Here is a 56,004-nt window from a genome sequence, read left to right on the forward strand (position 1 = left end):
TCGGCGACGGAGCAGCCGGGCTGACCGCCCGGGTGCTCCCGAAGGCCGGAGGCACGATCACGGTCAGCACGAGTCCCGACCCCGCGCAGGCCGACGCGGTGGTGGGCAGCATCACCGTCCCGGCCGGCGACGGCTCCACCTGGACGGACCTCGACCTCCCGCTGGCCGAGGGCGCACTGACCGGCACGCACGACCTGTTCTTCCGCTACTCCGGCGAGGACGCGGGCCAGCTCTTCGACGTCGAGACCTGGAGCTTCGCACCCGTCGAGGCCCCGCAGCCGGTGGAGACGGCCGTCTCGGTCGCACCGGTGACCATGGTCTACGGCCAGGTCGGCTGGCTGCGGGTCGCCGTGTCGGGGGCCGACGAGGGCACCGTGTCGACCACGGCCGGGGGCCGGAAGGTCACCGCCGGGATCGACGAGGACGGGAAGGCCAAGCTGCCGATCGCGCGGCGCTCGCTCCCGCCCGGGACGCACGACCTGACCGTCAGCTACGCCGGGACGCCGGAGTTCGCGCCGTCCTCGACCAGCGTGCGGGTGAGCGTGGTCAAGGCGCGCGGCCATCTCACGGTGTCCGCGCCGACGAAGGTCCGCACAGGCAGCTACCTGACGGTCCGGGCGCGGGTCTCCGCGTCCGGCCTCTCCCCCACCGGCAAGGTCACGGTGGCCCTGGCCGGCGTACGGGTGCGGCCCGTGACCGCGGTCGTGAGGGACGGCGTGGCCACCGTCCGGCTCCGCGTGCCCCGGTCGACGCGGGTCGGCACGAAGCAGCTCCGCGTGACCTACGCCGGCAGCCCCTTCGTGACCGCCACCCAGGCCGTCCGCAGCGTGCGCGTCACGCGCTGAGGCGGACCCGGCACGGGGCGGCCGCACCCTTCAGCGCGAAGGGTGCGGCCGCCCTGCTGTCCGGCTCGAGCGCCGGCCTGCTCAGATCCTCTCGATGATGGTGGCGTTGGCGAGGCCCCCGGCCTCGCACATGACCTGCAGCCCGAACCGGCCGTCCTGCTGCTCCAGCACGTTGAGCAGGCTGGTGGCGAGCCGGGCACCGGAGGCGCCGAGCGGGTGGCCGATCGCGATCGCGCCGCCGTTGACGTTGACCTTGGCGAGATCGGCGCCGGTCTCGGCCTGCCAGGCGAGGACGACGGAGGCGAACGCCTCGTTGACCTCGAACGCGTCGATGTCGCCGAGCGAGAGGCCCGCCCGGTCGAGCACCTTCTTCGTCGCCGGGATGATGCCGGTCAGCATCAGGATCGGGTCGTCGCCGACCACGGCGAAGGAGTGCACCCGGGCCCGCGGCTTCAGCCCCAGCCGGGCCGCCGCCTCCTCGCTCGTCACGAGCACCGCGGCCGAGCCGTCGTTGACCGGCGAGCTGTTGCCGGCGGTCACCCGCCAGTCGATGGTCGGGTACGCCGCCGCCCAGTCGTCGTTGCGGAAGGCAGGCCGCAGACCGGCGAGGGTCTCGACCGACGTGCCCGGGCGGATGGTCTCGTCGGTGCGCAGGTCGTTGACGAACGTGACCTGGCTGTCGAGGAGGCCGTCCTTCCACGCCCGGGCGGCACGCTCGTGGGACATCGCGGAGTACTCGTCGAGCTGGGCACGGGACAGGTCCCACTTCTGCGCGATCAGCTCGGCGCTGATGCCCTGCGGCACCAGTCCCCCGCCGTAGCGGGCGCCGACCTGCGGGCCGAAGAAGTCCTTGCCCTGGAACTGCGAGCCGATCGGGATCCGGCTCATCGACTCGACACCGGAGGCGACCGCGACGTCGTACGCACCGGCGATGACGCCCTGCGCCGCGAAGTGCAGCGCCTGCTGGCTGCTGCCGCACTGGCGGTCCACGGTCACGCCCGGGACGCTCTCCGGGTAGCCCGCTGCGAGGAGCGCCCAGCGCGCGGTGTTGCCGGCCTGCTCCCCGACCTGACCGACGGCACCGCTGATCACGTCGTCGATGACCGCGGGGTCGAAGCCGGTGCGGTCGACGAGCGCCCGCAGCGCGGCCGCGTGGAGGTCGACGGGGTGGATGTCGGCGTACGCACCGCCGGGCTTGCCCTTGGCGAGCGGCGTGCGGACGGCGTCGACGATGACGGCTGCGGACATGGCGTGCTCCTCGGTCAGTTGGTTTTCCGAACTGACCCCATGGTGGCGCGGTAAGTTTGAAAACACAACCGTCTTCGCCGAGGATGTGACCATGCCGACAGCACCCGCCGCCCGGACCCCGCGGGACTGCACGATCGCCGATGCGCTCGAGGTCGTCGGCGACCGGTGGAGCCTGCTCGTCGTCCGCGAGCTCTTCTACGCCCAGCGCCGCTTCACCGAGATCGCGCGCAACACCGGCGCCCCGCGCGACATCCTCACCACCCGGCTGCGCAAGCTGGTCGAGCACGGCGTGATCGCGCGCGAGCAGTACAGCGAGCGCCCGCCGCGCTACGAGTACCGGCTGACGGAGATGGGCCGCGCCCTGTCCCCCGTGCTGCTGACCCTCAAGCAGTGGGGCCACGAGCACGTGCGCCAGGGCGCGGACCCGGTGCGGTTCGACCACGTCTGCGGCCACGAGTTCGTCGCCGAGCTGCACTGCGCGGCGTGCGGCGACCCGCTCGAGGCGGGCCAGCTGACGCTGGAGGGCTGAGGCCTCAGCCGGACGGGAATCGCGTGGACCCGGCCACGATCATCACCACCACGAGTGCCCCGATCCCGGCCGCGAGCAGTGCCTCGCGGCCAGTACGACGCTGCGACGGGACCGCCAGGAGCAGGAGACCGCACACCCCCACCGCGAGTGGGGGCACGAACAGCGGCAGCAGGCCGTCCAGGACCGCCGAGAGCGCGCCCAGGACGCCGCCCAGCAGCGCGACCCGGAGCGGCGAGACCGGCGGATCCGCGCGTGGCAGCGCCACGACGGAGACGGCACCTCCACTCGCGAGCTGGCCCGGTGCGAGCGCCCGCAGGAGCAGCGTGACCGTCGCCGGGTCGGCGACGACGACCACGTCGCGGAAGCGGTCGCGCAGTGCGTGCTCCCGCACCAGCGCATCGAGCCGGTGGCCGCGGTCGGCATCCGGGAATCGCACCGGGGCCAGCAGGATCTCGGGCCGCACGTCCCCGGAGACCGCTTGGGCGACCGCCTTGGCCTCGCCCGTCGGCGCGGTCAGCACCAATGCACCCCGGGCCACCTCGCGCCCGAGCGCACGCAGGTCAGGAGACCCGGACGCCGTGCTGACGACGGCGATGCGCTGGTAGCCGGACACGCGGCGACGATAGCGCCGCGGGGCGACGCCGCGTCAGGCGGGAGAACGGGAGAAGAACGCCTGAGGGCGGCCACCGGATCCGGTGACCGCCCTCAGGACTTTGGTAGCGGGGGCAGGATTTGAACCTGCGACCTCTGGACGCCATCAGGGGCATCGCGACTACTACGGTCTCGGGCCGGAAACAACCGATTCGCTCGGTGTGGTGAGGGATTCGCCCTCGCTTCCAGTCTCAGGATACCCGTCTGGTGCGGTGTGGGACGGATCCAATGTGGACACTAAATGGACCGTGCTCGAATCCGTCGTCATGGCGCATCGTCACCTGGCCAGTACCGGGATCGTCACCGAGTCGGAGCCTGCGACTCCAGCTGATGTCGTGAAGTCCACGGTGATCTCCTTGGTGCCGGGCGGCAACGCGCCGGGGAACGAAATGGTCGCGGTGGCTTCTTCTTTGACGTTGAACGGCACGGTTCCAAGGTTGACGTCCCCAGCGGTGGCGACCGCTGTCCCTGCACAGCCCTGGCTACCGGTCCCACAGGTGGCCTTCATGCTGACGTGTCCTTCGCTGTTGGGGACAACGCTGGGGCTGGCTGAGTTGAGCACTGAGGGGAACTGGACGCCGGTGGCTGTGTCGTCGCTGTTGGGGTCGAAGCATCCGTCGAACTCGAAGGCGGGGTTGGTGACTTCCTTGCCGTGTGCGTCGGTGATGGTCAGGAATCCGGTGAGTTTGGTCGGTCCGGCCGCGGTGTAGCAGTCGTTGCTGTGCACGTTGAGCTCGAACTTGCCGTAGCCCTCGGTGGGCATCGGGACCTGGGGGTCGTTCCAGCTCATCAGGCAGACCCAGTCACCGCCGGGGCCGACGTCGGCAACATCAGGCCCGTGCTTGTCGCACATCGCCTTGGCCTGGAGGGAGGATGCCGTGATGTCGTGTCTGCCGAGGATCTGGGCTTGTTGGATGTAGATGTTGGCGAATGTCGCGGGAAGTGACTTCTCCAGGCGGGCGCGTGTGACGGTGCTGCCGCCGTTGTTGGCAGCGACCGCGGCTCCGAGTCCACCGAGCAGGGCGAGTGCGGTCACGATGACGATGATGGTTCGACGCATGGGGTTCAGCCTCCAGTGATGTCGCGGCGGCGAAGCAGGACGAACGCGCCAGCCAGGGAAGCGAGGCTCCATGCCCCGCTGACGAGCAAACCTTCTCGGAGTGGCCCCGTGAATCGGGGGGCCGCGAGGAGTCCGTGCCAGGCCTCGAAGGGTGTGCTCAGCAAGAACGGGCGGACAGACTCGATGCCGCCTAGAGAGCCGACCAGTCCCATCACCATTCCGAGGACGACGGGCGCGGCAATGCCCACAGCTGGGTTCCTGGACCAGACCGAGAGCAGGATGGCCAGGCAGGTGAAGCCGATGACGGGCCCGAGCATGCTGGCCCAGCTCGCCGTGACTAGTTGCACGGCGGTGTGCGCCGAGATGGTTTGCCCGGTGAGGCCGACCAGTGGCTGATGCCCAACGATGAGCAGGCTCGACGCGATGGTGGAGGTCGCGAGCAGGACCAGCATCAGTATGGCGAAGCCGCCGGCGGTCAGGGTCTTGGCCCAGAACACTTTGGAGCGGCTGGCGGAGCGTGTGAGGACCGTTTTCCAGGTGCCGTGCTGGTCTTCGCTGGCGAAGATGTCGCCGGCGACGATCGCCGTCAGCAGTGGGAGCACCCACTGCGACGCGAACCCGAGGATAAGCAATGCCAGTGCGAACCCGTTCTCGGTGGCGAATCGGCCGAACAGGGTGTCCTTCGGAGGCCGTGACTGTCCGTGGAGGATCACCACGATGGGGATGGGCGCGATCAAGGCACCCACGAGCACGGCGCGGGCACGGTACTGGGCGCTGAGCTTTCGGATCTCCCAGCGCAGGGCGGCGAGCAAGCCGGGACGGCCCGGGCGCGGCGGTGCTGTGGGCTCAGTTGCAACGGCCTCGGACTCAAGGGTGCTCATCGCACGGGCTCCGGTTCGGTGGTGCGGTCGTCGAACTGATCGTCGGTGAGCATGAAGAAGAGTTCCTCCAGAGGAGTCCTGGTCTGGGTGAAGCCGAGCAGTGCGATGTCGTCACGTACTAGGGCAGCGACGTACGCGGAGACGGCCGGCGGAGGGCCCGAGACGACAAGGGCCGCCTCCGGCTGGCGGGTTACCGAGATGTCCGGGTGCTGGTGGGCGAGATCGAGTGCGCGGGCATCGTCACTGGTGCTCAGCACGTGCCCGGGATCCGGAGCCATCGCGCGGAGGTCGTTGATGGTGCCGTGGAACGCGACCGCGCCGCGGCGCATGATGGTGACGTTGTCACAAATCTCTTCGACCTCATCCATGTGGTGCGAGCTGAGCAACACCGTCAGCCCGCTGGCGGCCAACCGCTTGACCAACGCGCGCATGTCACGGATACCTGCCGGGTCGAGGCCGTTCGCGGGCTCGTCGAGAACAAGGAGCTTCGGCTCGCGCAGCAGGCTGGCGGCGACCCCAAGGCGCTGGCGCATGCCGTAGGAGTAGCCCCCGACCTTGTCGTCGGCTCGGCTTACCAGGTCGACGATCTGAAGGGTCTCCTCCAGCAGGCCAGGTCGGATGCCCCCGTCGAGGAGGGCAAGGCCCCTGAGGTTCTGGCGGCCGGTCAGGTAGGGGTAGAACTTCGGGCTTTCGATGAAGCCTGCTACTCCGTCCAGGGTCTTGACGCCGTCTTCGGCCCAGGTGCGCCCGAAGATCTCGATGGTGCCGGCGTCGGGGCGGATCAGACCGAACAGCATCCGCAGGAAAGTGGTCTTGCCGGCGCCGTTGGGTCCCAGGACGCCGTACACCTCGCCCGCCGCGACCTGGATCGAGATGTTGTCGACGGCGCGCACCGACCCGAACGTCTTGATCAGCCCGGTCGCATCGACCGCAAGGGTTTCGTTCATGTGCACGACGCTAGAGACGGGACCTGAAAGCAACGTGAACCCGACGTTTGGACGCGCAGCCGTCGTAGCGACAGCCTCCTAGACTCTGGTCGTGCATGTTGTGGTCATCGACGACCAGCCCAGGATGGTCGAGCTCGTCACGAGCTACCTGGAGGAGAGCGGCGTGCGCACCACGGGGTGCTACGACGGCGAGTCAGGGCTCGCCGCTATCGCCGAGCACGACCCCGACGCTGTGGTTTTGGATCTGATGCTTCCTGGGTTGAGCGGAACCGGCGTTTGCAGGGCATTGCGCGCTGCTGGCAACCAGGTTCCGATCCTCATGCTCACCGCGCGGGGTGAGGTCAGCGAACGTGTCGCTGGCTTGGAGGCCGGCGCCGACGACTACTTGGTCAAACCGTTCGCGCTCGAAGAGCTCCACGCCCGCATTCGGGCGATTGCACGTCGCCGCGACGAACGTCCGTCCTCTGTCCTGGTTGCCGGTGACGTCTCGATCGACCTCGGGACTCGTCGGGTTCGGGTCGGGGACGCCGAGCTGTCGTTGGCGCGCCGGGAGTTCGACATGCTCACCACCCTGATGGACCCACCCGGGAGGGTGGTCTCCAAACAGCGGTTGTTCGAGGAGGTGTGGGGAGACGAGGCGGACCTGCGCAGCAACTCCCTGGAGGTCTACGTCTCCCGGCTGCGCCACCATCTGCGCGCCTCGTCGATCGTGTCCATCACGACCTTGCGGTCGGTCGGCTACCGACTCGACACCCGCACATGAGGGGCCTGTGGGTCCGATTCCTTCCGCGGGCACGCATCCGGGTCCGTATCGTCGCAGCGGTCGTCCTGGCCATGTCCGTGGTCCTGCTGGCCGCGGGCGGGTTCGTCTACTGGCGCGTCAGCTTTGCACTCGACCGGCAGCTCAACCAGGACCTGCTCGCCTATTCCGACCTCATCACGAAGGTCGTCCGCGCCGGGGAACCCCTCCCGGCCGACAACCCGGGCGAGGTTTCCCAGACCTACTCCATCAACGGCGACGTGACCGCGAAGAGCGACCAAGGAGTCATACGGCTCCTCACCCCAAGCCAGGTCACGACCGCAACCGCGACACCGAAACAGCTCGACCTGGGACGCGTGATCGTTCCCGGGGCGCACCCCTACCGAGTGCGCTATTTCACCGTCGAAACCGCCCGAGGGACAGTCGTGGTCGCCACCGCCATCAGCCGTCACAAGCATGACGAGGCCCTTCGTGAGCTCCTGGGTCAACTCGCCCTGGCAGACCTGGCCACGATGATCGCGGCCGGTCTCGTGGGATGGGGCGCGGTGCGAGCGGCGTTCGGTCCGGTCGAGCGATACCGCCGCGCCGCTGCCGCCGCCGGCGGAGACCCCAGTCGACGCCTCCCGGTGGACACCGACCGCGACGACGAGCTCACCCGCCTCGGAACGACGTTCAACACCCTGCTCGCAGAGATCGAAGAAGGCCAGGTTCGAGAGCGCCAGTTCCTCGCAGACGCCTCCCACGAACTGCGGTCACCGCTGGCCCTGATGGCCGCCGAGGTCGAATGGGCCCGGCACCGGCCACGCAGCGAGGAGGAGATAGCGACCGTGTTGACCTCGCTCGGCGTACAGACTCAACGCCTTGTGGACCTCTCGAACGCGCTGCTGGACCTCGAGGAAGCTACCTCGACGGGGTTCGACCGATCCATCGTTGCCGCGGATGTGCTCATCGAATCAGCCATTGCCGACCTGCGTGAACTCGCGATCGCAGCTGGGCGATCGATCGAGGTCCTAGCCTCATCCGCCGAAGTACGAATCGATCAGCGGTGGGTCGGGCTCGCGGTAGGCAACCTGGTGGCCAACGCCATCAAGCACGGCAGCGGGACCATCAAGGTCGCCGTCGAAGTCGGCCAAGGCGATTCCCCCATGCTGCGCATAGATGTCACCGACGAGGGCGGAGGGATACCGACCGACCTGGGCGTCAAGGCGTTCGACCGGTTCGCCCGGGCTGACACGAGCAGGTCCACCCCCGGCAACGGACTCGGCCTAGCTTTGGTCGCTGCCATCGCACGACGGAACGGCGGCACGGCGGCATTGGTCCCGGGCGGAATCGAGATCGAGATTCCCTGCGATTGATGTGGCAGCGGCCGGGTCCTGGCACAGTCGTGAGCAAGCCGCCGCTGCCCTGCGGGTGGCGACCTAGACTCGACATTGTGAGCCGGAGTCTGGTCCAGCGAGTCCACAATCCGAGGAACCGCGAGTGCGGTTGCGATGCCGACTGCTGGTGCCGTCGTACGGCGGTTGGCCGGGCGGTCAAATGGTGGTTCCCTGCCAGGCTTTTCGGGGTGCAGCACAAGAGTTCGGCCACCGCGCAGTGGACGCGGGACCAGGACCCGTCCGCATAGTCGGCTAAACACCAGCCTCGTGCCGCTGCGATGCTCTTCAGTGCTTGAGCTCTGCCGAGCTTCGCGTCAGCTTGAGCAGCAGAACGAACGACGCGAGCTGGAGCACGGACACACATGCGGCGAGTAGGCCGGGGCGTTGGACGGCGAGGGCGCCGGCGAGCACCCCGCCAGCGATCGCACCGAGTCCCTGGACCGCGGCGAAGATCCCATAGGCCGTGGCTCGACGGCGAGATGGGACCAGGTCGGCGACGAAGGCCTTGACGGTCGAGTCCTGGATCCCGGTGGCCAGGCCCCAGAGGACGACACCGCCGAGGACCGGGGTCAGGCTCGGTGCGAAGACCAGCACCGGGACCGCGGCAACGATCACCGGGACCGCGAGCAACACCTTGCCGCCGTACCGGTCGAAGAGGTCGCCGGTAAGCAGCGCCGCGATCGCCTCGACGCCCATCGCCATCGCATAGACCAACGGCGCCGCGGCCAGTGAGATCAGGCCGGCCTCGACGAACCGGAACGAGATCACTCCGAACGTCATTAGTCCGGCGGTGGTCAGGGCAACCGCGAGCGAGAAGAGGTGGAAGTCGCGCGGCAGGTCGGCGCCGAGTATCGCCGACCAGAGCCCGCCCGCAGTCTGGTCGCCGGCCGCCGGTTCCTCGTCGTCGGGGTCGGGCTGGGCGATCGTCGGGACCCGTCGGCGCAGCTGGGCCAGGAGCAGCAGCGAGGCCAGCCCGGGGATCGCGAGCAGGGCGAGCCCGGACCAGAGCACCCCGGTCACCGCTGCCACGCCGGCGACCAGGAGAGGACCGGCGAAAGCTCCGACCTGGTCCAGCGCCTTGTGCACGGCGAAGCCGCGCCCACGGCCAGTACCGGTCGCCATCCGGGCGAGCAGTGCGGACTTGGATGGGCTCCGCACGGCCTTGCCGGCTCTTTCGAGCAGAATCAGGGTCGCTGCCACCGCAACGCCTGCCGCTCCAAGCGCGGGAGCGACCGCCAGCAAGGGCACGCAGACTGCGGTCATGCCGTACCCGACAACGGTCAGCCGCCAATGCCGCTGACTCTTGTCGGCCCATGGCCCGGTGATCAGGCGCAGGATGAGCGCCATCGCCTCACCGGCGCCCGTGACGATGCCGACGGTCAGTGCCGATGCCCCCAGGGTGCCGAGGAACGGACCGGCCACCGACCGCATGCCCTCGTAGACCATGTCGGCCGACAGGCTGACCAGGCCGAACGCGACCACGGTCCGCCACGGGCTCCATGCCTGCCCGCCTTCCCGCGTCGCGGGCGGATCCGTCATTTCTGGCACGTGCCTCATCCTCTCAGCCTGCCCAGGGGGACTTGAAACCCACTACTCCGCCGGACCTGGCTGGGCCCATAGCCCGAGGTCGCGGCTGGAGGTGTACTCCAGGGCTTGGGCCGGTCTGATGTAGCGCTCCATGAGTGTGGAGAGCCGCTTGTGTCGGGTCTGGGCGGCGATCCGGTCCAGGGCGACGCCGGCGACCGCGGCGCTGGTGGCGTGTCCGGCGCGCAGTGAGTGGGCGGTGATGCGTTCGGCGGCCAGGCCGGCGGCTCGGGCGCGTTTGCGGAGCACGATCGAGACGGCTTCGCCCGAGATCGGCTCGAGGGTCACCGCCTTGTTTCGAAGGCTGCTGAACAGCGGTCCTGCCTGGGATCCGCGAAACGTCAGCCAGTCGTCCAGTGCGGCGATCGGGTCGGTGGCGGCGTATTGGCCGTGGACCACGGCGACGACCTGACCGTCGGCGTACTGGTCGGTCTTGGACCGGCGGATGGTGAGCAGGATGCCGCCGGGTTGGAACTCGACGTCGGCGAGGGTGAGCGCGGCGAGCTCGGAGCGTCGCATGGCCGAGGCGAAGCCGAGCAGGATGATGGCGGCGTCGCGGGCGCCGAGGGCGGTGGAACGGTCGATGTGCTGGACGATCTGGCGGATCTCCGTGGTGGCCAGTGGGCGTGCCTGGCGGCGTGGAGCGGGGCCGATGATCCGGCGCAGTCCTCGGCGGACCTGCCGAACCCCTTCGGTAAGGACCGGGTCCCTCAGGCCGTGCATCCGGTGGCGGTAGGAGATGGCGCCGCAGGCCAGGTCGATGGTGCCGACCGAGAGTCCGTCGGCCGCCCGTTCGGTGAGGTACGCGCAGATCAGCGCCGGCTCCGCGGGCAGCGGCGTGGCGCCGCGAGTAGAGCACCAGCGTTCCCACTGGCTCCATGCGAAGTCGTACACGGTGCGGGTGGACTCGGCGTGCGCGGCGGTGATCGCATCGCTGATCCGGACGGCCTCCTCGACGGTGAGGCCGGCGGGCAGATCGGGCGGTCGGGTGGCTGATGTCAGGGCTGGGTTCACCCAGAACTTGTCCGGAGCCAGAACAGCACCGTCGTCACCGGGCTCACCGCGGCGGTGGCGTAGCCGCCAGCGTCCCGGCCACTCCGCTGGCCGGCTCTCACGCGAGCCGCTGAGAAGGGTGCCGCTCACGTCCGCGCCGCATTGGCGCTACCGGTCGTGTCGATGAAAGGAGCAGTAAGTGGACCCGGATCGATTCCCGTGGCCCACGGTCGGCGTCCTCCCCGAGATCCTTGACATCAGCTGGCAGCGGCAAACCCCGGGGCGCTTCTTAGTGATTGCCGAACTCGTAGCTGCCATCGACAACGCCGAGCAACAGCCCGAACCGGCGATGGCGAGGAAGATGCCAGGGCCGAGGCGTCCCATGGTGTCCCGTCAGTTCTGGCCGGAGCCGTTGGTGCCTTGCTGACCACCGGTTGTTCCGGCGCCGCCGGAGTCGTTGCCCGATGTGCCAGTGTCTCCGGACTCACCCGCTGTGCCGCCCGTGGTTCCCTGACCACTGCCTTGCTGGTCCGCGCCACCGTCTGACACGCCCTGGTCGCCGGCGCCGCCGGCCGGCTCGCCCGACTGGTCTCCGCCCGACTGGCCGCCCTGGCCGTCGCTCTGGTCACCCTGTTCGGTTCCGTCCTGACCGGGCTGGTCAACGTCCTGGCCCGGCTGGTCACCGTTGTCGTCGATGTTGGTGTCGGTCTGGTGCTCGACCGGCCCCTGCTCGTCGGGGTTCGGGATTTCCAATGGGGTGAGGGTGTTGATAACCCGGGAGACGATGCGCTGTGCCGGGGTCGGCAGCTCGTTGGCTGCGGCGGCAGCGGTGACGCCGCCGGCCAGGATTCCTGCCGTGACCAGGCCGATGAGGCCGGTCTTGGCTGCCTTGTTCCGGCGACTGCGCGCAGCGGCCAGCGGGGTTGCTCCAGCGAAGAGGGCGGCGAGTTCATCGCCGACCGCCGGCGTGGGCCGGTCAGCGAGGGCGCTCAGCTCGGCGAAGAGATCGCGCATTGCCGGGTCGTCGACTGCGGTTTCGCTGATCATGGGTTCGTCCTCGTGATGGTTGTGCTTGGTCATCGGAATCCCTCCGACGTGGTCGCGCTCCCGGGGTCCGATTGCCCGGTGCTCAGCAGCCTGCGGAGACTGCCCAGTGCCTTGCTCTGGAGCTTCTTGACGGCCACCTCGCTGCGTCCGATCGCCGCAGCTGTCTCCTTAAGAGTCAGCTCGCCCAGCACGCGCAGTGTGATCACAGCGCGTTGGTCCTCGGGGAGCAGATCGAGCACCGCCAGGACGTCGCTGGAACCGGCACGTTCAAGGGCCTGGTCCTCGGCGGAGGCATGCGTGCGTGGGTCCGAATCCGCGTCGTACTCGGTGTGAGCCGGTCTGCGGTCCCGACTCCGCAACTCGTCCACGAGCTTTCCGTGAGCGACGGTGAACACGTAAGCCCGGAACCCGGGCCAGCCTCCGGTGATCTCGGCCATCCGGGTCAGGACCCGGACGAACACGTCGTTCGTCATGCCGTCGGGGTCTGCTGCACCCCGGAACTCCAGGTAACCCGCGACGCGGGATGCGAGCGCCTCGTAGAGGGTGCGCATCGCTTCGCCGTCACCGGCCGCGGCACCGGCCACGGCCAACTCGAGCTCTTCGGTCACCGACTGACTCCTCCAGGACACGATGGTAGGACGGGCAGGAAGACTGCCCGTCCTACCGATGACCATGGTGTCAGCCGTTGGAACCGTCGCCGTTCGCGCCGTCACCGGCGTTGTCCTGGCTGTCGCCGGCGTTACCGGAGCCGGTGTTGCCCGTGTCGCCCTGGTTGTCGTCGGCAGCAGCGTCGTTGGTGTCGCCAGCGTTGTCCTGGACGTCGCCTTGGGCACCGTCGTCGGCGTTCTGGTTGTCGCCGTTGTCGTCGCCCTCGGCCACGTCACCGTTGTCGACGTTGTCGTTCTCGCCGTTGTTGTCACCCTCGACGACGTCGCCCTCGTCGGTGTTGCCGTCCTGCGCGTCACCCTGCGCGGCGTCGTCAGTGTTCTGGTTGTCGCCGTTGTTGTCACCCTCGATCACGTCAGCCGTGTCCTCCGGGGTCGCCGGCGTGCTCGGGGCGTCTACGACGGCCGGAGTCGGGGTCGTGGGGGCCGGGTCGCTGGTGGCCGCGTGGGCGGCGACGCCGATCCCGCCGATCGCGAGGACGGCGATGCCGGTGGTGGCGATGGTGCGCATGTTGGTGATCTTCACGGTGCTCTCTCCCATAGTCGTGGACAGGCGTCCTTGGCTGATGGGAGAACCGCTCGGCGCCGGCCCGACGGCACCCACGTGTCCAGAATGCGAGACATAGTCGCTTTCGTGGTCCTGACGACCTCACGAACCGAGGTTCAGAGGTTTCCCAGGTCGAGACGACGTGCCTCGGCGGCAGCTCGTTCGGAGGCGCGGGCGCGGGTGTAGCGGACGAGCATGTCGCTGCGGGTCCATCCGGCGATGGCCATGAGGCCGGATTCGGAGCCGCCGGCGGCGAGCCAGCGGTGGGCGGCGGTGTGCCGCAGCCGGTGGGGTCGGAAGCGCTGGACGCCGGCTCGCTTGGCGCGTCGGCGCAGGGCGCGGCTGAGTCCTTCGCGTCCGAACCGCTGGCCACGGTTGCCGAGCCACAGGTCAGGGCTGGCGGCCAGCGGGTGTTGTTCACGCTGGTCGAGGTAGACCAGCAGCGCCTCGGTCGTTTTCTGGCCGACGGGGATCACTCGGCCGCGCCCACCCTTGCCACGACGGATCGTGATCAGCCGTGCGATGAGGTCGACGTCGTCGAGTTGGAGGTCGACGAGCTCCCCGGAGCGGATGGCGGTTTCGAACATGAGCCGGATGATGGCCTCGTCGCGGCGGTCGTTGAGGGTGTCTTCCGGCCGGGCGTGGTCGGCGGGGACGGCACAGGTGGCGATCAGTGCGCGGAGCTCGGCGTCGGTGAGCGGCTCGACCAGCGGTGGTTCGTAGCGGGGTGCCTTGACTCCGGGGAACGGGTCGGCGTCGATCTCACCGCCGGCGGTGAGCCAGGCTGCGAAGCGGCGTACGGCGAGCTGGCGGATACGGGCGGTGCCCGGCGACGAACCGCGGTCGAGGAGACCGGCGATCCAGGAGTTGAGCGCGGCGCGGCTCATCGGCAGGTGGTCGGCCTCGGCGCACCAGCGCAGGTAGCGGGTGGCTCCGTCGGCGTAGATGAAGATCGTGCCCGGGCTCTTGTTTTCGGCACGTAGGGCGGTCTGCCAGTCGGTGATCCGGTCGAGGGCGTGGCTGGCGGTCATCGTCATGAGGTGGGTCATGTCGGACCCGCATAGCCAACCGCCGTCCGGCGTCGATCCGCGGGCCGGTCCCGATGTGGCAGCGTTGTAGGTCACCCGGGGGCGCACTACGCCCGCCGGCTAGAACGTTGTCCGGGAAACCCGTCACTAAGTGGACACTCGATCAAGTTCGTAAATGCTTTCAGGCTCGGAATCCGTAGATTCCGAGCCTGAAATTCGTAGCGGGGGCAGGATTTGAACCTGCGACCTCTGGGTTATGAGCCCAGCGAGCTACCGAGCTGCTCCACCCCGCGTCGGTGAACCCAACGTTACGGCATGGCGGCAAAGGCCACCAAATCGGGGGCATCCAGCGCTTCTGGGCCTGCCTCCCGAGCCTCAGGTCCGGGGCAACGGCGCCGTCCAGCCGCGGTTGAGCGCGAGCAGCCGCCAGCCGATCGTCACCGCCGCGGCGGGGCCGACGACCAGCTCGCCGGCCAGGCCGAGCTCGGCCCCCGTCGACGCCACGGCGGCGCCCGCCAGGGCCGGAATCGCGTAGAGCTGGCCCTTGCGGAAGATCACCGGGACCCGGCCGACGAGGAGGTCGCGGATGATGCCGCCGCCCACCCCGGTGACCATGCCCAGCGCTGCGGCCGGCACCGGGCCGAGCCCGTACTCATGGGCCTTCAGCGCGCCGGCGACGCAGAAGAGCCCGAGCCCGAAGGCGTCGAAGACGTTGATCACCCGCTCCAGTCGGCCGACGGCCGGGTGCCACCAGAAGGTCACCAGTCCCCCGACGACCGGGACCAGGAGGTACCACCAGTCCTTCACCGCCGGTGGTGGGACCGCACCGATGACGACGTCACGGATGACACCGCCGCCAAGTCCGGTGGCCATCGCGAGCACGACCACCCCGACGATGTCGAGCTGGTTGCGCACCGCGACGAGGCCCCCGGAGATCGCGAAGACGAAGATCCCCACGAGGTCGAGGGTGAGGAGCACGCCTGCCTCCTGACCTGGCTACTGCTTCTTGTCGGCTCCGGCGGCGTCGCGACGGTCCGCGAGCTTCACGGCCTCCTCGATCGCCTCCTGCGCCTTCTCGACCTGCTCGGCCCACTCGACGGTGTCACCGGACTTCTGAGCCTTCTCGGCCGCCGTGAACGCGGTCTCCGCCTCGCGCAGCTTCGCTGCGATCTGGTCGTCGATCGACCCCGATGGCTTGGGCTCCCCGTCGCCCTCCCCCGGTCCGGTGCCGGGCTCGTCGGGCTTCGGCTCGCCGTTGTCCGTGTCGACGCCGAGGGCGTTGCCGAGGGCGTCCGGGAGCGTCGAGGCGATGCCGACCTCGTCGCCGTACTTGACGATGACGTACTGCAGGATCGGGAAGCTGCCGGCGCCGGTCGTCCGCAGCGCGTACACGGGCTGGACGTAGACCAGCCCGCCCTCGACCGGCAGGGTCAGCAGGTTGCCGTAGCGCGGCGGGGTGTCCTTGTTGACGTTGAGGTCCTGGAGCGTGCTGACCACGGCCGGGTCCTGCTTCATCTCGTTGACGACCTGGCCGGGGCCCTGGGCGCTCTGGTCGGTCATCTCGAGCAGCCGCAGCCGACCGAAGTCGTCGCGCGTGGCGTCCGAGTTGACCTGGAGGTACGACGCCAGCGAGCCCTTGCGGTAGGGCACGAAGACCGACGTCAGCGACCAGTCGCTGTCGACGCTCTCCCCCTCGCCGGTGGCGAAGAGGCGGTACGGCGGCTGGAAGACCTGGCGCGAGGAGTTCGGGTCCTCCGGGACCTCCCAGCGGTTGTTGCCGGAGTAGAACGCCCCCGCGTCGGTCACGTGGTAGCGGGCGAGCTGGTAGCGCTGGACCTTGAAGAGGTCCTCCGGGTAGCGGATGTGCTTGAGCAGGTCCTCGCTGATCTCCGACTTGGGCTGGACCGAGCCGGGGAAGACCTTCATCCAGGTCTTGAGGATCGGGTCGTCCTCGTCCCACTGGTAGAGGGTGACCGTGCCGTCGTAGGCGTCGACCGTGGCCTTGACGGCCGAGCGCATGTAGTTGATCTCGTCCGTCGGGATGGTCTGGATGCCCAGGTTCTCCTGCTGGAGCGAGTCGTCGATCATCGACTCGAACGAGTCCCGCTGGGAGTTCGGGTACTTGTCGGTGGTCGTGTAGCCGTCGAGGATCCACACGATCTTGCCGTTGACCACCGCCGGGTAGGGGTCGCTGTCGACGGTCAGCCACGGCGCGACCTTCTCGACCCGCTCGACCGGCTCGCGGTTGTAGAGCACCTTCGACTTGTCGTTGACCCGTCCGGAGAGCAGGAAGTTCGGCTCGCCGAACTTGATCGCGTACATCAACTGGTTGAAGGTGCTGCCGATCGCCACACCGCCCTTGCCGTCGTACGTCGTGCGCTGGTCCTGGCCGGAGCTGCCCACGTTGGCGAGGCCGAGCTCGACGTCCTTGCCACCGCCGGCCTTGCCGACGATGGAGTACGACGGGCTGAGCTCGCCGTAGTAGACGCGCGTCTCGAACTTCTCGGCGTCGCTGAGGTCGGTGCGGCCACTGTTGCCGCTGCCGATCCCCTCCGCCCATGCGATCCGTCCGTTGGGGTCGTCGGTGGTCGCGATCTTGTTGGCATAGGCGGCGATCAGACCCTCGCCGTGCGTGTAGACGGTGTGGAGGTTGGACCAGTTCTGGTCCCCCGTCGGGATGCCCGACTGGTCGAGCTCGCGCACGCCGAGCACCAGCGGCACGTCGGCGCCGTCCAGCTCGTAGCGGTCCACGTCGAGCACCTTCGGCACGTTGTAGTAGGACCGGACCTGCTGACGCTGCTGGAAGGTGTCGCGCACCTGCAGCGGGTCGACGACCGGCGCGTTGGTGAGCTGGCCCGTCACGGCACGCCACTGGGCCGCGTCCGACTCGCTGGACGACGACGCGGTGTACTCGGCCGTCTCCACGTCGCTGAGGCCGTAGGCCTCCCGCGTCGCGTCGATGTTCTTCTGCAGGTAGGGGTTCTCCTTGTCGGCCTCGGAAGGGTCGACCTGGACGTTCTGCACGATGGCCGGCCAGATCATGCCGAGCAGGACGGCCGAGAGCGCGAGGAGGGCGAGACCGACCGACGGAAGCTGCCAGGTCTTGCGCCAGACGTTGAGGAAGAAGAGCACCGCACAGATGAGCGCGACACCGACCAGGATGTTGCGTGCGGGGAGCAGCGCGTTCTCGGCGGTGTAGTTCATCCCGGTGAGCAGCTTGTGGTCGTCGGTGACGAGGTCGAAGCGGTCGAGGTAGTAGTCGACCGACTTGGCCAGCACGAAGACGCCGAGGAGCACCGACAGCTGGACCTGGGCGGCCCCGGAGAGGCGGTCCTGGGACTGCTGGAGCCGGATGCCGCCGTACAGGTAGTGCACGACCGCCGTGCCGATGAGCGCCACGACGGTGGCGGCCATGACGAAGTCGACGAGGAAGTTCCACCACGGCAGGCGGAAGACGTAGAAGCTGATGTCCTTGTGGAAGTAGGCGTCCTGCTGACCGAAGCTCTGCGAGTTCAGCCACAGCTGGAAGGTGCGCCACTGCCCGACCGCGGAGGTGCCGGCGAAGATGCCGACCACGACCGCGACACCGGCCAGCAGCCAACCACGGATCGGGGTCACGGCGTCGCGGTAGCGCTCGACGCTCGCGTCGCCGGGCGACATCCGGAACAGCGGCCGGAAGCGGAAGGCGAGGTGCATGTTGACCGCGACGATCGCGGCCATCAGCGCGCCGAAGGCGATGAACAGGCCGACCCGGGTCCACAGCATCGTGCTGAAGACCTGTCCGTAGCCGACCTCCTTGTACCAGAGGCGGTCGGTGTAGACCGACGCGAACGCGGTCAGCAGGAAGAAGCCGAGGACCAGCACCACGCCGGTGATGACCAGCGCGCGGGCGCGCCGGCCGGGCCGCTCGGGCGCCGGGCGCTCCGGCTCCTCGTCGAACAGGTCACTCATCGTTGCCACCCATGGACTCGTCCTCCGCGTCTTCCAGCGTGCCACGCAACAGCTCGATCAGCCCGGGCACCAGGTCCGGACCCCCCATCACCGCGGCGTCCTCGTCGTGGCTGCGCATCCGCAGTGCGCAGTACGCCGCCCCGTGCCGGGTGACCCCGGCGACGATGCGGACCTCCTCGGCATCGGGGTGCTCCCGCGCGAACTCGAGCGCGGCCGCGGGGTCCTCCGGGACCTGGCCGTCGGCGGCGGGCGGCAGCACGAGCCGCTCCACGACCGCAGCGCAGCCGGTCACGACCTCGGGCCACACGATGCCGGGCAGCACCTCCTCGAGCTGCTGCCCGTCGGGCAGCTCCTCCTGCTCGATGGGCGTCAGCGAGCCGCGCTCGATCGGCTGGTCGAGGCCGAGCTGAGCAGCCAGCGTCGGCTCCTGCTCGACCAGCTGTGCGGTGTCGACGAGGGCGTACAGCCGAGCCGGCTGGTCCCAGCCCGCCCGGGCGTGGTGCGCCTCCAGCTCCAGCACGGCAGCCGCGAGGGCCGGGTCGACGTCCAGCTCGTAGTCCATGGGGCTCGCTTCGTGCTCGGTGCGGATCGGGCAGGTCGGGAAGGTCGGTCGGGCTCAGCAGGCCGGCAGCTCGGCGTCGTGGTCCTTCGACCACTTCTCCAGCGCCAGCCGGGCCTCGTGCATGGTGGTCGCCTTGACCAGGCGCAGGTCCGGGTCGAGGTCCGTGACGTCCGGGCAGTTGTCCTTGGGGACGAAGAAGAGCTGGGCGCCGGCCTCCTGGGCGCCGGCGATCTTCTGCGCGATGCCGCCGATCGGGCCCACCGTGCCGTCGGGCAGCAGCTCGCCGGTGCCGGCGACGGTCGCACCGCCGGTCATCGAGCCCGGGGTGAGCGTGTCGTAGATGGCGAGGGAGAACATCAGCCCGGCGCTGGGACCGCCGACGGTCGGGTCGACACGCAGCTGGATCTTGAAGGGGAACTCGTAGCCCAGGCCGACCTGGACGCCCACCTTCGGCACGCCCTCGTCGTCCAGCTTCGGCTTCACCCGGACGGTGAGCTCGTCCTTGTCGCGCAGGATCTTGAACTCCACGTTGGAGAGGTCCTTGTGCTTCTGCACGGCCTTGACGATCTGGTCGGCGTCGGTGACCGGCTCGCCGTCGACCTCGCGGAACAGGTCGCCCGGGAGCAGCTTGTCCGCCGCGGGGCCGTCCGCCGCGACCGCGGCGGCCTGCACGGCCGTCGGGACGTCGACGCCGATCTCCTTCAGGGCGACCGCCTTGGCGGTGTCCTGGGAGGTCGACATCTGGACCTGGCCCTCGGCCTCCTCGTCCTTCTTCGACTGCTCGGGCGGGTGGACGACGTCGTACGGGACGACGGCGCGGTCCGGGTCGAACCACCGGGTCAGCGCGTCGCCCAGGGTGAGCTTCTGGCCGTACGACGACGCGATCACGGTGGTGAACCGGATCTGGCCCTTGTCGTAGTACGCCTTGTGGCCGTCGACCTGGATGACCTCGGCCTGGTTCTCGTCGGTGCCGAGGATGTCGAATGTCGGGCCGGGGCTGTACGACGCGTACGGCAGCGGCACGGCCAACGCAATCCCGCCGAGGATCAGCGCCAACGGTCCCGCGATGCACACGGCGATCAGGCGCTGGCTCATGGCGCCTACCTTCTCAGACCGCGCCAACGTACGGGTGCCTCAGGGGTGGGTGCGGAACGGTCAGGACGCGCGGCGGTCGCGGGCGGGCTGCTCGTCGGTGCCGGCCGGCGGCTCGGCGACGGGTTCGTCGGCCGCGACCGGCGGCTCCCCGACGACGTCCGGCGACGCCCCGGGCAGCACCACGGGACGCACCTTCGACGGGCGCAGCGCGACCCCGGTGGAGCGGTCCTCGGGCCGGGTCGCGACGGCGTAGCCGGGCCGGGTGCGCTGCTCGCGGGAGAGGGCCTCACCGAGGCGCCGGGCCGCGGTCTCGCGGTCGACCTCGCCCCGGCCCTCCCGACCCCACCAGGCGACCCAGGCCATCGCGACGACGGTCGCGACGGCGGCGGGCAGCAGCCAGAGCAGGATCTCCACCCGACGAGCGTAGGTCGGTGGTGGAGGCGGATCGGTCAGGACACGCGGGCGCCGGTGGTCGAGGAGGCCATCGTCGAACCGCCCCGGGCCACGACGCCCGGTGGTCGAGGAGGTTGCGCAGCAACCGTCACGAGACCCCCGGGCCGCTACGGCGAACCGACCCACTCGTCGCTGCCGTCGGCGAAGCGCTGGTGCTTCCAGATCGGCACCTCCGCCTTGAGGGTGTCGATCAGCGCCCGGCTCGCCTCGAACGACGAGCCCCGGTGCCCCGCGGTGGTGGCGACGACCACGGCGAGGTCGCCGATGTCGAGGTCGCCCACGCGGTGCACGGCGGCGACCGCCGTGACGTCGTACTCACCGGCGATGCGGTCGCAGACGTCCTGCAGCCGCTCGAGGGCGCTCGGGTGCGCGGAGTACGACAGGCCGGTGACTCCCTGTCCCCCGTCGTGGTCGCGGACCCGGCCGACGAAGAGCACCAGCCCCCCGGCCGTCGGGTCCTCGAGGCTGGCGAGCACGCTGTCGACGGACAGCGGTTCGTCGGAGATCGCGACCAGGCGTACGGCGGGGTGGGGCATGGGGCCACTCTAGGGGTCCGCTCAGGGCTCTCCCCCACACCGCCGGTTGGCGATCAGGCGTAGTTTTGGGTCATGACCAACAACCCGGGCGAGCCCGGAGACGAGCAGCCGAACCCGTTCAAGGGCACGCCCTTCGAGCAGCTCTTCGGAGCGCTCGGCGGCGGCCTGCCCGGTGGCGCGAGCCCGTTCGGCCCGGGCGGCGGGATGGCGTTCTTCCAGCAGCTCCAGTCGCTGATGCAGCCGCACGACGGTCCGCTCAACTGGAACGCCGCCGGCGACATGGCCCGCCAGCAGGTCGCCCAGCAGCCCGACCCGTCCCCCGGCCAGCGCGACCACGACCGCGTCGCCGACTCCGTGCGCCTCGCCGACCACTGGCTCGACGCCACCACGGCGTTCCCGTCCGGCGTGAGCACGACCGCAGCCTGGTCCCGCGCCGAGTGGCTGGTCGAGACCCAGCCGGTGTGGAAGGTCCTCGTCGAGCCGGTCGCCGCCCGATCGGTGACGGGGCTGTCGAGCGGGCTGCCGGAGGAGATGAAGGCCGCCGCTGGTCCGCTCGTCGGGATCATCGGCCAGGCAGTCGGCGGCATGCTCGCCATGCAGGTCGGCCAGGGCCTCGGCGCCCTCGCCAGCGAGGTGCTCACGGCGTCCGACATCGGCCTGCCGCTCGGCGCGCCCGGCAAGGCCGCGCTGGTGATGAGCAACGTCAAGGCGTTCGCGGAGGGCCTCGACGTCACCGAGGACGACGTCGTCCTCTACCTCGCCCTGCGCGAGGCCGCCCACCAGCGCCTGTTCGCGCACGTGCCGTGGCTGCGCGAGCACCTGATCGGCGCGGTCACCGACTACGCCCGCGGGCTCGAGATCAACGCCCAGCAGATCCAGGACCGGGTCCAGGAGCAGCTGCGCGGCATCGACCCCACCAACCTCGAGTCGATGCAGGGCCTGCTCGAGGGCGGCCTGTTCGACCCGCCGCAGACCGCGGCACAGACGGCGGCGCTGTCGCGCCTCGAGATCGCGCTGGCCCTCGTCGAGGGCTGGGTCGACGAGGTCGTCGGCCAGGCCACCGAGGAGCGGATGCCCGCCGCGGCGAAGCTGCGCGAGGCCGTACGACGCCGCCGGGCCGCCGGAGGACCCGCTGAGCAGACCTTCGCCGCGCTCGTCGGGCTGGAGCTGCGTCCGCGCCGGCTCCGCGACGCGTCCACCCTGTGGGGTGGGCTGCGCGCCCGCTCGGGCGCCGAGGCGCGCGACGGCGTGTGGATGCACCCGGACCTGCTGCCCACCGCGGCCGACCTCGACGACCCGCTGTCGTTCCGCGCGGAGGCGACCGTCCCGGACGAGCTGTCGGACGACGAGTTCGACGCCGAGCTGCGCAAGCTGCTCGACGGCCCGGAGGGATCCGGCGACCCCGACAGCCACGACGGCCCCGACGGCCCCGGCACCCCGACCGACACCGAGTGAGCGGGCTGCACGCGGACGCCCTGCGCGTCCTGCGGGGCTGGCGCGCGCCCGGTCCCGTCGAGGAGCAGCTGCGCCGCCGCTACGTCACGCACCTGGAGTCGCGGGCGGACGGGATGTGGCGGGCGTCGTACCCGGACCACGTGACGGCCGGGACCCTGGTCGTCGACGCGACCGGTGACCACGTGCTCCTCAACCTGCACCGCAAGGCCGGACGCTGGTTCCACTTCGGCGGGCACGCCGAGGAGGGGGACGCGACGCTGGCGGCCGTGGCGCTGCGCGAGGCCCACGAGGAGAGCGGGCTGACCGACCTCCGCTTCCACCCCGAGCCCGTGCAGCTCGACCTGCACAGCGTGCCGTTCTGCGGCGAGCACGGCGACGTCAACCACCTCGACGTCCGCTACGTCGCGGCGGCGAGCTCGGGCGCGGAGGCGGTCGTCAGCGACGAGTCGCTGGCCGTGCGCTGGTGGCCGGTCGACGCGCTGCCGGACCTCGAGCCGGAGATGCACGCGCTGATCGCGCGCGCCCGGGAGATCCTCCCGTCCCCGCGCGTCTAGTCCCCGCGCGTCTAGTCCACCGCGTCGCCGGCGGGGTACACCTCGTGCCCCGGCGGTCGCGGCATCCGCGCCGCGTCCGACCAGCCGGCGAGGTAGCCCTTCGCCTTCTCCCACAGCGGGTAGTGCGCGACCCAGCCCCAGAACTTCTCGTCGTGCTGCGGCTCGATCAGGTGCGCGAGCTCGTGCACGATGACGTAGTCGACGACCCACTCGGGCATCCGCTGCAGCCGCTCGGAGAGCCGGATCGTCCGGTCCCTCGGCGTGCAGGAGCCCCAGCGGGAGCGCTGGTTGCCGACCCAGCGGACCGACTCGGGCACCGCGAGCCCGCCGAGGTAGGCGTCGCTGAGCCGCTGGGCGCGGGCCATCAGGTCCTCGTCGTCCCACTTGCGCGGCGCCGCGGCGCGCAGCTCCTTGCGCTCGACCCGGGCGACCATCTTGGTCACCCAGGCGCGCTCCTCCTCGCCGGAGAGGTTGTCGGGGACGAGCACGACGATCTTGGCGCCGTCGCGGTACGCCGACACGGTACGACGCCGCTTGCCCGACCGTCGTACCTCGACCCGCGGCCTGCTCCGCGCTCCCATGGCCCGACCCTACGGCGCTGGAGCCCCGAAACCGGGGAACTCAGGGAGCCGCCCACTCCAGCAGGCGCTCCACGGGCCAGGTGTTGACGATCCGGTCGGCGTCGATCCCGGCCGCCTCCGCCCGCTCACAGCCGAGCAGCGGGTAGTCCAGCTGCCCGGGCGCGTGCGCGTCGCTGTCGATCGAGAAGAGGCAGCCGATGTCCCGGGCCAGCTCGAGCAGCTTCGTGGGCGGGTCGCGGCGCTCCGGCCGGGAGTTGATCTCGACCGCCACGCCCTCCTCAGCGCACGCCTCGAAGACCGTCCGCGCGTCGAAGCGCGACTGGGCCCGGGTGCCGCGGTTGCCGGTGACCAGGCGGCCGGTGCAGTGGCCGAGGACGTTGGCGTACGGGTTGCGGACGGCGGCCACCATCCGCTTCGTCATCTGCTCCGCGTCCATCTGCAGCTTCGAGTGGACGCTCGCGACCCGGACGTCGAGGCGCGCCAGCATCTGCTCGGTCTGGTCCAGCCCGCCGTCGTCGAGGATGTCGACCTCGATCCCCTTGAGCAGCCGGAACCCGCCGTCCAGGTGGGCGTTCACGGCGTCGACCACGTCGAGCTGGCGAGCCAGCCGCTCGACGGAGAGGCCGCGCGCGACCTTGAGTCGCGGCGAGTGGTCGGTCAGCACGAGGTAGTCGTGGCCGAGCTCCATCGCCGTCATCGCCATCTCCTCGATGGGCGAGCCGCCGTCGGACCAGTCCGAGTGGGAGTGCAGGTCACCCCGCAGGCGGGCGCGCAGCGCGCTTCCGGCGCCGTCGGTCAGCGGGGCGCCGTACTCGGCCTCGGCCTCGGCGAGCTTGTCCGGCACCTTCCCGGCGACGGCCTGGCTGATCACCCGCGCGGTGCTCGCGCCGACCCCGGCGAGCTCGGTCAGCGTGCCGGCGCGGGCCCGCGCGGCGACCTCGTCGGCCGGCAGCGGGAGGATCGCGTTGGCCGCACCCCGGTAGGCCTTCACCTTGTACCTGTCGGCCCGGCCGCGCTCGAGCAGGAACGCGATCCGGCGCAGCGCCGCGACCGGCGAGCCGTCGTACACCTCGTCCGCCATGTGACCCCGATCACGCTCCCTTCGGGACTGAAGTATTTGTTGTCCACAACCGGTGGAAGAACCTGTGGGCAGCGTTCCCGCAGGTCACCCGACAGTACGACGTCACGAACCGCCCCGTTTTCCCGGGTCCGTCCACACCGAACTCACCGATCCCTCGCCTCTGTCCACCGCGACCGCCGCTCTTCCACAACCGTGTCCACAGGTCTGTCCACAGGGTGGGGTCCCGTCGGATTGACCCTGCCGCCGCCGCTGCCTAGCGTCTCCCACGACGAGGCCCCCGGGCCGCAGTCCTCGCTCGCAAGGGGAAGGCAAGCGAGGGTCCTGCGAACCGGGGGCATCGTTGCGTCCGGGCCCGGTCAGCGGCCGCGGAACTGCGGCGCCCGCTTCTCCTGGGCCGCCCGGATCCCCTCCAGCAGGTCCTCGGTCGCGAGGGTGACCGGCTGGGCCAGGCCCTCCCACTCCAGGGCCGTCTCGATGCTCGCGTGCCCGCGCTGCAGGGCCCGCTTGGTGAGCCGGGTCGCGATCGGCGCGGCCCCGGCGATCCCCTCCGCGACGGCGAGGACCTCGTCGAGGAAGCCCTCCGGCTCGAGGACCCGCGAGACCAGGCCCAGCCCGAGCGCCTCGTCGGCGTCGACCAGCCGGCCGGTGAGGAACAGGTCCCTGGCGGCAGCAGGTCCGACCACGTCGGGCAGCAGGTAGGTGCCCGCCATCCCCGGGTGGATCCCGAGCTTGGTGAAGGGCACGCCCATCCGGGCACCCCGGGCGGCGTACCGGATGTCGCAGGCGAGCGCCATGCAGAGCCCGGCGCCGATCGCGGCCCCGTTCAGCGCGGCGATGGTCGGCACCTCGAGCCGGCGGATCGACAGCCAGGCCCGGTAGAACGGCAGCATCCGGTTGCGCAGGTCGTCGACGGTGGCGTCGGGCTCGGAGGCCAGCCACGACAGGTTCCCGCCCGAGCAGAACGCCTTGCCCTCGCCGGTCACCACGACGGCTCGCACCGACGGGTCCGCCGCGAGGTGGTCGACCGCCGCGACCCACGATGCGGTCATCTCGTCGCTCATCGCGTTGCGCAGGTCCGGCTGGTCCAGGACGAGCAGCGCGACGCCCTCCGCGGGCCGTTCGAGGCGCAGGTGGACCAGCGACGGCGGCGGAGGTGAAATTCGGGCGGTTTCAGACATGCGGGGCACGCTACTGCGCCCGTGTGGCGGCGTGCCGTAGGGTCAGGGAGGCTTGGAGTGTGACTCCGGGCCCCGGCGGGCTTCCCCCAAAGACCCCCGTCGCGACGACCAACAGAATGAAACATGGCAAGGAGGCCGTCATGGCGGAGACCTGGAGCGGCGAGTTCTACTGCGTGAAGTGCAAGGCCAAGCGTGAGGCTGAGGGCGAGGTCAAGGTGAACGAGAAGGGCACCCGGATGGCCAAGGCCGTCTGCCCCGAGTGCGGCACCAACCTCAACCGCATCCTCGGCAAGGCCTGATCACCCGGCCACACAGACCGACCGTCGCGGGCGGCACCACCACCGGTGGTGCCGCCCGCGGCATGTTTTCCGGCGGCTCCCCCGTGCCTGTGGATGACGCCGGGCAGCGCACGGGCCGCGGTGCGACGCTGCAGCCATGTCCTCGCGCCTGCTCCTCCGGCCCGGCACACCCGTGATGGCCCGCGGGCCCGGCGTGCTCCAGGTCGGCCTCGACGGGCCCGTCGTCCAGCTGCCCGACCAGCCCGCCACCCGCGACCTGCTGTCCGCCCTCGGCCGGTTCCCGGGCGTCCCCCACGGCACCAGCTCCCCGGCGCTCGACCGACTGGACGCGACGGGCCTGCTGGTCGTCGTACCGGACTCCGAGGCGGTGCCCGAGCCCGCCGACCAGGTGCTGCGGGCCCAGTTCGGCCCCGACGCCGTACGCCGCCGCGCCGCCCGGTCCGCAGCCGCGATCGTCGTACGGGCCGCTCCGGGAGCCGAGCCGCTGCTCGGTCCGCTGCTCGCCCAGGCAGGCCTGCGGCGCACCGGCGGCGAGGACGGCGCCACCGCACACCTCGTGGTCAGCACGGGACCGCTGGACCGCGAGCGTCTCGACCCGCTCGTGCGCAGCTCGATCCCCCACCTCGTCGTCAGCGGTGGTGCCGGGCGGCGCCGGGTCGGGCCCTTCGTCCATCCCGGTCACACGGCCTGCCTGCGCTGCGTGGACGCGCACGAGGCGCTGCACGACGCCCGCCGGCCGTTCCTGGTGGCCCAGGCGGCACGCGCGGCGACGGAGCGCCCGCCACCGCTGGACCCGGTCCTCGACGCCCTGGCGCTCGCGTGGGCCGTGCGCGACCTGGCGCGCTACGTCGAGGGCGACTCCCCCAGCACCTGGTCGACGACCTTCGACATCGGGCCGACCGCGGCGCCGGCGGCCCTGCACTGGGGCCGGCACCCGGACTGCGGCTGTGCGTGGGACGCGCCCACGCTGTTCGAGTGAGCGGGCAGGTCACCACCACTCGCTGTCGAGCTTCGCCTCCATCGAGCGCAGGTTGTCGCGCGAGCACTCGTCGCAGAAGCGCCGGACCCGGCCGCGCTCGACCGCGGTCGTCCAGGTGAGCGGCGGCGCGTCGCCGTCCACGCGGCGACCGCAGAAGTCACAGGTCACGCTCATCGCCCCAGCCTAGGAGCAGCGCGCACGCGGGGGACGCGTCGTGACCGAAAAGATGCGAAGGGGCCGGAACCGACGGTGGTCGGTTCCGGCCCCTTCTGTTCACCCGCGATCAGGTGTCCCTCAGAGAGGAGGGCTTGCGAGGACGTTCCGTCTCGCTGTCAGGCAGGATCCTTGGCAGGGACCCGGCCGTGATCAGAGCGCGCGAGCGAGGGCGAGACGAGCCTGCTGCGCAGCACGCTCGGCCTTGCGGCTCAAGCGGCGGGCGCGAGCCACCTGGGTGGCCTCGCGCAGCTGCTGCGCCTCTCCCAGGCGCGCGGCCATCTGCGCGCGCGCCATGTCTTCGTTGAGCATGTTGTACATGGTGAAGTCCTTCGGTTGTTGGTCTTGGGGTTGATCACTCGGTGGAGCAGATCCGCGGCAGTGGCGTGCGGGCCATCACGCGGCGGTGACGGTGGCGTCCTTGCGCGGGCGGCCCCGGGGCCGCTTGCGCGGGATCACCACGCCGGCCAGGAACAGCTCGCCACCCCACACGCCCCACGGCTCACGCCGGTCGAGGGCGCCGGCGAGGCACATCGCCTGCACGGGGCATGCCTGGCACAGGGCCTTCGCGGACTCGACGTCCGACGGGGACTCGGCGAACCACAGCTCCGCGTCGTTCAGACGGCAGGGCAGCAGCTCGTCCAGCGTCGGCTCGAGAACACTGGTCGTCATCAGCTTTCACCTCCTCTTGTTGACCTGATCGCGTTGGTCGGTTTCCTTGAGGGGATCCGGTGGCCTTCGCCTTCTCAGGTCCTGAGAAACACAAAGGCCGCGGATCCCGGTCTGTCGGGTTCCGCGGCCTGGAGGCTGCCGAGCTGATGCTGATCAGTTCGGATGGCTCCAGGCTGGTGAACCCGGGACGTAGGCGGTCGTGTTGCCGCGGTGTCCCATGCCGGTGAGGGCGCGCTCCCGCTTGACGGCCGTCACGTCGGAGGCCAGAGCGGCGTCGCCAGCGGCGAACGGCGCAAAGGCGGCAGACGCCGGAGCGGCCTGACGCACGGCAATGCCCTGGACCTCGAGGGTCGCGAGAGCAGAGGTGGCGCAGTCGAGCGCGGTCAGCGAGATCTGCCAGACGTTGACGTCGGACATCGGGATCATCGTGATGTTCTCCATGGGTGCCACCTCCTCAGGTGCGTGAAAGGCGCCAGCCTTGCCAGGGCTGTGATGCGCAGCGGTTGTTGCCTGACGACCGTAACGGTCGCGTATCAGGCGGTGCAAATCATTTATCGAGGTTTTTTCAAGGTTTTTCTGAAACCAGCCGGAGGACGTCCGTTCCGTACTTCTCGATCTTGTTCGGGCCGACCCCGTTGACCTTTCCGAGGGCCGTGATCGTGGTCGGCTTCTGCTCCGCGATCAGCTCCAGCGTCGCGTCCGTGAACACGACGTACGCCGGCAGCGGCTTGCCGTCCTCGCCGGCCTCCCGGGCGGTCTCGAGCCGCCAGGCCTTGAGCCGGTCGAAGAGCTCCTCGTCGTAGCGGGTCGGATGGTGGGCGCAGCGACCGCGCTTCTTCTCGGCCGCCGTCGCCAACGGCTGGAGGCAGTCACGGCAGCGCGCGACCTTCGTGCGCCCGCGGGTGGCCTGCGGCTGCTGGGAGGCCGGCAGCAGCGGCACGAGGAAGCGCGAGGCCTGCCGGCGCGGCGCCTGCCCGGGGTTGCGGGCGGCGGCCCACGACACCATGAGCTCCTTGCGGGCACGCGTCATGCCGACGTAGAGCAGGCGGCGCTCCTCCTCCACCGCTCCGGCCGGCGCGCCCTCCTGGCTGGCATAGGTGATCGGCACGGTGCCGTCCTGCACGCCGCAGCAGAAGACGGCATCCCACTCGAGGCCCTTGGCGGCATGGAAGGTCGCCAGGGTCACGCCGTCGGCCGTCGGGGCGTGCTGCTCGGCGGCCCGGCGGTCGAGGTCCTCGACGAAGGTGCTCACGGAGGCCTCGACACCCCGCTCGGTCGCGAAGTCCTCGGCCTGGTCGACCAGGGCCTGCAGCGACTCCCACCGGTCGCGGGCCTGCCCACGCGCCGTCGGCGGCTCGCTGGTCCACCCCATCCCGCCCAGGACGTCGCGCACCACCTTCACCCAGGGCAGGCCGTCTGCCTCGCCGGACCGGGCCGCACCGCGGAGCCGGGTGACGGCCTCGCGCACCTCGCGCCGCTCGAAGAAGCGCGCCGCGCCCCGCACGACATAGGGGATGCCGCGGTCGGTGAGGGCGTCCTCGAAGGTCTCCGACTGCGCGTTGATGCGGAACAGCACGGCCATCTCGCCGTACGGCGTGCCCGCCCGGTGCAGCCGCGCGATCCGGTCGGCGACGCTGCGGGCCTCCGCCACCTCGTCGGGCTCGCCCGCGTAGCGCACGGCCGAGCCGGCCGGCTGCTGCGAGCGCAGCTCGACGCCGGCGCTCGGCGTGCCGGCCAGCAGCTTGTTGGCCTGCTCGACCACCTGCGGCGTCGAGCGGTAGTTGCGGACCAGCTCGATCGACGTCGTGCCCTCGTAGCGCTTCGGGAAGTCACGGAGGTACGTCGCGTCGGCACCGGCGAACGAGTAGATGGTCTGCGCCGGGTCGCCCACCACGCACAGCTCGTCGCGCCCGCCCAGCCACAGGTCGAGCAGGGCCGACTGCAGCGGGGAGACGTCCTGGAACTCGTCGACGACGAACCACTTGTACTGCCGCCGCACCTGCGCAGCGACCCGCTCGTCGGCGTCCAGCAGGCCCGCGGTCAGCAGCAGCACGTCCTCCATGTCCATCCGGCCCTGCTCGCGCTTGACGTCCTCGTAGGCGGCGAACGCGCGGGCGACGTCGATCGGCGTGAGCCCGTCGACGCCACGGCCGCGCGCCTCGGCGATGCCCGCGTAGCTCTCGGGCCGGACGTTGCTGACCTTGGCCCACTCGACCTCGGAGGCCAGGTCGCGCAGCTGGGCCTGCTCGCTGCGCACGCCGAGCGTGCGGCAGGCGGCGGCGAGCATGCCGAGCTTGGACTCGGTCAGCTCGGGGAGCTCGGTGCCGTAGGCGTGCGGCCAGAAGTAGCGCAGCTGGCGCAGCGCGGCGCTGTGGAAGGTCCGCGCCTGGACCCCGGGGGCACCCAGCTGGCGCAGGCGCTGGCGCAGCTCGCCGGCGGCCCTGGTGGTGAAGGTGACGGCCAGCACCTCGGTCGGCGCGTAGAGCCCGGAGTGCACCCCGTGCGCGATGCGGTGCGTGATGGCCCGCGTCTTGCCCGTCCCGGCGCCCGCGAGCACGCGCACCGGCCCGCGCAGCGTCTCGGCGACCTGTCGCTGCTCGGGGTCGAGGGCGGACAGGAGCCGTTCGATCGGGTCGGCGGCGGCCATGGTGCGGGACATCTCCTTCACGGAGAGCGGGTGGGCTGACGGACCGACAGTAGACGCCGGGTTCGACACTTCACTCGGCCCCTGTGGACGACGGGATCCGGACGTGAAGAACGAAATATGAGTGAGTTACTGTAATTTGATCGGGTGAGCACGCTCTCCCCGGCCGGACGGTCCCTCCTGCCGCTCCTCGACACGAGCCCCGCGACGCGGGCCGAGGAGCGCCCCGAGGAGCACCCTGCGGAGCATGCCGGGTCGTGCTGCAGCCCGGCCACCAGCCGCGCGGGCGCCCCCGGGGTGCGGACGACGGTGCCCGCCGGCTCCCGGTCGACCCGGGGCCAGGCGAGGATCCCCGCCGGCACGTTCTGGATGGGCGACAGCCATGGCGACGGGTACCCCGCCGACGGCGAGCTGCCCGTGCACCAGGTCCGGCTGGCGTCGTACCTCATGGATGCGAAGGTGGTCACGAACGCCCAGTTCGCCACCTTCGTGAAGGCCACGGGCTATGTCACCGACGCCGAGCGTGACGGGGTCTCGGCGGTCTTCCACCTCGCCGTCGACGCGGCCCCGGCCGACGTCCTGCGCAGCGCGACCGGGGTCCCGTGGTGGCTGGCCGTCCGCGGCGCCGACTGGCGCCACCCCGGCGGTCCCCGCTCCGGGATCGCCGACCTGCAGAACCACCCCGTGGTGCACGTGTCGTGGAACGACGCGCAGGCCTACTGCCGCTGGGCGGGCAAGCGGCTGCCGACCGAGGCCGAGTGGGAGTACGCCGCCCGCGGCGGCCTCGACCGGGCCCGTTACCCGTGGGGCGACGAGCTGACCAACGGCGGCCGCTGGCGCTGCAACATCTGGCAGGGCGACTTCCCCGGCCACAACACCCTGGACGACGGCTACCTCACCACCGCGCCGGCGACGGCCTTCCAGCCCAACGGCTACGGCCTGCACAACACCGTCGGCAACGTCTGGGAGTGGTGCCAAGACGCCTTCCGCCCGACCGAGTACGCCGACCGGGCCGGCCCCGAGCCCGTGGTCGCCCCCGTCGCCGCCGAGCCCGACGAGGACCCCGCGCAGGTGCGGCGGGTGATGCGCGGCGGCTCCTACCTGTGCCACGACAGCTACTGCAACCGCTACCGGGTGGCCGCCCGCTCCTCGAACACGGCCGAGTCGTCGTCGGGCAACATCGGCTTCCGCTGCGCCAACGACGCGGCCTGAACCGGACACCGTGACGAATCAGGCGGGAATGGGCCCCCTGCCTAGGGTGTTCGCATGAGCGTGACTGGTTCCGAGCGTTTCGTCATGTACACGACCCCCTGGTGCGGCTACTGCCACCGGCTGAAGAGCCAGCTGGACCGCGAGGGCATCGCCTACGACATCGTCGACATCGAGCAGCAGCCCGAGGCGGCGGCGATCGTGGAGTCGGCCAACAACGGCAACCAGACGGTCCCGACGCTCGTCTACTCCGACGGCAGCGCGCAGACCAACCCGAGCGTGGCCCAGGTCAAGGGCAAGCTCGAGGAGCTGGAGCGCCTCGGCGCCTGAGCGCCCCCGCCTCACCAGCTGCCGGGCAGCACCCCGCCGTACCAGTCCTCGACCAGCGAGCGGCTGATCGAGACACCGCCGGGCAGCACCAGCGAGCCGTCCTCGGCCTCGCGGCGCATCTGCTCGCGGGTGAACCACCGGGCGTCCTCGACGTCGGCATCCTCCAGCCGGATCTCCTCGGTGAGGGCGCGGCCGTGGAAGCCGAGCATCAGGCTGGACGGCAGCGGCCACGGCTGGTTGCCGAAGTAGGTCACGTCGCCGACGACGACCCCGGTCTCCTCGAGGACCTCGCGGCGCACGGCGTCCTCCAGCGACTCCCCCGGCTCGCAGAAGCCGGCCAGCGTGCTGAACCGGCCCTCGGGCCAGGTCCTGCCGCGCCCGAGCAGGCAGCGCTCCTCGAACGTCCCGGGCTCGCCGGCCGCGATCAGCATGATCACCGCCGGGTCCGAGCGCGGGAACTGCGCCTTGCCGCAGTCGACGCAGACCAGCTCGTGGCCGGCTGCGCGCGGCACGAGCCTCCCCCCGCAGCGCGGGCAGAACCGGTGCGCCCAGTGCCACTCCGCCAGCCCGATCGCGTGGAACACCAGCGGCGCCTGGGCGACGGCCTCACCGCTCAGGAAGGGCAGCAGCCCCCGCAGCGGCAGCCACTGCTCCGGCTCCGCCTTGACGACGTCGCCGTCGACGATGACCGCCCACCACGTCGTACCGTCGCGGTCGCCGAGGAGCACGCGTACGCCGTCCGGTGCGTCCGCGCTCGCGACCCACTCGAGCCCGTCGGGGCCGGGGCGGACCCGGGTTCCGGCGATGACCAGCACGCGGCTGGCCGGATCCTCCCAGCGCTGCTGCAGCCAGTCCTCGTCGGTGCGGAGCAGCCCGAGGCGGTCGTGCGGGTCGGCGACGAGCGAGAGGTGGGGGAACGTCACGTCCCGAGCCTAGGAGACTGATGGAGCGACGAGGCGGGCGGCTACGGTGAGCCATGGACGCGAGCACGCTCCGCGCCGCCCAGGCGCCGTTGAAGGACCGCTACCGCACGGACCCGGCCAGTGCCCGGATCCCGACCACGGCGACCGGTGACTACCGCGACCCGGAGGTCACCGCGACCGTCGACGGCTTCGCCGGGCCGGTGCGCGCCGGCCTGCACGCGGCGGCCGGGGGCGACGGCCACGACGCCTGCTCGGCCGACCTGCTGCTCCAGGCGCTCCTCGGCTGCGCCGGGGTCACCCTGCGTGCCGTCGCGACGGCGATGGGCGTCGAGATCCGGTCGGCCGACCTGCGCGCCGAGGGCTGGTGGGACGCCCGCGGCACGCTCGGCGTCGACCGGGACGCACCGATCGGCGTCCAGGACGTCGTCGTCACCGTCGTCCTCGACACGGACGCCGACGACGCCACCCTCGGCCGGCTGGCGACCGCGACCGAGCGCTACTGCGTGGTCGGCCGGTCGCTCGGCGTACCGCCGCGGATCAGCGTGGTCCGCCGCTGAGCAGGTCCTCGATGCCCGCCCGGTCGGGCAGCCCGTCGTGCTCCACGATGTCGCCGGTCCGCACGTAGCAGAACGCCGCCCGCACCCGCTCGAGCGGGACGTCGGTGAGCTCCGACCACGCGAGCCGGTAGAGCGCGAGCTGGAGCGGGTCGGCCTCCTGGTGGACGCCGGTCTTCCAGTCGACCACGAGGTAGGAGCCGTCCGGCTCGGTGTAGACCGCGTCGATCCGGCCGCGGACCACCTGCCGCACTCCGCCTGCCCCGGTCAGGACCAGCGCGAACGGGGCCTCGATCGCCGTGGGCTCGCGGGTCGCGAAGGGGCCCGCCTCGAAGCGGTTGATCAGCTCCTTCAGGTCGCTGTCGTTGTCGATGCCCGCGTCGGCGCGTCCCTCCAGCTCGTCGGGCTCGAAGAGCCCCTGCTGGCCGAACCGGGCCTCCACCCACGCGTGGAACCGGGTGCCGAACCGGGCGGCCGGCGCCGGCGGCCGCGGCATCGGCCGGGCCAGGTCGCGGGCGAAGCCCTCCGGGTCGTCGCGCAGGCGACCCAGCGCCGTCGCCGACAGCGACGAGGGCAGCGGCACCTCGACGCGCTGGGACCGGTCGGACCGGGCCTCTGCGAGCAGCCGCTCGATCTCCTGGTCCCAGTCCGCGACCCGGGCCGCGTCGACGAGGTCGAGCTCGAGGTCGTCGTCCCCGGCGGCCGGGTCCGCGCTTCGTACCCGCTGGGCGGCGTCGAGCCTCCGGGCGGTCTCGGCCCCGATGCCCTCGACCGGCCACGGCCGCGAGGGGTCGACCGCGTCGAACGGGTTGGCGGCGCCCTTCTCGGGCTTGTCGAGCCAGTCGACCGGCTCGCCCCAGCCGTCGCAGAGCTCGCGGATCGCCACCTGGAAGGACGAGGGCCCGTAGGGGTTCTTGCGCGTGCCCCACAGGAAGGACGTGACCCACAGGTCGTGCTCGGGGCGCGTGAACGCGACATAGCCCAGGCGCAGCTCCTCCTCGGCCTCGTGCGCGCGGGTGGCCGCGCGGTAGGCGTCGAGCGCTGCCTTGTCGTGGCCCGCGAGCTGCGGCAGGTCGTCGGCGTCGCCGCGCAGCGGCGCGGGCAGCACGCTCGGCGAGGAGCACCACAGCGACCGCCCCTGCGTGCTCGGGAACCGGCCCTCACCGACACCCACGCAGAACACGGTGGACCACTCGAGGCCCTTCGACCGGTGGACGGTGAGCAGCTTGACCGAGTCCGCACCCGAGGGCGTCGCGACCTCGAGTCCGTTGCCGGCCTCGTCCTCGGCCGTGAGCCACGCGATCAGCGCCGGCAGGGTGACGTCGCCGTCGACCGCCTGGAAGTCCGCGACCGCCTTCACGAACAGGTCGAGGTTCTCGCGGCGGGCGGCGGCCGCCTTGCTCATCGACGACGCCAGCTCGACGTCGACCCCGGTGACGTCGACGATGCGACGGACCAGGTCGAGGAGCGGCTCCCCCACCGACGACCGCAGCAGGCGCAGCTCGTCGCGGAGGAGGGCGAAGCGCTCCAGCGCCTCCGGGGAGTACGCCGCCGTTCCCGGGTCGGCGAGCGCGTCGTCGAGGCACGGGACCTCCGCCGGGTCGATGCCGTCGGCGATGGCGACCAGCTGGTCGTGGACCGACCCGGCCGTCTCGTCACGACCGCCGCGACCGGCGAGCTCGAAGGCCCGCAGGCCCAGCAGACGCAGGTCGCGCGGGCCGATCGCCCAGCGGGGGCCGGCCAGCAGGCTCAGCAGCGACTCGTTGTCGGTGACGTCCTGGACCAGCTTGAGCGTGGCGACGACCGTCGCGATCTCGGGCAGCCGGACCAGACCGGAGAGACCCACGATCTCGACCGGGATGTCGGCGCCGGTGAGCGCGTCGAACACGGCCTCGCCGTGCTGGTTGTCCCGGCTCAGCACCGCGATCTTCGCCCAGGGCGTCCCGGCGTCGTGGGTGGCCTGCACCTGGCCGGCCAGCCAGGCGAGCTCGTCGAGGTGGGTCTCGAACACCTTGACCCGCACCGATCCCGGCCGCGTCGATCCGTGACGGAGGACGGCGACCTTGTCGCCGTACTTCGCCATCAGCGGCTCGGCGAGCTTGTTGGCGACGTCGAGGATGCGGGTGTCGGAGCGGCGGTTGACCGTGAGCGGCAGCACCGGGACGGGGGCCCCGCCGGCCGCCGGGAAGACCTCGGGGAAGTTGATGATGTTGGACACCGACGCACCACGCCAGCCGTAGATCGCCTGGTTGGGGTCACCGACGGCCATCACGGCGTGGCCCTCACCGAACAGGCGCGCGAGGAGGGTGGCCTGGGCCACGGACGTGTCCTGGTACTCGTCGAGGAGCACGACCTTGAACCGCTCGCGCTCGAGCCGGCCGACCTCCGGCTGCGCGTCGGCGAGCCGCGCTGCCAGCGCGATCTGGTCGCTGAAGTCCATGAGCCCGAGCTCCGCCTTCAACCGCCTGTACGACGCGACGAGGCCCATCAGCTCCGCCCGGCGGTCGATCACGTCGACCGCCTTCTGGCTCGCCTCGACGTAGGTCTTGCGGTTCTTGCCCGCCTGCTCCTCGGCGACGGCCCGCTCGAACGCCTTCCGCTCGGCGGCGTCGAACGCGAGCACGTCGTCGGGCCCGACCAGGTGCTCGCTCATCGCCCCGTCGAGCGCGAGGAGGTTCTGGATCACGGTCGGCGGGTGGTCGGACAGCTTCTCGACGGCGCCGTCGTAGCGGTCGACGGCGCGGGCGCCGAGCTGGTAGCGCGCGGCGTCGGTGATGACCCGGGTGTCGGGCTCGTGGCCGATCCGCAGGCCGTGGTCGGTGAGCAGGCCGGCGGCGTAGGCGTTGTAGGTGGCCACGGTCGGCTCGAGGACCTCCTCACCGTCGGCCGCCTGCTTGAGGTCGAGCACGCCCGCCGCGGTCAGCGCGGCCCGGACCCGCTGGCGCAGCTCGGCCGCTGCCTTCGTGGTGAAGGTCAGGCCGAGGATCTCCTCGGGCCGTACCTGACCGGTCAGCACGAGGTAGACGACGCGGGCCGCCATCAGGGTGGTCTTGCCGGAGCCGGCACCCGCGATCACGACCACCGGTGACAGCGGCGCCGTGATCGCCGTCCACTGCTCGGGGCTGGGCGGGAACTCCGCCCTCATCACCCGCTGGAGGTCCTCGGGGGTGCTGATCGCCGGGTTCATCGCTCGACCACCGATCCGGGGCTCTTGACGGGACAGATCGCGACGAAGCCGCAGTCGCGGCAGTGGTCGCCGGCCACCGCCGGGAAGGTCTCCTCACGCAGCAGGTGGGCGACGTGGGTGATGCGGGTGCGCAACGCAGCCCGCTCGGGCCCCTCGGCGGCATGCGGGTCCTGCTCCTGGCGGGTGGCGTCGACCGAGCCGTCCTCGAGGCCGAGCTGGATCAGCTCCGCTCCCCCACTGGCGAGCCCGGTGAGGCCGGACTCGGGGTCGTCGAGGGCTCCTGCGTCGACGGCGTACTGGTACAGGGCCAGCTGGACGTGATCGCGGACCTGCGGGCCGGACGGCTTGCCGCGACCGGTCTTGAGGTCGACCACGACGACGCGTCCGTCGCCGTCGATCTCGACCCGGTCGGCGTACCCGTTGATGCGCACGGGCGTGCCGTCGTCCATCGTCACCACCGTCGCGAACCGCGCCTCGGTGGCGATCAGCCGGCGGGGGTTGCGCTCGTGCCAGGTGAGGAAGCGGACGAGCGCGGCGCGGACCCGCTTGTGCTCGCGGTCCTTCGACCACGGCGTCCGGAAGTCGAGGCGGTCCCACACGCGGTCGACCTCGCCCATCAGGACGTCGAGATCGCCGTCGATGCTGCCGTCGGCCACCCGCTCCGCGAGGGCGTGCACCAGCTGGCCGAGGTTGGCCGACTGGTGCGACCGCGCCACGCCGCCGGCCTCGCGCTCCAGGAACCACCGCGTCGGGCAGGCCGCGATCGCGTCGAGCACCGTTGCCGAGATCGGCACCGGCTTGTCGACCTCGCGGATCGGCTCCGCGGAGCGACTCGCGGCACGCGTGCCCCACCAGCTCGCCGGGTCGGCGCTCGCGACCAGCTGCCGGCGACCGGCGAACTCCCCGGAGAGCCGGGACAGCCGCCGCGCGGCGGCCGCGCGGAGCGGCTCGGCCGCCTCCGGGTCCGCCACGGTACGACGCAGCTCCGCGACCAGACCCGCGAGCGAGAGCGGCCGCGCGGGTCGGCCCGACACCGCGACGATGTGGTCGCGGTCCGGGACCAGCTCCTCCAGGAAGCGCGACGGCTGCTCGCCGTCGTCGTCGGGCGAGGCCACGGCGGTCACCACGAGGCGCTCCTGCGCGCGCGTGCACGCGACGTAGAACAGGCGACGCTCCTCGGCCAGCAGCTCACGCGGCGTCACCGCCGGGACGACGACCCCCGGTCCGATCCGGTCGGCCTGGAGCAGGGTCGTGCGGCGGCGCAGGTCCGGCCATCCGCCGTCCTGCACGTGGGCGACGACGACCAACCGCCACTCCAGGCCCTTGCTCCGGTGGGCCGTCAGCAACCGAACCGCCGCTCCGCGGGCGCCGCGGTCGGCGAGGGTGTCGGCCGGGATCTCCTGCTGGACCAGGCTCGCGAGGAAGGGCACCACCGCGAGGTGCTCGCGCTTCTCGCCCACCCGCGCCGCGAGGTCGAACAGCGCGCAGATCGCGTCGAGGTCGCGGTGGGCGCGGCGCGCCGCGCCGCCGCCCGCCTCGACCGAGCGTCGCAGCCGCTGCGGCCAGGACGTGCCGGACCACAGGGTCCACAGCAGCTCCTCGGCGCTCGCACCGTCGTCGGCCGCGGCGCGCGCGCCGGCCAGCAGCTGCGCCACGGCGCGCGCCCGGTCGGCCTCGGGACCGGACAGGCCCTCGAGGTGGCTCGCGTCGACGACCGCCAGCCGGACCAGCTCACGCGAGCTGCGGGGGGTGCCGCCGCTCTCCTGGCAGGCGTCCTTCTCGCGCGCCCGCAGCTGTCGGGCGAGCCGCCGCACGTCGCCGGCGTCGAGGCCGCCCAGCGGCCCGGTGAGCAGCGCCTCGGCGCGACCGGGATCCACGTACCCGACGTCGTTGTGGTCGGTGTTGTCGAGGTTGACGACGGCACGCAGCGCCTCCAGGAGCGGCAGGACGGCCGGGTCGCGGACCAGCGGGACCTCGTCGCTGGCGACCTCGACCGGTACGCCGGCCGCACCCAACGCGCGCCGGAGCGGGCCGATGCTCGCGCGACCCGAGCGGACCAGGACCGCCATCTCGTCCCAGCCCAGGCCGTCCTCGAGGTGGGCGCGGCGCAGGATGTCGGCGAGGTGATCGGCCTCGGCGCGCTCGGTGTCGTAGGTGACCACCTCGACCTTGCCGTCGCCGTGGGGCCCGGGGGCGCACTGCGGCGCCAGGAAGGACTCCCGGGCCGTCTCGGGGATCGTGCCCGGCAGGCCGATCCGGCCGGCCACCCGCTGCGCGGCGATCAGGATCCGTGGGCCGAAGCGCCGCGTCGTCCGCAGCGCGACCACGTCGGCGGGGCTGCCGTCGGCCTTCGGGAACACGGTCGGGAACTCGAGGATCCCCCGCACCTCGGCCCCGCGGAACGCGTAGATCGACTGGTGCGGGTCGCCCACGGCGACGAGGTCGCGCCCGTCTCCGGCGAGCGCCCGCAGCAGCGCCACCTGGCCGGGGTCGGTGTCCTGGTACTCGTCCACGAACACGTGGCGGAAGCGCGCGCGCAGCTCGTCGCGGTGGTCGTGGGCCTCGATGCAGGCGCGCCGGATGAGGTCGGCGTAGTCGGTCGCGCCCAGGCTGTCGAGGGAGTCGAGGTACTGCTCGAGGAAGAGCCCCGCGGCGACGTACTCGTCGATGCCCTCGCGCTCCCCCAGCAGCCGCAGCTCCTCGCCGTCGAGCCCCTTCTCCCGCGCGCGCCCCAGCACGGCGTGGACCTCCCGCGCGAAGCCGCGCGTCGCGGTGGCCTGCCGGAAGCGCTCGGGCCAGGTCACCGACTCCGGGTGGTCGGCCAGCAGCTCGCGGAGCACGACGTCCTGCTCCGGAGCCGAGAGGAGGCGCAGCGGCGCCTCGTAGAGCTCGGCCGGCGCGTAGCGGCGCACGAGCGCGTAGGCGAAGGAGTGGAAGGTCGAGCTCAGCTGGTGGCCGGTCGTGCGCCCGAGCCGCGCGCTCACCCGGTCGCGCAGCTGGTCGGCCGCCTTGCGGGAGAAGGTCAGCGCGAGGACCTGGTCGGGGCTGGCGCCGCGCCGCTCGATCCGGTCGACGACCGCCTCGACCAAGGTCGTCGTCTTGCCCGTGCCGGGCCCGGCCAGCACGAGCAGCGGGCCGCCCTCGTGCTCGACCACGCGGCGCTGGTGCTCGTCGAGCTCCGGGGCAGGCCCGGGTGCCGTCCCCGGGGCGAGGACGTACGTCGGCTGGCTGGCCTGCTGCTCCACGGGCGCCACTCAACCACCCCCGCCCGACACAAACCGCGCGGACCCCGGACGACCCTCAGGCGAGCTCGAAGTCCGCGAAGTCGAAGCCCGGGGACACCAGGCAGCTGACGAGCGCGTCCGCACCGGAGACCAGCGTCCGCTGCCACACCCCGGCGGGAACCAGACCCTGGGGCGCGTCCGGCCCGACGACCAGCCGCACCGTGGAGCCCGGGTCCGGTGCCGGGCCGTCACCACCGAGCTCGACGGTCACCGTTCCCTGGTGGGCGAGCCAGGTCTCGTCCGAGCGCACCCGGTGCCAGGCCGACGACTCGCCCGCGGGCAGGAGGAAGTAGATCAATGTCGCGGTCGGCCGCACCCGCCCGTCCGGCAGCTCGACGGTCGTGTCCGCCACCCACGTCTGCCGGTACCACCCACCCTCCGGGTGCGGCTCCAGGTCATGGCGTACGGCGAGGGGCGGTCGATCCATGCCCCCAGTCTGCCGGGTCGCTTCCTCCACAGGCACGCCCCCGATCTGGGGAGGAACACGTTCTTCCTGTGGACGGAGCGCGTCTGCTTGTGGACGACACGCCGAGGATCGGTGGATGATCGAAACCCCCCGAAAAACCTGGAGAAAACCCCTTGTCAACGCTCGACCAGCGGGCGTAGAACTTCTCCCACGCACTCCTCCGGGAGAGCGGGATCCGCCGGAAGGCGAGGATCCGCACGGCCACGCCGGAGCCCTTCGGGGCGACGTCGAGGCGGCCCCTCACGGGGACGCCGGCCGCGCGAGCCGGGTGACGAGGCTCGCGGGATCCCAGCAGCCGGCGGGTGGACCGGGAGCGTCACCAGTACCGGTCACCTGAAGGGCCCTTGTGACTCATACTCACGAGGGCCCTTCGCCCTTTTTGCGCGAGCGCGTCTTCGCCGAAGAGCGGGCAGCAAGCTGCCGGCGACGGCTCTCGCCGCGCTGCCGCGCCGCAGTCGCCCTCCGTAGGCCAGGCCTTGGCCTGGCGGCAAGCCGACACTGCAAGGTCAGCAGCGCGAGCGCGTCTTCGCTCCGTCGGGGGGCAGCAAGCTGCCGTCGCTACGCTCCCGCCGCGCTGCCGCGCCGCAGTTGTCTCCCGTAGGTCCAGCCTTGGCCTGGCGGCAAGACGACACTGCAGGGCCGGAGGCGGGGCGCGAACGCGCCGATCCGTCGGGGGGGGTGGGCGCCGGAGCCGCCGGACGGGACGGCCGGCCCGGGAGGCGCCGCAGGCGCCCACCCGCCAGCCCCACCCGCCAACTGAGTACAAGGGCTCAGCGGCACTGAGCCCTTCGGCGATGCCGTTCCGAGTGCGCAACTGGCCGAATGGATCCATGCGCTACGCCGACCCGTCCCAGTGCCCCGACTGCCGCTCCGCCCTGCCGGACGGCGTACCGGTCTGCCCGACCTGCGACCTGCTGGTCCGGCACCCGCTCGCCGTCGACCTGTTCCGCACCCTGAGTCGTGCCGACGCGCTGGTCGGCGAGCTGCGCGCGGCCAGCGACCTCTTCCACGACCGGCCCGTCCCAGCCGCCACCGCACCCGCCGCCACCCGGGTCTCCAGCCTGGGCGGGCCGCTCGTCCCGCCGTCGGCGGCGCCCGAGCCCAAGCGGGCGACGCCTGCTCCCCCGGCACCCCCGCTGCCGCCGTACCCCACGACTGCGACGCCGACCCCCGACCGGGGCGGCGTCGCCTTCGCGTCAGTGCCGAAGATCCTGCTCGGCCTCGGCGCGTTCTGCCTGCTGGTCGCGGCCGTCATCTTCCTCGCCGTGTCGTGGTCCGCGCTGGGTGTCGGCGGACGGACCGCGGTGCTCGGCGCCTTCACCCTGACCGCCGGCGCCTCGGCCCTGCTCCTGCACCGCACCGGACTGCGGATCGCCGGGGAGTCGCTCATCGTGGTCGCCCTCGGGATGCTCGCGCTCGACGTGTACGGCGCCGGCGCGGCCGGCTGGCTCGGCGACGGCTCGGACGGCGCGGTGAGCGTCGCCGCCGGCCTGACCGTCGCCGTCGCGTCCGTCCTCGTCGCCCTCCTGCGCCCGGCCGGCCAGCCGCGGCTCGTCGCGCCCCAGCTGATCGCCGGCATCGGCCTGACGGTCGCCTACGCCGGCGCCGTCGACGTCACCGACCACCGCCTGGTCCCGGGCCACCTGCTGACCCTCCTGGCGATCGGCATCGTCCTCGTCGGTCGCGTCGCCGGGCTCGTCCCCCTGCAGTGGTCCGTGGCCGCCGCCGGCGCGCTGGCCTGGTTCGGCTCGGCCTCGATCGCCACCACCGATGCGCTCCTCGACCCCGACCTCCACCAGCTGTGGGCGGACGGCTCCGGCTGGTCGCTGCTCGTCACCGCGGCCGCGATGCTCGTCCCGGGCCTCGTCGTCCGGCACCAGCAGGTCGCGCTCGCGGGCGCCAGCTGCGCCGCGATGGTGGTGACCGTCGTGCTGACGCTGCCCAGCGTGGACACCGACGCTGCGACCTTCGGTCTCGTCGCCCTCGGCGTGACGACCGCCTGGGTCGCGGGTCTTGCCGTCCTCCCGCGGATGGTCCGCCCGATCGCGATCGCCCCGTCGGCGGCGGGCAGCCTGATCCTCACCGGCCTCGCCGTGGTCACGGGCGCCGTGGCCGTGGCTCGCTGGGCCGACGACATCCGCCCGTTCACGCGCTCGTTCGACGTCGTGGTGGGCGGCCCGGCCCCGGTCACGGAGCCGCTGCTGCTGGCCCCCTCGCTCCTCGTGCCGTTCGCGTTCCTCGCCCTCGTCGCCACCGACCGCAGCCGCGCCGCCCTGCTCGCGTGGGCCCGGGTCGCCGTCGTCGTCACCGGCCTCGGCGTCGCCGCCACCCTCACGTCGTACGACGTCCAGCTGGCCGCCCCCGTCGCCGTGCTCCTCCTCGTGGCGATCGGGAGCGCGGCCCTGCGCGCGACCGGCTTCTCGGCGGTGGCGGTCCTGGTCGCCGGCGCGGCCGCGCTGGCGGCCGTCCCGAGCGCCCCGCTGACCGCCGTCGTCGCCGGCGTCGGCGCAGCGCTCGCCCTCCTGCTCGCGACGCTCGTGCGCACCACGGACAGCACCGTGGCCGGTCGGCTCGCGGCTGCTCCCCTGCTCGGGCTCGCCGTCGCGGCCCTCGTCCACGCCACCGGTGGCGGCATCGTTTGGGTCGCGGTCCCCGTCCTGCTGGCGGTCGGCGTCCTGGCCGTCGTCATCGCGCGACCCGAGGTCGAGCTGACCGCGGCGGTGGTCGCCCTCGTCGCCCTGCCCGGCTCGCTCGGCACCGCGACGGACCCGGGAGGGCTCGCCGCCCTGTGGCTCGCGGTCGCCGGCTTCGTCGTCTGCGCCAGCGCCCTGGTCAACGAGTCGCGCCGCCACGCGGTCTGGGGCGGTGCCGCCCTCCTGCTCCTCGCCAGCTGGGTGCGCCTGGCCAACCTGGAGGTGCGGGAGCCGGAGGCGTACACGCTCCCGCTCGCCGCGGCACTGCTGGCGCTCGGCGCCTGGCGGATGCAGCGCTCGCCCGCGGTCGGGACCGCGGAGGCGCTGCTCCCCGGCCTGCTGCTGGGCACGATCCCGTCGCTGCTGTTGGTCGTCGGCGACCCGGTGTCGCTGCGGGCGCTGGTGCTCGGCGGCGCCTGCCTGGCGCTCACGATCGCCGGCGCGGCCCTGCGCTGGAGCGCGCCGCTGCTGGTCGGCGCGAGCGTCGGTGCCGCGATCGTGGTGCGCGAGCTCGGCCCCTATGCGGGCGACTTCCCCAAGTGGGTCTGGATCGGCCTCGCCGGCGCCCTGCTGACCGTCGTCGGCATCACCTGGGAGCGACGTCTGCTCGAGGTCCGCAGGGCGGTCGGCTTCCTCGGTCGGCTCCGGTGACGGAGCCGTCGGGGCGACCTGCTAGACATCAGGGCATGGCTACCACTGCACTCGGGGACAACCCCGTCAACACCGTCGGCGACCTGCCGGCCGTCGGCTCCGCCGCTCCCTCGGTCGACCTCGTCGGCGCCGACTTCAGCGCCGTCACCCTGCCGGAGGGCAAGCGCACCGTCCTCAACATCTTCCCCAGCATCGACACCGGCGTGTGCGCCGCGAGCGTGCGCAAGTTCAACGAGCTGGCCGCCGGCCTCGACAACACCGCGGTCATCAACGTCTCGCAGGACCTCCCGCCCGCGCTCAACCGGTTCTGCGGCGCCGAGGGCATCGAGAACGTCCAGGTCGGCTCGGCCTTCCGCTCGACCTTCGGTGACGACTACGGCGTCCGGATGACCGACGGCAAGCTCGAGGGCCTCTTCGCCCGCTCCGTTGTCGTGCTCGACGCCGACGGCTCGGTCGTCTACACCGAGCTCGTCCCCCAGATCGCCCAGGAGCCCGACTACGACGCGGCCATCGCCGCGCTCGGCTGAGTCAGTCCCCCGTCGCCGGGTCCCAGAAGGCCCGCGACATGTCGAGGCCGCCGCTCGCCCGGAGCGGCGTGCCCTCGGCCAGGTAGTTCTCGCGCGCCCGGTCGCCGTGGCTGTCGGGGAGCGTGCCGTCGGCACGCACCACCCGCCACCACGGCACCGGAGCGCCGTACCGGGCCATCACCGAGCCGATCTGCCGCGGTCCACCGCCGGCGACGGCCGCGAGGGCGCCGTACGTCGTCACCCGGCCCTCCGGGACCCGCTCGACCAGCTCGAGCACCGACTCGACGTACCCCTCGTCCACAGGACCATCCAACACCGCGGCGTCGACAGTCCGTCGACAGTCCGGCGACGATCCGGTGAGACGCCGAGAGCCCCGTCCGTCGGACGGGGCCCTCAGGTGCTCCCTCGGTGCGGCAAACGCCTCGAAACCCGGTTCGCAACGGCCCGGGGACACCGGGGCCGTGATGACCTGACCAACGACGACAGTGCGTCACGGTTACGGGCGGGACGGGTGGGACGGGGGCGCAGCACGCGTCTTCCTTCAGTTTTGTGCAGGACCCTTGCGGTGACCGGCGATTTTCGTGTGGGGTACGACGCGGACACACATTCGTCCAGTGAATCGACCGATCTCGGAGGTCCCCTTGAAGAAACTGGCATCCGGTCTCGTGGCCGGCGCCGCGGCGCTCGCCCTCGGCAGCGCCTTCACGCAGCCGGCCCAGGCCGACTCGTCCGCCGATGGCCCTGCGCGGCAGGCCTCGGCCCACGCCAAGAAGCACGACCGTCCCGGCCCGAAGACCCGCGAGCAGCGCGGCGAGATGCGCAAGGCGCTCGAGATGCTCGAGTCCGGCAGCGCGAAGCTGTCGAAGCGCGCCGGAGGCGGCGCGACGGTCCGGCTCAAGGGCGGCAAGTACGTCGAGTTCCCCGTGAACCGGACCGACAAGGTGCTGACCTTCCTCGGCGAGTTCGGCTCCGCGTCGGACCCCGAGCTCGGCACCGACCCGGGTCCGCTCCACAACGAGATCCCGGAGCCCGACCGCACCCAGGACAACTCGACGTACTGGACCGAGGACTTCGACAAGGGTCACTACGACGAGATGTTCAACGGCTCGGGCGAGTCGTTCAAGAGCTTCTACAAGGAGGCCTCGTCGGGCCGCTACGACGTGTCGGTGACGACCGAGGACTGGGTGACGGTCCCGGGCAACGCCTCCACCTACGGCGACAACTCCGTCGAGGACGACGGCGGCTCGTGGGCGTTCATCGCCGACACCGCCGACGCCTGGTACGACGCGCAGCTCGACGCCGGCCGGACGCCCGCCGAGATCGACGCCTATCTCGCCCAGTTCGACGTCTGGGACCGCTACGACTTCGACGGTGACGGCGACTTCAACGAGGCCGACGGCTACATCGACCACTTCCAGGCGGTGCACGCGGGCGGCGGCGAGGAGGCCGGCGCGGGCGACGACGCCATCTGGTCGCACCGCTGGTACGTCAACGGCGACCAGTACGGCCAGTCCGGTCCGACGGTCGGCGACACGCCGAACCTCTACGGCGGCACGCAGGTCGGCCAGTCGAAGTACTTCATCGGCGACTACACCGTCGAGCCGGAGAACGGCGGCCTGGGCGTCTTCGTCCACGAGTACGGCCACGACCTCGAGCTGCCCGACTACTACGACACGGCGGGTGGCGAGAACGGCACCGGCTTCTGGACCGTGATGTCGTCGGGCTCGTGGCTCAACCACGCCGACGGGGCCATCGGCACGACGCCCGGCGGCTTCGGCCCCGAGGAGCGGCTCTTCCTCGGCTGGCTCGACTACACCGAGGTGAACGCCGGCCAGGAGGGCACCTTCAAGCTGAGCCCGTCGCAGCGCACGATGACCGGGCACGACCAGGCGATCAAGGTCAACCTGCCGGACAAGACCACGGTGCGGACCTACACCACCCCGCCGGAGGGCACCCGCGCCTGGTGGAGCGGCCGGGGCGACAACCTGGTGGCGACGCTGACCCGCCCGGTGCCGGCGGCGGCGTCGGTCGACGTGGGCGCCGACGTCTGGAACCAGATCGAGGCCGGGTACGACTACCTCTACGTGGAGTACTCGCTCGACGGCGGCTCGACGTGGACCAACCTCGCCACGATCACCGGCAACGCCGACTGGACCAGCCACGACTGGTCCTACGCCCCGGGTGGTGCGGCGTCGGTCCTGCGCTTCCGCTACAACACCGACGGCGGCGTCAACGAGGCCGGGGCGTTCCTCGACAACATCACGGTGGCCGCGGACGCCACGACCTTCACCGACGGCGCCGAGCAGGGCGACAACGGCTGGACGGCCGACGGGTTCTCCACGTCGACGGGCACGGACACGAAGACGACGTCGCGCTACTACCTGATCGAGAACCGCCAGTACGTCGGCTACGACCAGACGCTGAAGGTCGGTCCGTACAACTTCAGCGAGGCCGTCACCCGGCCGGACTGGGTCGAGCAGTTCCCCTACCAGAACGGCATGCTCGTCTGGCTGGTCGACCTGGCCTACGCCGACAACAACACCAGCAAGCACGTCGGCGAGGGCTACGCGCTGCCGGTGGACGTCCGGCCGGACTCGCTGACCTACCCCGACGGCAGCAGCCCGAGCAACCGCCGCGAGCCGTTCGACGCGACGTTCGGCAAGTCGCGGACGGACCGGGTCTGCCTGCACAAGCAGGTCAGCACCGCGGGCGGCGTGAAGACGCTCGAGGCCTGCGCCCCGAGCGTGGCGGGGGTCGCGACCTTCGACGACACCGACCCGCTGGCCTACTGGACCGCCACGAACCCGTGGAACTCCGTCAAGGTCGCGGGAGCCGGGGTCAGGGCCCGGGTGCTGAACGAGAAGAAGGACGGCACCATCACCGTCGAGGTCACCAACCCGTGACCTCCGACTGACCGGGGAACAGGACAGGCCCCGCGATCCCTCGGGATCGCGGGGCCTGTTGCCTTGGAGCAGCGGTCAGTACGACGGCTGGCTCGGGTCGATCTGGTTGACCCAGGCCACCACGCCGCCGCCGACGTGCACCGCTTCGTCGTACCCGGCGCCCTTGACGATCGCCAGGCACTCGGCGGAGCGGACGCCGCTCTTGCAGTGCAGGACGACCTGCTTGCCGGAGTCGACCGGCGGGAGCTGCGAGAGGGCGGTGCCGTTGAGGAAGTCGCCCTTGGGGATGAGCACCGCGCCGGGGATGTGGTTGATCTCGGCCTCGGCGGGCTCGCGCACGTCGATCAGGACGAAGTCGCGGCTGCCCTCCTCCTTCTCCTTGATCATCGAGGCGAGCTGGGTGACCGAGATGGTCGCGTCGACGGCGGCGTCGGCGGCCTCCTCGGAGATCGCGCCGCAGAAGGTCTCGTAGTCGATGAGGCCGGTGACGGTGGGGTTCTCACCGCACAGCGCGCAGTTGGGGTCCTTGCGGACCTTCAGCTTGCGCCACTCGAGCTCGAGTGCGTCGTAGATGACCAGCTTGCCGATGGCCGGCTCGCCGGCACCGATCAGCAGCTTGATGGCCTCGTTGACCTGGATCGAGCCGATGGACGCGCACAGCACGCCGAGCACGCCGCCCTCGGCGCACGACGGCACCATGCCCGGCGGCGGCGGCTCCGGGTAGAGGCAGCGGTAGCACGGCGCGTCGTCGGCCATCGTGGGCGCGAACACCGACGCCTGGCCGTCGAAGCGGTAGATCGAGCCCCAGACGTAGGGGATGCCGAGGAAGTACGCCGCGTCGTTGACCATGTAGCGCGTCGCGAAGTTGTCGGTGCCGTCGACGATGAGGTCGTAGCCCTTGAACACGTCGAACACGTTGTCGTTGTCGAGGCGCTCCTCGTGGAGCACGACGTTGATCAGCGGGTTGATCTCGAGGATCGACTCCTTGGCCGACAGGCCCTTCGACTTGCCCAGGTCGGACATGCCGTGGATGACCTGGCGCTGCAGGTTCGACTCGTCGACCTCGTCGAACTCGGCGATGCCGAGCGTGCCGACACCGGCGGCGGCGAGGTACAGCAGCGCCGGGCTGCCGAGGCCGCCGGCGCCGATGACCAGCACCTTGGCGTTCTTCAGCCGCTTCTGGCCGTCCATCGCGACGTCCGGGATGATCAGGTGCCGGCTGTAGCGGCGTACCTCGTCGATGGTCAGCTCGGCGGCCGGCTCCACCAGCGCGGGAAAGCTCACGGGACAGCTCCTCGGTTGAACAGTTCGTAGATGGGGGGGGTCGTCCCGGTCCCAACGCTGCTACGGGCCCGGGTGTTCCCTGCCCCTCCATGGTCCCTGCCCGGTCCAAGGACCGGACACCGCGTCCCACCGTCTGGACCGGAGACCGGCGGGGCGCCCGCGGGAGGGGTACCTCTCCGATCGGACGGCTACCAGCGAGTAGGCTCGGGCACGTGGTGATGGAGCAGTTCGACCTCGACGAGTCCCGGCCCCGCGGCGTCCGCCTCCCCCGGCGGGAGCGGCGCGCCCAGCTGCTCGCCGCCGCCCTCGAGGTCTTCGTCGCGCAGGGCTACCACGCGGCCGCGATGGACGACATCGCCGAGCGCGCCGGCGTCTCCAAGCCGGTGCTCTACCAGCACTTCCCCGGCAAGCTCGAGCTCTACCTCGCCATCCTCGACGCCGCGTGCGACGCGATCATCGACAACTGCCGCAAGGCACTCGAGTCCACCCACGACAACAAGCAGCGGGTGGCGGCGACGATCGACGCCTTCTACGCGTACGTCGGCCATGACACCGGTGCGTTCCGGCTCGTGTTCGAGTCCGACCTGACCAACGAGCCCGCCGTGCGCGGCCACATCGACCGGGTCACCACCGAGTGCGCCGACCTGATCGCGAGCGTCATCGCCGAGGACACCTCGCTGCCGCCGGCGGCCTCGCAGCTGCTGGCCGTCTCGCTGGTGGGAATGGCGCAGGTCAGCGCCCGGTTCTGGATGACCGACACCGACGGCGGCCTCGCCGGGCTCACGCGCGACCAGGCCACCACGCTGGTGTCCGGCCTGGCCTGGCGCGGCATCGGTGGCTACCCGCTCATCGACGAGCCGCACGAGGACTGACCGAGCCCCGCCCAGTCCCGACCGCCGCCTGACTAGGCTGGCGGCATGAACGGCCCCGGAGGCGCGGGCCGTCCCCCGAACGAGGAGAAGTGACATGACCGTCGAGGTCAAGATCGGTGTGCAGCAGACGGCCCGCGAGCTCGTGATCGAGGCCGACAGCACCAGCGAGGACATCAGCGCGCAGGTGTCCGAGGCGCTCGCCTCCGACGGCGTGCTCACGCTCACCGACACCAAGGGCAAGGTGACCGTCGTACCCGTCGCCAAGCTCGCGTACGTCGAGATCGGGCGGAGCACCTCGGGGCAGGTCGGCTTCCGCTCGTAGCGCTCGAGCTCGCCGGCCACGGCCCCGGAGCCGAAATCGGCTCTCTCGGAACTCTCGGCGCGCTGACAGACGTTTCACAGGTTGACCGGCGACGATCGGTGGTGACCCACCGGGTCACCGGACAGCCTGGGAGGTGCCTCGTGCTCCAGTTCCGCTTCGCCGCGATGAGCGACACGGGTCCCGTTCGCGAGCACAACGAGGACTCCGGCTTCGCCGGTCCCTACCTGCTCTGCGTCGCCGACGGGGTCGGCGGCGCCGCGGCCGGCGAGATCGCGTCGGCCACCACGACGTACGTCGTCAGCGCCCGAGCCCTCGCCCACCCGGGCGTCGAGCCGGTCCGCCTGCTGCGCAGCGCGGTGGCCGAGTCGCACGACCAGCTCGTGGCAGGCGTCGCGGCCGACCCCGACCGGCTGGGCATGGCCACCACGCTCACCGCGGTCCTGACCGACGGCATGCACACCGCGCTCGCCCAGGTCGGCGACTCCCGCGCCTACCTCCTGCGCGACGGCGCGCTGTCCCAGCTCTCGCACGACCAGACCATGGTCCAGGCCCTCCTCGACGCCGGCCGGATCTCGGTCCAGCAGGCCGCCGAGTCGCCGTACCGGCACGTGGTGCTGCAGGCCGTCGACGGCGAGCACACCCCCGAGCCGGTCGTGCAGCTCGTCGACCTGCGCCCGGGAGACCGCCTGCTGCTGTGCAGCGACGGGCTCAGCGACGTCCTCTCCCCCGCCGCGATGCAGATGCTGCTCGGGCTCGACTCCCGCAGCATGGCCGCCGAGCGCCTGGTCCGGGCCGCGATCGACAGCGGCACCCGCGACAACGTGACCGTGGTGATCGGCGACGTGGTCGACGCGCCGGCCGTCGTCGGCACCGGCATCGTGCTGGGGGCCGGGGTGGACCTCGCCCACGTCGTGGACCCGACGGCGGTCCGCCCGCTCCGGTCGGCCTGACCGGCGCCACCCGAAAGGGTCAGGCGGACGTCCGTGCCGGGTCCTACACTGGAAGGGTGAGCCGACAGCGGGTCTACGAGTACGCGCGCCTCTGGGTGCCGCTGTACGACGCCGCCGCGCTCGCGGTCCTGCGGCCGGTGTACCTGATCGAGGCCGCCGACGGCTTCGAGGGCATCGCCGCCGAGAAGAACACGACCCTCATGGGCCTCTTCAACGACCTCGGCCGCCGGGGCTGGCGGATCGAGGCGACCGCGCAGCGGGTGAGCCACCCGTCGCCGGAGTTCCAGATGCTCATCGACGCCACCCTCGACGAGGCCGACCACGCCGTCTCCCCCGACGAGGTGGCCCACGCCGTCGGCACCGGGGGCGACCCGGCGGGCGTGGTGTCGGAGTTCGACGTCTACGGGATGCGCCGGCGCGGCCGACACGCCTAGGCGAACAGGTCCCCGTACTCCTCGACGCGCTCGAGCACCTGCGCCATCGAGAACTGGTCCAGCCCGAGCGGGTCGTCCGCGCCCTCGGCGACCTCGTCCCAGGTGACCGGGGTGGCCACCTGGGGTCGCGGCGTGCCGCGCAGGGAGTACGGCGCCACGGTGGTCTTCGACCCCGCGTTCTGCGACCAGTCGAGGAACACCTTGCCGCGGCGCCGGGCCTTGGTCATGGTCGCGGTGACGAGCGACCCGTGCGCGGCCTGGAGCTCCTCGGCGATCTCCTTGGCGATCGCGCTGGTCTCGTCGGACGGGAGGGGCTCGTCGAGGGGTGCGTAGAGGTGCAGCCCCTTGCTGCCGCTGGTGACCGGGAGGGCGTCGTACCCGCGCTCGGCCAGCACGTCGCGCACGAGCAGCGCGACGCCACAGCACTCGTGGAGCCCGGCGCCCTCGCCCGGGTCGAGGTCGATCACGATCCGGTCCGCACCCACCGGGTCGCCGTCGTCGTCGACGGTCCACTGGTGCACGTGCAGCTCCAGCGCAGCGAGGTTCACCGCCCACACGAGCGTCGCGAGCTGGTCGATGATCGGGAAGCGCAGGGTGTCGCCGTGGCGGCTGGGCCCGCGGCTGCCCGTCGTCGGCACCTCTGCGGTGCGGACCCACGACGGGGTCCCGGCGGGTGCGTTCTTCTCGAAGAAGCTCATGTCGCCGACACCGTGCGGCCAGCGGATCCGGGTCACCGGCCGGCCGGCGAGGTGCGGCAGCAGCACCGGCGCGACCCGCGCGTAGTAGTCGAGCACCTCGCCCTTGGTGGTGCCGGTCGACGGGTAGAGCACCTTCTCGAGGTTGGTCAGCCGCAGGGTGCGTCCCTCGACGTCGACGTGCACCTCGGTCTGCGGGTGCTCGGGCTTCTTCGGCATCAGGCGGTGCCTCCGATCAGGTCGTCGGGTGCCAGGTCGGAGCGCACACCCTGGTACGACGGCTGCCTCAGTCGTGCGTAGCCGAGCCCGTGCGTGTCGACGTCGACCACGACGACGGGCTCCACCCAGGTGGTGCCCGTGGCGTCGACGCGCGGCACCTCGTCGGCGAACGGGGTGGCCGTCCGGGTCAGCGGGGCCAGCAGCTCGGCGAGCAGGCGTGACTGCTTCGCGCCGATCCCGCTGCCGACCCGCCCTCGGTACATCAGTCCGTCCGGCGTCGGCTCCCCCACCAGCAGCGCGGCGAGCCGGTCGCTGGTGCCGGTCTGCGGCCGCCAGCCGCCGACGACGAAGGAGCCGCGGTGGCGGTGCGGGAACTTCAGCCAGTGCGGTGTCCGCTGCCCGGGCCGGTAGGTCGAGTCGGCCCGCTTGCTGACGATCCCCTCGAGCCCCTGCGCGCGGGTGGCCTCCAGGAGCATCGCGCCGTCGTCGTACTCGGGCGGCACCTGCCACCCGGACCGGGCCAGGTCGAGGCGGGCGAGGCGCGCACGGCGCTCCTCGAGGGGCAGCGCGCACAGGTCCTCGCCGTCGAGGCGGAGCAGGTCGAAGACCATGTACGTCGCCGGCACCCGCTCCGCGAGCCGCGCGACCGTCGCGGGCTTGCGCACGTGCATGCGGTCCGCCAGGACGCGGAAGTCGGGGACGCCGCGCTCGTTGAGCGCGATGATCTCGCCGTCGACGACGGTGTCGTCGCCGACCGCTGGCGCGGTGGCGAGCTCCGGCCAGGCCGCGGTGATCCGGTTGGCGTTGCGGCTCGTCATCGTGACGACGCCGCCGGAGACGCGCGTCAGCGCGCGCACGCCGTCCCACTTCACCTCGTGGCGCCAGTCCTCCCCTGGCGGGACGTGGGTGCCCGGGGAGGCGAGCATCGGCAGGAGGTCGGGCACGGCGTCATCATGCCCAACCGAGCGCGTCGGCGACGTGCTCCGCGATGGCGAGGCTCGACGTGGCGGCCGGCGAGGGGGCGTTGCGGAGGCACAGCACGCCGCCGAGGACGTCGATCCGGAAGTCGTCGACGAGCGTGCCGTCGCGCTCGACGGCCTGGGCCCGGATGCCGAAGCCGGCGCGGACCACGTCGTCCGGGCCGATCCCGGGGACGTAGCGCTGCGCGCCCCTGAGGTAGGAGCGGACCGACAGCGAGCCCCGCACTTCGGTGACACCGGTACGCCAGTGCTGGCGTGCCATCCGCCAGAAGCCCGGCCAGGTCGCCGTGCTGGCGAGGTCGGCGGCGCTGACCGACCGGCGCCGGTAGGCGTCGCGGTGGGGCGAGAGCACCGCGTTGGGCCCCACCTCGAGCCCGCCGCCGACCCGGCGGGTGAAGTGCACGCCGAGGAACGGGTAGCGCGGGTCGGGGACGGGATAGACCATGCCGCGCACGAGGTCCCGCTTCTCGGGTCGCACGGCGAGGTACTCCCCGCGGAAGGGCACGATGCGCGGGTCCGCGGCGCCGCCTGCCAGCCGGCCCAGCCGGTCGGACTGGAGCCCGCCACAGAGCACGAGCCGGTCGACGTCGTACGACGGTCCGGGGGTCGTGACCCGCACGCGACCGCCCGTCCGGGAGATCGCCGTGGCCGGCGTCGAGAGGTGCACCTCCCCGCCGGCGGCGACGATGTCGGCGGCGAGCCGCTCGGCGACGGCGACGTAGTCGGTGATCGCGGTGCGCGGCGAGTGCAGGGCGGCCAGCCCGACGGCGTGCGGCTCGACCTCGGCCAGGGCGGTGCCGTCGAGCCGGCGCAGGCCGGGGACCCCGTTCTCCCGGGCCGTCCGCTCGAGCGCGTCGAAGCGCCCCATCTCGGCCCGGTCGACCGCGACGACGACCTTGCCGCACTCGTCGTACGGCAGCGCGTGCTCGGCGCAGTAGTCGCGCAGCAGCAGCCGGCCGCGCGTGCAGAGCGTGGCCTTGAGGCTGCCCGGCCGGTAGTAGATGCCCGCGTGGACGACGCCGGAGTTGTGGCCGGTCTGGTGCGCGCCGACCCGGTCCTCCTTCTCGAGGACCACCACCCGCGTGCCCGGACGGCGCAGCGTGACCTCCCGCCCGACGGCGAGGCCCACGATCCCGCCGCCGACGATGCCGATGGTCTGCTCCACCCCGTCATGCTCGCAGGCGGCTGGTGGGGGTGCCCACGGGTACCCTCAGCACATGCGTGCGATCTGGAAGGGTGCCGTCTCGTTCGGCCTGGTCAGCGTGCCGGTCAAGCTCTACAGCGCGACCGAGAGCCACGACGTCTCGTTCCGGCAGGTCCACGCCAAGGACGGTGGCCGGATCAAGTACCAGCGGGTGTGCTCGATCGACGGCGAGGAGGTGCCGTACTCCGACATCGCCAAGGGCTTCGAGACCGAGGACGGCGAGATGGTCATCCTCACCGACGACGACATGGCCAACCTGCCGACGACCTCCTCGCGCGAGATCGCCGTGGAGAAGTTCGTCCCGGTCGACCAGATCGACCCGATGCTCTTCGAGAAGAGCTACTACCTCGAGCCCGAGGGCACCGGCGCCAAGCCCTACGCCCTGCTCCGCCAGGCGCTGCTCGACTCGAAGCGGATGGCGGTCGTGACCGTGGCCCTGCGCCAGCGGACGACCACCGCGGTGCTGCGGGTCCGCGAGACCGAGGCCGGCGAGGTGATCGTCCTGCAGACCATGATGTGGCCCGACGAGATCCGCCAGCCCGACTTCAAGGTCGAGACGGGCGAGGTCAAGGACGCCGAGGTCAAGATGGCGCAGATGCTCATCGAGACCCTGTCCGGTGACTTCGATCCGTCGGAGTTCGAGGACGACTACGCCGATGCCGTCAACGCGGTGGTCAAGGCGAAGATCGAGGGCGGCGAGGTCCAGCGCACCGAGACGTCGGCCAAGACGGGCGGCGAGGTGGTCGACCTGCTGGCCGCGCTGCAGCGCTCCGTGGAGGCGGCCAAGACTAGCCGTGGCGAGAGCGAGCCCGCGCCCGCGAAGAAGGCGGCCGCGAAGAAGGCCCCGGCGAAGAAGGCGGCTGCCAAGAAGACCGCGGCGAAGAAGACTCCTGCCAAGAAGGCCGCGACCAAGAAGGCCGCGACCAAGAGGGCCAGCTGACTGCCCGGGATCGGCGTCCACGCGACGACGGATCGCTACCAGTAGGTGACGTCCTCGCAGCCACTCAAGATCGGCGCCGCGCCGCCGTCCAGGTATCGGACCACCACGCTGTCATAGCCCGGCCCACACTCAACGACATCACGAACTGCCGGCCCCGTCAGGTTGATCACCAGTCGGTCGTTGCCTGGCCCTGCCCAAACATGGTCGAGCCCTCCGAAGATGCCGATGTCGTCGGCACCATAGCCGCCCCAGATGCTGTCGTTCCCAGCGCCATCCGAGATGACGTCATTGCCGCCGTGGCCGTAGATCTCATCTGCTGAACTGGTACCCCGAAGTGTGTCGGGGCCCGACGTTCCGTTGATGACGGCAGCTGAACTCGGTGCTGCAAATCCGACCGCCAAAGCAGTACTGAGAAGAATGATGACGCCGAGTCGTCGTCCCATCGAGGGTTCCTTTCCGAGATATCGGTGTCGAATGTCTTCACTTCCAGAATCAACTGGCTGCAAACGCGCGTTCGATCAGACCTTTGACGGCATCGATCGAACGGATTCGCCCGCTGGTGACGAACGTCTCGCGATCGGCGAACAACGCGGTCGGGATGCCGATCAGCTCCGCGTCGTTGTTGATCGCCATGCCGCCCGAGTTGCCCGGCGCGATGCGGGCGTCGGTGTCGAGCTCGGAGCGCGGCCCGAGGTTTGGGTCGTTGATGACCGTCGAGATGACGCCCGTGGTGACGGTGATCGAGTCCTCTGACCGGGCCACGGCCGGGAAGCCGAGCACGGTGACGTCGTCACCTGCACGAAGCTCGCCGGAGGAGCCGATCGGCACGGTCGGCAAGTCGAGGTCGCCGTCGAGCTCGCTCCCGTCGGCCTTGGCGTAGATCTGGATGACGGCGACGTCGAGGTAGCCGTCCGCCTGGATCACGCGCGCGCGGTACGACGCGGGCGCGTTCGTGTCCGTCAT

54 protein-coding genes, 1 tRNA gene and 1 pseudogene (2 of these 56 running past the window's edge) are annotated in these 56,004 nt (G+C 71.6%); 19 read left to right on the plus strand and 37 right to left on the minus strand.

Features of this window, described 5'->3' with window-relative positions:
- Positions 1-845, plus strand: the final stretch of a protein-coding gene (locus tag AC2YHB_RS17245; protein ID WP_179650448.1) for a family 43 glycosylhydrolase. Its footprint begins 1,945 nt before the window's first position; 845 of the gene's 2,790 nt are visible here — the last part of the coding sequence; the start codon falls outside the window, past its left edge; the stop codon is at positions 843-845.
- An 81-nt stretch (positions 846-926) separates the two neighbouring features.
- Here AC2YHB_RS17245 and AC2YHB_RS17250 read toward each other — a convergent pair whose 3' ends face one another.
- Positions 927-2,093: a thiolase family protein gene (locus AC2YHB_RS17250; protein ID WP_179650447.1), complete on the minus strand. Its 1,167-nt coding sequence runs from the start codon at positions 2,091-2,093 to the stop codon at positions 927-929.
- 91 nt (positions 2,094-2,184) lie between these two features.
- On the opposite strand from AC2YHB_RS17250, the gene AC2YHB_RS17255 reads away from it, so the two are divergent.
- A complete protein-coding gene (locus AC2YHB_RS17255) occupies positions 2,185-2,622 on the plus strand; it encodes a winged helix-turn-helix transcriptional regulator (protein ID WP_179650446.1) in 438 nt (145 codons plus the stop codon).
- A gap of 4 nt (positions 2,623-2,626) precedes the next feature.
- Here the strand turns inward: AC2YHB_RS17255 and AC2YHB_RS17260 are convergent, their stop codons facing one another.
- The 4 genes from AC2YHB_RS17260 to AC2YHB_RS17275 form a co-directional block, all read right to left on the minus strand.
- A complete protein-coding gene (locus tag AC2YHB_RS17260) occupies positions 2,627-3,235 on the minus strand; it encodes a hypothetical protein (protein WP_179650444.1) in 609 nt (202 codons plus the stop codon).
- Positions 3,236-3,550: 315 nt separating this feature from the next.
- Positions 3,551-4,333, minus strand: coding sequence for a hypothetical protein (locus tag AC2YHB_RS17265; protein WP_179650442.1), 783 nt, complete (start codon positions 4,331-4,333; stop codon positions 3,551-3,553).
- Between the two features lie 5 nt (positions 4,334-4,338).
- Positions 4,339-5,214 (minus strand): DUF2705 family protein, encoded by an 876-nt coding sequence (locus AC2YHB_RS17270; protein WP_179650440.1) that lies wholly within the window; start codon positions 5,212-5,214, stop codon positions 4,339-4,341.
- The gene (locus AC2YHB_RS17275; protein WP_179650438.1) at positions 5,211-6,161 is read right to left on the minus strand and encodes an ABC transporter ATP-binding protein; all 951 of its coding nucleotides are present in this window, start codon (positions 6,159-6,161) and stop codon (positions 5,211-5,213) included. The genes AC2YHB_RS17270 and AC2YHB_RS17275 overlap by 4 nt, the downstream gene beginning before the upstream one ends.
- A gap of 91 nt (positions 6,162-6,252) precedes the next feature.
- Between AC2YHB_RS17275 and AC2YHB_RS17280 the strand changes: the two genes are divergently transcribed.
- Together AC2YHB_RS17280 and AC2YHB_RS17285 are read left to right on the plus strand one after the other, a co-directional pair.
- On the plus strand, positions 6,253-6,924 hold the full coding sequence (locus AC2YHB_RS17280) for a response regulator transcription factor (protein WP_179650436.1): 672 nt from the start codon (positions 6,253-6,255) through the stop codon (positions 6,922-6,924).
- Positions 6,925-6,995: 71 nt separating this feature from the next.
- The gene (locus AC2YHB_RS17285) at positions 6,996-8,276 is read left to right on the plus strand and encodes a sensor histidine kinase (protein ID WP_179650435.1); all 1,281 of its coding nucleotides are present in this window, start codon (positions 6,996-6,998) and stop codon (positions 8,274-8,276) included.
- A 306-nt stretch (positions 8,277-8,582) separates the two neighbouring features.
- On the opposite strand, the gene AC2YHB_RS17290 is transcribed toward AC2YHB_RS17285, so the two are convergent.
- The 13 genes from AC2YHB_RS17290 to AC2YHB_RS17350 form a co-directional block, all read right to left on the minus strand.
- Positions 8,583-9,836 (minus strand): MFS transporter, encoded by a 1,254-nt coding sequence (locus tag AC2YHB_RS17290; protein ID WP_179650434.1) that lies wholly within the window; start codon positions 9,834-9,836, stop codon positions 8,583-8,585.
- Between the two features lie 51 nt (positions 9,837-9,887).
- Positions 9,888-11,024, minus strand: coding sequence for a site-specific integrase (locus AC2YHB_RS17295; RefSeq protein WP_487354339.1), 1,137 nt, complete (start codon positions 11,022-11,024; stop codon positions 9,888-9,890).
- Positions 11,025-11,267: 243 nt separating this feature from the next.
- On the minus strand, positions 11,268-11,954 hold the full coding sequence (locus AC2YHB_RS17300) for a hypothetical protein (protein ID WP_179650433.1): 687 nt from the start codon (positions 11,952-11,954) through the stop codon (positions 11,268-11,270).
- Positions 11,951-12,529, minus strand: a complete 579-nt coding sequence (locus AC2YHB_RS17305; RefSeq protein WP_179650432.1) for an RNA polymerase sigma factor — start codon at positions 12,527-12,529, stop codon at positions 11,951-11,953. The genes AC2YHB_RS17300 and AC2YHB_RS17305 overlap by 4 nt, the downstream gene beginning before the upstream one ends.
- A gap of 70 nt (positions 12,530-12,599) precedes the next feature.
- Positions 12,600-13,112: a hypothetical protein gene (locus AC2YHB_RS17310; RefSeq protein ID WP_179650431.1), complete on the minus strand. Its 513-nt coding sequence runs from the start codon at positions 13,110-13,112 to the stop codon at positions 12,600-12,602.
- Positions 13,113-13,249: 137 nt separating this feature from the next.
- Positions 13,250-14,182 carry a tyrosine-type recombinase/integrase gene (locus AC2YHB_RS17315; protein ID WP_257026914.1) on the minus strand — a complete coding sequence of 311 codons (933 nt, stop codon included), beginning with the start codon at positions 14,180-14,182 and terminating at the stop codon, positions 13,250-13,252.
- Between the two features lie 198 nt (positions 14,183-14,380).
- A tRNA-Met gene (locus AC2YHB_RS17320) sits at positions 14,381-14,454 on the minus strand.
- An 82-nt stretch (positions 14,455-14,536) separates the two neighbouring features.
- Positions 14,537-15,139: a trimeric intracellular cation channel family protein gene (locus AC2YHB_RS17325; RefSeq protein ID WP_036541888.1), complete on the minus strand. Its 603-nt coding sequence runs from the start codon at positions 15,137-15,139 to the stop codon at positions 14,537-14,539.
- Positions 15,140-15,157: 18 nt separating this feature from the next.
- The gene (locus tag AC2YHB_RS17330) at positions 15,158-18,112 is read right to left on the minus strand and encodes a UPF0182 family membrane protein (protein WP_036541887.1); all 2,955 of its coding nucleotides are present in this window, start codon (positions 18,110-18,112) and stop codon (positions 15,158-15,160) included.
- Positions 18,105-18,674 carry a PPA1309 family protein gene (locus tag AC2YHB_RS17335; protein ID WP_051931635.1) on the minus strand — a complete coding sequence of 190 codons (570 nt, stop codon included), beginning with the start codon at positions 18,672-18,674 and terminating at the stop codon, positions 18,105-18,107. Before AC2YHB_RS17335 ends, AC2YHB_RS17330 begins: the two co-directional genes overlap by 8 nt.
- Positions 18,675-18,728: 54 nt before the next feature.
- A complete protein-coding gene (locus tag AC2YHB_RS17340; RefSeq protein WP_179650430.1) occupies positions 18,729-19,769 on the minus strand; it encodes a YlbL family protein in 1,041 nt (346 codons plus the stop codon).
- A 60-nt stretch (positions 19,770-19,829) separates the two neighbouring features.
- The gene (locus tag AC2YHB_RS17345; RefSeq protein WP_179650428.1) at positions 19,830-20,183 is read right to left on the minus strand and encodes a hypothetical protein; all 354 of its coding nucleotides are present in this window, start codon (positions 20,181-20,183) and stop codon (positions 19,830-19,832) included.
- 146 nt (positions 20,184-20,329) lie between these two features.
- Entirely contained in the window at positions 20,330-20,758 is a 429-nt protein-coding gene (locus tag AC2YHB_RS17350; protein ID WP_179650426.1) for a molybdenum cofactor biosynthesis protein MoaE, read from the minus strand.
- Between the two features lie 72 nt (positions 20,759-20,830).
- Between AC2YHB_RS17350 and AC2YHB_RS17355 the strand changes: the two genes are divergently transcribed.
- Both AC2YHB_RS17355 and AC2YHB_RS17360 read left to right on the plus strand, forming a co-directional pair.
- Positions 20,831-22,213 carry a zinc-dependent metalloprotease gene (locus tag AC2YHB_RS17355; protein WP_487354340.1) on the plus strand — a complete coding sequence of 461 codons (1,383 nt, stop codon included), beginning with the start codon at positions 20,831-20,833 and terminating at the stop codon, positions 22,211-22,213.
- Complete coding sequence (locus AC2YHB_RS17360; RefSeq protein WP_036541880.1) at positions 22,210-22,767, plus strand: NUDIX domain-containing protein; 558 nt, start codon at positions 22,210-22,212, stop codon at positions 22,765-22,767. Before AC2YHB_RS17355 ends, AC2YHB_RS17360 begins: the two co-directional genes overlap by 4 nt.
- 11 nt (positions 22,768-22,778) lie before the next feature.
- Here the strand turns inward: AC2YHB_RS17360 and AC2YHB_RS17365 are convergent, their stop codons facing one another.
- From AC2YHB_RS17365 to AC2YHB_RS17375, 3 genes are all read right to left on the minus strand, one after another.
- Positions 22,779-23,348, minus strand: coding sequence for a M48 metallopeptidase family protein (locus AC2YHB_RS17365; protein WP_036541879.1), 570 nt, complete (start codon positions 23,346-23,348; stop codon positions 22,779-22,781).
- Positions 23,349-23,388: 40 nt separating this feature from the next.
- Positions 23,389-24,429: a PHP domain-containing protein gene (locus AC2YHB_RS17370; protein ID WP_179650420.1), complete on the minus strand. Its 1,041-nt coding sequence runs from the start codon at positions 24,427-24,429 to the stop codon at positions 23,389-23,391.
- A gap of 356 nt (positions 24,430-24,785) precedes the next feature.
- Entirely contained in the window at positions 24,786-25,607 is an 822-nt protein-coding gene (locus tag AC2YHB_RS17375; RefSeq protein WP_051931633.1) for an enoyl-CoA hydratase/isomerase family protein, read from the minus strand.
- A 140-nt stretch (positions 25,608-25,747) separates the two neighbouring features.
- Here AC2YHB_RS17375 and AC2YHB_RS17380 point away from each other — a divergent pair, with 140 nt between their 5' ends.
- On the plus strand, positions 25,748-25,906 hold the full coding sequence (locus tag AC2YHB_RS17380; protein WP_107776774.1) for a DUF5679 domain-containing protein: 159 nt from the start codon (positions 25,748-25,750) through the stop codon (positions 25,904-25,906).
- 136 nt (positions 25,907-26,042) lie between these two features.
- A complete protein-coding gene (locus AC2YHB_RS17385) occupies positions 26,043-26,885 on the plus strand; it encodes a hypothetical protein (RefSeq protein WP_179650418.1) in 843 nt (280 codons plus the stop codon).
- A 9-nt stretch (positions 26,886-26,894) separates the two neighbouring features.
- Here the strand turns inward: AC2YHB_RS17385 and AC2YHB_RS17390 are convergent, their stop codons facing one another.
- The 5 genes and pseudogenes from AC2YHB_RS17390 to AC2YHB_RS17410 form a co-directional block, all read right to left on the minus strand.
- Positions 26,895-27,059 (minus strand): hypothetical protein, encoded by a 165-nt coding sequence (locus AC2YHB_RS17390; RefSeq protein WP_179650416.1) that lies wholly within the window; start codon positions 27,057-27,059, stop codon positions 26,895-26,897.
- Positions 27,060-27,251: 192 nt separating this feature from the next.
- A pseudogene (locus tag AC2YHB_RS17395) lies at positions 27,252-27,434 on the minus strand (hypothetical protein); the annotation flags it as partial.
- 60 nt (positions 27,435-27,494) lie between these two features.
- The gene (locus tag AC2YHB_RS17400; RefSeq protein ID WP_036541875.1) at positions 27,495-27,770 is read right to left on the minus strand and encodes a WhiB family transcriptional regulator; all 276 of its coding nucleotides are present in this window, start codon (positions 27,768-27,770) and stop codon (positions 27,495-27,497) included.
- Between the two features lie 153 nt (positions 27,771-27,923).
- Positions 27,924-28,211, minus strand: coding sequence for a hypothetical protein (locus AC2YHB_RS17405; protein ID WP_036541874.1), 288 nt, complete (start codon positions 28,209-28,211; stop codon positions 27,924-27,926).
- 124 nt (positions 28,212-28,335) lie between these two features.
- Positions 28,336-30,429, minus strand: coding sequence for an ATP-dependent DNA helicase UvrD2 (locus AC2YHB_RS17410; RefSeq protein ID WP_257027567.1), 2,094 nt, complete (start codon positions 30,427-30,429; stop codon positions 28,336-28,338).
- A 282-nt stretch (positions 30,430-30,711) separates the two neighbouring features.
- On the opposite strand from AC2YHB_RS17410, the gene AC2YHB_RS17415 reads away from it, so the two are divergent.
- Together AC2YHB_RS17415 and AC2YHB_RS17420 are read left to right on the plus strand one after the other, a co-directional pair.
- The gene (locus AC2YHB_RS17415; RefSeq protein WP_444547293.1) at positions 30,712-31,626 is read left to right on the plus strand and encodes a formylglycine-generating enzyme family protein; all 915 of its coding nucleotides are present in this window, start codon (positions 30,712-30,714) and stop codon (positions 31,624-31,626) included.
- 84 nt (positions 31,627-31,710) lie between these two features.
- On the plus strand, positions 31,711-31,953 hold the full coding sequence (locus AC2YHB_RS17420) for a mycoredoxin (protein WP_036541872.1): 243 nt from the start codon (positions 31,711-31,713) through the stop codon (positions 31,951-31,953).
- An 11-nt stretch (positions 31,954-31,964) separates the two neighbouring features.
- Here AC2YHB_RS17420 and nudC read toward each other — a convergent pair whose 3' ends face one another.
- Positions 31,965-32,876 carry an NAD(+) diphosphatase gene (nudC, locus tag AC2YHB_RS17425; RefSeq protein WP_179650410.1) on the minus strand — a complete coding sequence of 304 codons (912 nt, stop codon included), beginning with the start codon at positions 32,874-32,876 and terminating at the stop codon, positions 31,965-31,967.
- 53 nt (positions 32,877-32,929) lie between these two features.
- Here nudC and AC2YHB_RS17430 point away from each other — a divergent pair, with 53 nt between their 5' ends.
- Positions 32,930-33,433, plus strand: a complete 504-nt coding sequence (locus tag AC2YHB_RS17430) for an OsmC family protein (protein WP_179650408.1) — start codon at positions 32,930-32,932, stop codon at positions 33,431-33,433.
- Here AC2YHB_RS17430 and AC2YHB_RS17435 read toward each other — a convergent pair.
- From AC2YHB_RS17435 to AC2YHB_RS17445, 3 genes are read right to left on the minus strand one after another with little or no spacing between them, the layout of a single operon-like run.
- Positions 33,414-36,617, minus strand: a complete 3,204-nt coding sequence (locus AC2YHB_RS17435; protein ID WP_487354341.1) for an ATP-dependent helicase — start codon at positions 36,615-36,617, stop codon at positions 33,414-33,416. The two genes, AC2YHB_RS17430 and AC2YHB_RS17435, sit on opposite strands and share 20 nt — an antisense overlap.
- Entirely contained in the window at positions 36,614-39,862 is a 3,249-nt protein-coding gene (locus AC2YHB_RS17440) for an ATP-dependent helicase (protein ID WP_179650404.1), read from the minus strand. Before AC2YHB_RS17440 ends, AC2YHB_RS17435 begins: the two co-directional genes overlap by 4 nt.
- A gap of 55 nt (positions 39,863-39,917) precedes the next feature.
- A complete protein-coding gene (locus AC2YHB_RS17445) occupies positions 39,918-40,328 on the minus strand; it encodes a cupin domain-containing protein (RefSeq protein ID WP_179650402.1) in 411 nt (136 codons plus the stop codon).
- An 869-nt stretch (positions 40,329-41,197) separates the two neighbouring features.
- On the opposite strand from AC2YHB_RS17445, the gene AC2YHB_RS17450 reads away from it, so the two are divergent.
- On the plus strand, positions 41,198-43,711 hold the full coding sequence (locus tag AC2YHB_RS17450) for an SCO7613 C-terminal domain-containing membrane protein (RefSeq protein WP_487354342.1): 2,514 nt from the start codon (positions 41,198-41,200) through the stop codon (positions 43,709-43,711).
- Between the two features lie 35 nt (positions 43,712-43,746).
- The gene (tpx, locus tag AC2YHB_RS17455) at positions 43,747-44,238 is read left to right on the plus strand and encodes a thiol peroxidase (RefSeq protein ID WP_036541057.1); all 492 of its coding nucleotides are present in this window, start codon (positions 43,747-43,749) and stop codon (positions 44,236-44,238) included.
- 1 nt (position 44,239) lies between these two features.
- Here tpx and AC2YHB_RS17460 read toward each other — a convergent pair whose 3' ends face one another.
- A complete protein-coding gene (locus AC2YHB_RS17460) occupies positions 44,240-44,539 on the minus strand; it encodes an MGMT family protein (RefSeq protein ID WP_207010000.1) in 300 nt (99 codons plus the stop codon).
- Positions 44,540-44,879: 340 nt separating this feature from the next.
- Here AC2YHB_RS17460 and AC2YHB_RS17465 point away from each other — a divergent pair, with 340 nt between their 5' ends.
- On the plus strand, positions 44,880-47,141 hold the full coding sequence (locus AC2YHB_RS17465; RefSeq protein ID WP_179650398.1) for an immune inhibitor A domain-containing protein: 2,262 nt from the start codon (positions 44,880-44,882) through the stop codon (positions 47,139-47,141).
- Between the two features lie 75 nt (positions 47,142-47,216).
- Here AC2YHB_RS17465 and moeZ read toward each other — a convergent pair whose 3' ends face one another.
- Positions 47,217-48,425: an adenylyltransferase/sulfurtransferase MoeZ gene (gene moeZ, locus AC2YHB_RS17470; RefSeq protein ID WP_179650397.1), complete on the minus strand. Its 1,209-nt coding sequence runs from the start codon at positions 48,423-48,425 to the stop codon at positions 47,217-47,219.
- A gap of 218 nt (positions 48,426-48,643) precedes the next feature.
- On the opposite strand from moeZ, the gene AC2YHB_RS17475 reads away from it, so the two are divergent.
- The 4 genes from AC2YHB_RS17475 to AC2YHB_RS17490 all read left to right on the plus strand — a co-directional run bounded on the left by AC2YHB_RS17475 (position 48,644) and on the right by AC2YHB_RS17490 (position 51,003).
- The gene (locus AC2YHB_RS17475) at positions 48,644-49,297 is read left to right on the plus strand and encodes a TetR/AcrR family transcriptional regulator (RefSeq protein WP_036541053.1); all 654 of its coding nucleotides are present in this window, start codon (positions 48,644-48,646) and stop codon (positions 49,295-49,297) included.
- Between the two features lie 94 nt (positions 49,298-49,391).
- Complete coding sequence (locus AC2YHB_RS17480) at positions 49,392-49,619, plus strand: DUF3107 domain-containing protein (RefSeq protein ID WP_036541051.1); 228 nt, start codon at positions 49,392-49,394, stop codon at positions 49,617-49,619.
- 140 nt (positions 49,620-49,759) lie between these two features.
- A complete protein-coding gene (locus AC2YHB_RS17485; protein WP_051931456.1) occupies positions 49,760-50,569 on the plus strand; it encodes a PP2C family protein-serine/threonine phosphatase in 810 nt (269 codons plus the stop codon).
- 56 nt (positions 50,570-50,625) lie between these two features.
- Positions 50,626-51,003: a hypothetical protein gene (locus AC2YHB_RS17490; RefSeq protein ID WP_179650396.1), complete on the plus strand. Its 378-nt coding sequence runs from the start codon at positions 50,626-50,628 to the stop codon at positions 51,001-51,003.
- On the opposite strand, the gene ligD (AC2YHB_RS17495) is transcribed toward AC2YHB_RS17490, so the two are convergent.
- Genes ligD (AC2YHB_RS17495) through lhgO form a run of 3 tightly spaced genes read right to left on the minus strand, consistent with a single transcriptional unit; the run spans position 51,000 to position 54,062 of the window.
- On the minus strand, positions 51,000-51,917 hold the full coding sequence (ligD, locus tag AC2YHB_RS17495) for a non-homologous end-joining DNA ligase (RefSeq protein ID WP_179650395.1): 918 nt from the start codon (positions 51,915-51,917) through the stop codon (positions 51,000-51,002). The genes AC2YHB_RS17490 and ligD (AC2YHB_RS17495) overlap by 4 nt on opposite strands.
- Positions 51,917-52,861: a non-homologous end-joining DNA ligase gene (ligD, locus tag AC2YHB_RS17500; RefSeq protein WP_308645621.1), complete on the minus strand. Its 945-nt coding sequence runs from the start codon at positions 52,859-52,861 to the stop codon at positions 51,917-51,919. The genes ligD (AC2YHB_RS17495) and ligD (AC2YHB_RS17500) overlap by 1 nt, the downstream gene beginning before the upstream one ends.
- A 7-nt stretch (positions 52,862-52,868) precedes the next feature.
- Positions 52,869-54,062, minus strand: coding sequence for an L-2-hydroxyglutarate oxidase (gene lhgO / locus AC2YHB_RS17505; RefSeq protein WP_179650394.1), 1,194 nt, complete (start codon positions 54,060-54,062; stop codon positions 52,869-52,871).
- A gap of 52 nt (positions 54,063-54,114) precedes the next feature.
- On the opposite strand from lhgO, the gene ku reads away from it, so the two are divergent.
- Complete coding sequence (gene ku / locus AC2YHB_RS17510; protein WP_179650393.1) at positions 54,115-55,041, plus strand: non-homologous end joining protein Ku; 927 nt, start codon at positions 54,115-54,117, stop codon at positions 55,039-55,041.
- 35 nt (positions 55,042-55,076) lie between these two features.
- Here the strand turns inward: ku and AC2YHB_RS17515 are convergent, their stop codons facing one another.
- Both AC2YHB_RS17515 and AC2YHB_RS17520 read right to left on the minus strand, forming a co-directional pair.
- A complete protein-coding gene (locus tag AC2YHB_RS17515; protein WP_179650391.1) occupies positions 55,077-55,484 on the minus strand; it encodes a calcium-binding protein in 408 nt (135 codons plus the stop codon).
- A 49-nt stretch (positions 55,485-55,533) separates the two neighbouring features.
- On the minus strand, positions 55,534-56,004 hold part of the coding region annotated (locus tag AC2YHB_RS17520) for a trypsin-like peptidase domain-containing protein (protein ID WP_487354343.1) (this coding region is incomplete at its 5' end). 898 nt of the annotated region lie beyond the right edge of the window; 471 of 1,369 annotated nt are visible.

This window comes from Nocardioides sp. SRI_004 (genome assembly GCF_057586415.1).

Bases quoted from the DNA above. Each gene is read 5' to 3' on its own strand.
- AC2YHB_RS17450 (WP_487354342.1), top strand. From the start codon at position 41,198: ATGCGCTACGCCGACCCGTCCCAGTGCCCCGACTGCCGCTCCGCCCTG.
- AC2YHB_RS17430 (WP_179650408.1), top strand. From the start codon at position 32,930: ATGGACGCGAGCACGCTCCGCGCCGCCCAGGCGCCGTTGAAGGACCGC.
- AC2YHB_RS17405 (WP_036541874.1), bottom strand. From the start codon at position 28,211: ATGGAGAACATCACGATGATCCCGATGTCCGACGTCAACGTCTGGCAG.
- AC2YHB_RS17400 (WP_036541875.1), bottom strand. From the start codon at position 27,770: ATGACGACCAGTGTTCTCGAGCCGACGCTGGACGAGCTGCTGCCCTGC.
- AC2YHB_RS17285 (WP_179650435.1), top strand. From the start codon at position 6,996: ATGTCCGTGGTCCTGCTGGCCGCGGGCGGGTTCGTCTACTGGCGCGTC.
- AC2YHB_RS17410 (WP_257027567.1), bottom strand. From the start codon at position 30,429: ATGTCCCGCACCATGGCCGCCGCCGACCCGATCGAACGGCTCCTGTCC.
- AC2YHB_RS17265 (WP_179650442.1), bottom strand. From the start codon at position 4,333: ATGCGTCGAACCATCATCGTCATCGTGACCGCACTCGCCCTGCTCGGT.
- AC2YHB_RS17275 (WP_179650438.1), bottom strand. From the start codon at position 6,161: ATGAACGAAACCCTTGCGGTCGATGCGACCGGGCTGATCAAGACGTTC.
- AC2YHB_RS17350 (WP_179650426.1), bottom strand. From the start codon at position 20,758: ATGCCCCACCCCGCCGTACGCCTGGTCGCGATCTCCGACGAACCGCTG.
- AC2YHB_RS17445 (WP_179650402.1), bottom strand. From the start codon at position 40,328: ATGGATCGACCGCCCCTCGCCGTACGCCATGACCTGGAGCCGCACCCG.
- AC2YHB_RS17435 (WP_487354341.1), bottom strand. From the start codon at position 36,617: ATGAACCCGGCGATCAGCACCCCCGAGGACCTCCAGCGGGTGATGAGG.
- tpx (WP_036541057.1), top strand. From the start codon at position 43,747: ATGGCTACCACTGCACTCGGGGACAACCCCGTCAACACCGTCGGCGAC.
- AC2YHB_RS17390 (WP_179650416.1), bottom strand. From the start codon at position 27,059: ATGAGCGTGACCTGTGACTTCTGCGGTCGCCGCGTGGACGGCGACGCG.
- AC2YHB_RS17385 (WP_179650418.1), top strand. From the start codon at position 26,043: ATGTCCTCGCGCCTGCTCCTCCGGCCCGGCACACCCGTGATGGCCCGC.
- AC2YHB_RS17515 (WP_179650391.1), bottom strand. From the start codon at position 55,484: ATGGGACGACGACTCGGCGTCATCATTCTTCTCAGTACTGCTTTGGCG.
- AC2YHB_RS17290 (WP_179650434.1), bottom strand. From the start codon at position 9,836: ATGACGGATCCGCCCGCGACGCGGGAAGGCGGGCAGGCATGGAGCCCG.
- AC2YHB_RS17375 (WP_051931633.1), bottom strand. From the start codon at position 25,607: ATGTCTGAAACCGCCCGAATTTCACCTCCGCCGCCGTCGCTGGTCCAC.
- AC2YHB_RS17340 (WP_179650430.1), bottom strand. From the start codon at position 19,769: ATGAGCCAGCGCCTGATCGCCGTGTGCATCGCGGGACCGTTGGCGCTG.
- AC2YHB_RS17365 (WP_036541879.1), bottom strand. From the start codon at position 23,348: ATGGGAGCGCGGAGCAGGCCGCGGGTCGAGGTACGACGGTCGGGCAAG.
- AC2YHB_RS17370 (WP_179650420.1), bottom strand. From the start codon at position 24,429: ATGGCGGACGAGGTGTACGACGGCTCGCCGGTCGCGGCGCTGCGCCGG.
- AC2YHB_RS17250 (WP_179650447.1), bottom strand. From the start codon at position 2,093: ATGTCCGCAGCCGTCATCGTCGACGCCGTCCGCACGCCGCTCGCCAAG.
- AC2YHB_RS17330 (WP_036541887.1), bottom strand. From the start codon at position 18,112: ATGAGTGACCTGTTCGACGAGGAGCCGGAGCGCCCGGCGCCCGAGCGG.
- AC2YHB_RS17380 (WP_107776774.1), top strand. From the start codon at position 25,748: ATGGCGGAGACCTGGAGCGGCGAGTTCTACTGCGTGAAGTGCAAGGCC.
- AC2YHB_RS17335 (WP_051931635.1), bottom strand. From the start codon at position 18,674: ATGGACTACGAGCTGGACGTCGACCCGGCCCTCGCGGCTGCCGTGCTG.
- AC2YHB_RS17300 (WP_179650433.1), bottom strand. From the start codon at position 11,954: ATGACCAAGCACAACCATCACGAGGACGAACCCATGATCAGCGAAACC.
- AC2YHB_RS17270 (WP_179650440.1), bottom strand. From the start codon at position 5,214: ATGAGCACCCTTGAGTCCGAGGCCGTTGCAACTGAGCCCACAGCACCG.
- AC2YHB_RS17475 (WP_036541053.1), top strand. From the start codon at position 48,644: ATGGAGCAGTTCGACCTCGACGAGTCCCGGCCCCGCGGCGTCCGCCTC.
- AC2YHB_RS17255 (WP_179650446.1), top strand. From the start codon at position 2,185: ATGCCGACAGCACCCGCCGCCCGGACCCCGCGGGACTGCACGATCGCC.
- AC2YHB_RS17355 (WP_487354340.1), top strand. From the start codon at position 20,831: ATGACCAACAACCCGGGCGAGCCCGGAGACGAGCAGCCGAACCCGTTC.
- ligD (WP_179650395.1), bottom strand. From the start codon at position 51,917: ATGCCGAAGAAGCCCGAGCACCCGCAGACCGAGGTGCACGTCGACGTC.
- AC2YHB_RS17480 (WP_036541051.1), top strand. From the start codon at position 49,392: ATGACCGTCGAGGTCAAGATCGGTGTGCAGCAGACGGCCCGCGAGCTC.
- AC2YHB_RS17315 (WP_257026914.1), bottom strand. From the start codon at position 14,182: ATGACCCACCTCATGACGATGACCGCCAGCCACGCCCTCGACCGGATC.
- ku (WP_179650393.1), top strand. From the start codon at position 54,115: ATGCGTGCGATCTGGAAGGGTGCCGTCTCGTTCGGCCTGGTCAGCGTG.
- AC2YHB_RS17420 (WP_036541872.1), top strand. From the start codon at position 31,711: ATGTACACGACCCCCTGGTGCGGCTACTGCCACCGGCTGAAGAGCCAG.